The 56,739-nt window shown below is 59.8% G+C and carries 52 protein-coding genes and 3 pseudogenes; 27 read left to right on the top strand and 28 right to left on the bottom strand.

Annotated elements, in window-relative coordinates:
- Positions 1-340 precede the first annotated feature (340 nt).
- The 11 genes from EN845_RS30680 to EN845_RS30630 all read right to left on the bottom strand — a co-directional run bounded on the left by EN845_RS30680 (position 341) and on the right by EN845_RS30630 (position 8,732).
- Entirely contained in the window at positions 341-1,378 is a 1,038-nt protein-coding gene (locus tag EN845_RS30680; protein WP_024505377.1) for an EscU/YscU/HrcU family type III secretion system export apparatus switch protein, read from the bottom strand.
- A complete protein-coding gene (gene sctT / locus EN845_RS30675; protein ID WP_063169270.1) occupies positions 1,375-2,193 on the bottom strand; it encodes a type III secretion system export apparatus subunit SctT in 819 nt (272 codons plus the stop codon). The genes EN845_RS30680 and sctT overlap by 4 nt, the downstream gene beginning before the upstream one ends.
- Before the next feature lie 8 nt (positions 2,194-2,201).
- Entirely contained in the window at positions 2,202-2,477 is a 276-nt protein-coding gene (locus EN845_RS30670; RefSeq protein WP_024505375.1) for an EscS/YscS/HrcS family type III secretion system export apparatus protein, read from the bottom strand.
- Between the two features lie 2 nt (positions 2,478-2,479).
- A complete protein-coding gene (sctR, locus tag EN845_RS30665) occupies positions 2,480-3,145 on the bottom strand; it encodes a type III secretion system export apparatus subunit SctR (protein ID WP_029354851.1) in 666 nt (221 codons plus the stop codon).
- Positions 3,138-4,166 carry a type III secretion system cytoplasmic ring protein SctQ gene (gene sctQ, locus EN845_RS30660; protein ID WP_095769044.1) on the bottom strand — a complete coding sequence of 343 codons (1,029 nt, stop codon included), beginning with the start codon at positions 4,164-4,166 and terminating at the stop codon, positions 3,138-3,140. The genes sctR and sctQ overlap by 8 nt, the downstream gene beginning before the upstream one ends.
- Before the next feature lie 89 nt (positions 4,167-4,255).
- Entirely contained in the window at positions 4,256-4,768 is a 513-nt protein-coding gene (locus tag EN845_RS30655; protein WP_063169269.1) for a hypothetical protein, read from the bottom strand.
- Positions 4,744-6,102: a type III secretion system ATPase SctN gene (gene sctN / locus EN845_RS30650; protein WP_024505372.1), complete on the bottom strand. Its 1,359-nt coding sequence runs from the start codon at positions 6,100-6,102 to the stop codon at positions 4,744-4,746. Before sctN ends, EN845_RS30655 begins: the two co-directional genes overlap by 25 nt.
- Positions 6,099-6,722, bottom strand: coding sequence for a type III secretion system stator protein SctL (gene sctL / locus EN845_RS30645; RefSeq protein WP_024505371.1), 624 nt, complete (start codon positions 6,720-6,722; stop codon positions 6,099-6,101). The genes sctN and sctL overlap by 4 nt, the downstream gene beginning before the upstream one ends.
- Positions 6,719-7,405, bottom strand: a complete 687-nt coding sequence (locus EN845_RS30640; RefSeq protein WP_281033888.1) for a nodulation protein NolU — start codon at positions 7,403-7,405, stop codon at positions 6,719-6,721. Before EN845_RS30640 ends, sctL begins: the two co-directional genes overlap by 4 nt.
- Positions 7,350-8,186, bottom strand: coding sequence for a type III secretion inner membrane ring lipoprotein SctJ (gene sctJ, locus EN845_RS30635; protein ID WP_272483026.1), 837 nt, complete (start codon positions 8,184-8,186; stop codon positions 7,350-7,352). The genes EN845_RS30640 and sctJ overlap by 56 nt, the downstream gene beginning before the upstream one ends.
- A 36-nt stretch (positions 8,187-8,222) precedes the next feature.
- On the bottom strand, positions 8,223-8,732 hold the full coding sequence (locus EN845_RS30630) for a nodulation protein NolB (protein ID WP_024505368.1): 510 nt from the start codon (positions 8,730-8,732) through the stop codon (positions 8,223-8,225).
- Positions 8,733-8,919: 187 nt separating this feature from the next.
- Here EN845_RS30630 and EN845_RS30625 point away from each other — a divergent pair, with 187 nt between their 5' ends.
- From EN845_RS30625 to EN845_RS30570, 12 genes and pseudogenes are all read left to right on the top strand, one after another.
- The gene (locus tag EN845_RS30625; protein ID WP_024505367.1) at positions 8,920-9,618 is read left to right on the top strand and encodes a secretin N-terminal domain-containing protein; all 699 of its coding nucleotides are present in this window, start codon (positions 8,920-8,922) and stop codon (positions 9,616-9,618) included.
- A gap of 301 nt (positions 9,619-9,919) precedes the next feature.
- Positions 9,920-11,854: an HrpF/NolX family T3SS translocon protein gene (locus EN845_RS30620; RefSeq protein WP_024505366.1), complete on the top strand. Its 1,935-nt coding sequence runs from the start codon at positions 9,920-9,922 to the stop codon at positions 11,852-11,854.
- A gap of 1,056 nt (positions 11,855-12,910) precedes the next feature.
- Positions 12,911-13,255: a helix-turn-helix domain-containing protein gene (locus tag EN845_RS30615; protein WP_082826567.1), complete on the top strand. Its 345-nt coding sequence runs from the start codon at positions 12,911-12,913 to the stop codon at positions 13,253-13,255.
- A gap of 37 nt (positions 13,256-13,292) precedes the next feature.
- Positions 13,293-14,630: a serine hydroxymethyltransferase gene (gene glyA, locus EN845_RS30610; protein WP_063169266.1), complete on the top strand. Its 1,338-nt coding sequence runs from the start codon at positions 13,293-13,295 to the stop codon at positions 14,628-14,630.
- Between the two features lie 57 nt (positions 14,631-14,687).
- Positions 14,688-15,863, top strand: a complete 1,176-nt coding sequence (gene metK / locus EN845_RS30605; RefSeq protein ID WP_063169265.1) for a methionine adenosyltransferase — start codon at positions 14,688-14,690, stop codon at positions 15,861-15,863.
- Positions 15,864-15,963: 100 nt separating this feature from the next.
- Complete coding sequence (locus tag EN845_RS30600) at positions 15,964-16,977, top strand: adenosine kinase (RefSeq protein ID WP_063170366.1); 1,014 nt, start codon at positions 15,964-15,966, stop codon at positions 16,975-16,977.
- Positions 16,978-17,042: 65 nt separating this feature from the next.
- The gene (gene tdh / locus EN845_RS30595) at positions 17,043-18,077 is read left to right on the top strand and encodes an L-threonine 3-dehydrogenase (protein WP_127309475.1); all 1,035 of its coding nucleotides are present in this window, start codon (positions 17,043-17,045) and stop codon (positions 18,075-18,077) included.
- Positions 18,078-18,791: 714 nt separating this feature from the next.
- A pseudogene (locus tag EN845_RS36255) lies at positions 18,792-18,960 on the top strand (transposase); the annotation flags it as partial.
- An 812-nt stretch (positions 18,961-19,772) separates the two neighbouring features.
- Entirely contained in the window at positions 19,773-20,459 is a 687-nt protein-coding gene (locus tag EN845_RS30585; RefSeq protein ID WP_024505585.1) for a response regulator transcription factor, read from the top strand.
- A 71-nt stretch (positions 20,460-20,530) separates the two neighbouring features.
- Positions 20,531-21,952, top strand: coding sequence for a type II and III secretion system protein family protein (locus EN845_RS30580; RefSeq protein WP_063170365.1), 1,422 nt, complete (start codon positions 20,531-20,533; stop codon positions 21,950-21,952).
- Between the two features lie 12 nt (positions 21,953-21,964).
- Positions 21,965-22,525 carry a CpaD family pilus assembly lipoprotein gene (locus EN845_RS30575; RefSeq protein WP_063169261.1) on the top strand — a complete coding sequence of 187 codons (561 nt, stop codon included), beginning with the start codon at positions 21,965-21,967 and terminating at the stop codon, positions 22,523-22,525.
- Positions 22,526-22,608: 83 nt separating this feature from the next.
- Entirely contained in the window at positions 22,609-24,480 is a 1,872-nt protein-coding gene (locus EN845_RS30570) for an acyltransferase family protein (protein WP_127309476.1), read from the top strand.
- Positions 24,481-24,962: 482 nt separating this feature from the next.
- Here EN845_RS30570 and EN845_RS30565 read toward each other — a convergent pair whose 3' ends face one another.
- Positions 24,963-26,102 carry a porin gene (locus EN845_RS30565; RefSeq protein ID WP_127309477.1) on the bottom strand — a complete coding sequence of 380 codons (1,140 nt, stop codon included), beginning with the start codon at positions 26,100-26,102 and terminating at the stop codon, positions 24,963-24,965.
- A gap of 680 nt (positions 26,103-26,782) precedes the next feature.
- Between EN845_RS30565 and EN845_RS30560 the strand changes: the two genes are divergently transcribed.
- Positions 26,783-27,139, top strand: coding sequence for a hypothetical protein (locus EN845_RS30560; RefSeq protein ID WP_024505577.1), 357 nt, complete (start codon positions 26,783-26,785; stop codon positions 27,137-27,139).
- Positions 27,140-27,606: 467 nt separating this feature from the next.
- Positions 27,607-28,905: pseudogene (gene hemN / locus EN845_RS30555) on the top strand (oxygen-independent coproporphyrinogen III oxidase).
- Between the two features lie 234 nt (positions 28,906-29,139).
- On the opposite strand, the gene EN845_RS30550 reads toward hemN, so the two are convergent.
- From EN845_RS30550 to EN845_RS30505, 10 genes are all read right to left on the bottom strand, one after another.
- Positions 29,140-30,783 carry an MFS transporter gene (locus EN845_RS30550; RefSeq protein ID WP_024505576.1) on the bottom strand — a complete coding sequence of 548 codons (1,644 nt, stop codon included), beginning with the start codon at positions 30,781-30,783 and terminating at the stop codon, positions 29,140-29,142.
- Between the two features lie 173 nt (positions 30,784-30,956).
- On the bottom strand, positions 30,957-31,940 hold the full coding sequence (locus EN845_RS30545; protein ID WP_126063924.1) for a beta-ketoacyl-ACP synthase III: 984 nt from the start codon (positions 31,938-31,940) through the stop codon (positions 30,957-30,959).
- Positions 31,937-33,202: an adenosylmethionine--8-amino-7-oxononanoate transaminase gene (locus tag EN845_RS30540; protein WP_127309478.1), complete on the bottom strand. Its 1,266-nt coding sequence runs from the start codon at positions 33,200-33,202 to the stop codon at positions 31,937-31,939. The genes EN845_RS30545 and EN845_RS30540 overlap by 4 nt, the downstream gene beginning before the upstream one ends.
- The gene (gene bioD / locus EN845_RS30535) at positions 33,202-33,837 is read right to left on the bottom strand and encodes a dethiobiotin synthase (RefSeq protein WP_063169254.1); all 636 of its coding nucleotides are present in this window, start codon (positions 33,835-33,837) and stop codon (positions 33,202-33,204) included. Before bioD ends, EN845_RS30540 begins: the two co-directional genes overlap by 1 nt.
- On the bottom strand, positions 33,834-34,973 hold the full coding sequence (locus tag EN845_RS30530; RefSeq protein WP_024505572.1) for an 8-amino-7-oxononanoate synthase: 1,140 nt from the start codon (positions 34,971-34,973) through the stop codon (positions 33,834-33,836). Before EN845_RS30530 ends, bioD begins: the two co-directional genes overlap by 4 nt.
- Positions 34,970-35,938, bottom strand: coding sequence for a biotin synthase BioB (gene bioB, locus EN845_RS30525; protein ID WP_245454882.1), 969 nt, complete (start codon positions 35,936-35,938; stop codon positions 34,970-34,972). Before bioB ends, EN845_RS30530 begins: the two co-directional genes overlap by 4 nt.
- 174 nt (positions 35,939-36,112) lie before the next feature.
- Positions 36,113-36,994, bottom strand: coding sequence for a carboxylating nicotinate-nucleotide diphosphorylase (gene nadC, locus EN845_RS30520; protein ID WP_024505570.1), 882 nt, complete (start codon positions 36,992-36,994; stop codon positions 36,113-36,115).
- Position 36,995: 1 nt separating this feature from the next.
- A complete protein-coding gene (locus EN845_RS30515) occupies positions 36,996-38,537 on the bottom strand; it encodes an L-aspartate oxidase (RefSeq protein WP_024505569.1) in 1,542 nt (513 codons plus the stop codon).
- Positions 38,534-39,508 (bottom strand): quinolinate synthase NadA, encoded by a 975-nt coding sequence (gene nadA / locus EN845_RS30510; protein WP_126063925.1) that lies wholly within the window; start codon positions 39,506-39,508, stop codon positions 38,534-38,536. The genes EN845_RS30515 and nadA overlap by 4 nt, the downstream gene beginning before the upstream one ends.
- Before the next feature lie 62 nt (positions 39,509-39,570).
- Positions 39,571-40,533 carry a hypothetical protein gene (locus EN845_RS30505; protein WP_126063926.1) on the bottom strand — a complete coding sequence of 321 codons (963 nt, stop codon included), beginning with the start codon at positions 40,531-40,533 and terminating at the stop codon, positions 39,571-39,573.
- A gap of 171 nt (positions 40,534-40,704) precedes the next feature.
- Here EN845_RS30505 and panB point away from each other — a divergent pair, with 171 nt between their 5' ends.
- From panB to EN845_RS30485, 4 genes are all read left to right on the top strand, one after another.
- Positions 40,705-41,541 (top strand): 3-methyl-2-oxobutanoate hydroxymethyltransferase, encoded by an 837-nt coding sequence (panB, locus tag EN845_RS30500; RefSeq protein WP_126063927.1) that lies wholly within the window; start codon positions 40,705-40,707, stop codon positions 41,539-41,541.
- On the top strand, positions 41,538-42,446 hold the full coding sequence (panC, locus tag EN845_RS30495; RefSeq protein WP_024505565.1) for a pantoate--beta-alanine ligase: 909 nt from the start codon (positions 41,538-41,540) through the stop codon (positions 42,444-42,446). Before panB ends, panC begins: the two co-directional genes overlap by 4 nt.
- Before the next feature lie 98 nt (positions 42,447-42,544).
- Positions 42,545-43,264, top strand: coding sequence for a LuxR family transcriptional regulator (locus EN845_RS30490; RefSeq protein WP_126057768.1), 720 nt, complete (start codon positions 42,545-42,547; stop codon positions 43,262-43,264).
- Between the two features lie 92 nt (positions 43,265-43,356).
- Entirely contained in the window at positions 43,357-43,989 is a 633-nt protein-coding gene (locus EN845_RS30485) for an acyl-homoserine-lactone synthase (protein ID WP_126057769.1), read from the top strand.
- 366 nt (positions 43,990-44,355) lie between these two features.
- Here EN845_RS30485 and EN845_RS36250 read toward each other — a convergent pair whose 3' ends face one another.
- Positions 44,356-44,604, bottom strand: coding sequence for a DUF6074 family protein (locus tag EN845_RS36250; protein WP_063169245.1), 249 nt, complete (start codon positions 44,602-44,604; stop codon positions 44,356-44,358).
- Positions 44,605-45,203: 599 nt separating this feature from the next.
- On the opposite strand from EN845_RS36250, the gene EN845_RS30475 reads away from it, so the two are divergent.
- From EN845_RS30475 to EN845_RS30470, 3 genes are all read left to right on the top strand, one after another.
- The gene (locus EN845_RS30475; protein ID WP_245454734.1) at positions 45,204-45,674 is read left to right on the top strand and encodes a hypothetical protein; all 471 of its coding nucleotides are present in this window, start codon (positions 45,204-45,206) and stop codon (positions 45,672-45,674) included.
- Complete coding sequence (locus EN845_RS36680; protein ID WP_256754986.1) at positions 45,667-45,801, top strand: hypothetical protein; 135 nt, start codon at positions 45,667-45,669, stop codon at positions 45,799-45,801. Before EN845_RS30475 ends, EN845_RS36680 begins: the two co-directional genes overlap by 8 nt.
- A 174-nt stretch (positions 45,802-45,975) precedes the next feature.
- Positions 45,976-46,221, top strand: a complete 246-nt coding sequence (locus EN845_RS30470; RefSeq protein ID WP_063169243.1) for a hypothetical protein — start codon at positions 45,976-45,978, stop codon at positions 46,219-46,221.
- A gap of 189 nt (positions 46,222-46,410) precedes the next feature.
- Here EN845_RS30470 and EN845_RS30465 read toward each other — a convergent pair whose 3' ends face one another.
- The gene (locus EN845_RS30465) at positions 46,411-46,800 is read right to left on the bottom strand and encodes a hypothetical protein (RefSeq protein ID WP_024505560.1); all 390 of its coding nucleotides are present in this window, start codon (positions 46,798-46,800) and stop codon (positions 46,411-46,413) included.
- Between the two features lie 707 nt (positions 46,801-47,507).
- On the opposite strand from EN845_RS30465, the gene EN845_RS30460 reads away from it, so the two are divergent.
- Positions 47,508-48,707: a cation:dicarboxylase symporter family transporter gene (locus EN845_RS30460; RefSeq protein WP_306462679.1), complete on the top strand. Its 1,200-nt coding sequence runs from the start codon at positions 47,508-47,510 to the stop codon at positions 48,705-48,707.
- Positions 48,708-48,713: 6 nt separating this feature from the next.
- Here EN845_RS30460 and EN845_RS36245 read toward each other — a convergent pair whose 3' ends face one another.
- Positions 48,714-49,283, bottom strand: a complete 570-nt coding sequence (locus tag EN845_RS36245; RefSeq protein ID WP_245454735.1) for a hypothetical protein — start codon at positions 49,281-49,283, stop codon at positions 48,714-48,716.
- A 611-nt stretch (positions 49,284-49,894) separates the two neighbouring features.
- On the opposite strand from EN845_RS36245, the gene EN845_RS30450 reads away from it, so the two are divergent.
- Positions 49,895-50,896: a zincin-like metallopeptidase domain-containing protein gene (locus tag EN845_RS30450; RefSeq protein ID WP_127309909.1), complete on the top strand. Its 1,002-nt coding sequence runs from the start codon at positions 49,895-49,897 to the stop codon at positions 50,894-50,896.
- A 157-nt stretch (positions 50,897-51,053) separates the two neighbouring features.
- Here the strand turns inward: EN845_RS30450 and groL are convergent, their stop codons facing one another.
- The 3 genes and pseudogenes from groL to EN845_RS30435 all read right to left on the bottom strand — a co-directional run bounded on the left by groL (position 51,054) and on the right by EN845_RS30435 (position 53,478).
- Positions 51,054-52,709, bottom strand: coding sequence for a chaperonin GroEL (gene groL, locus EN845_RS30445; protein WP_126057772.1), 1,656 nt, complete (start codon positions 52,707-52,709; stop codon positions 51,054-51,056).
- 65 nt (positions 52,710-52,774) lie between these two features.
- Positions 52,775-53,068, bottom strand: a pseudogene (gene groES / locus EN845_RS30440) (co-chaperone GroES); the annotation flags it as partial.
- Positions 53,069-53,130: 62 nt separating this feature from the next.
- On the bottom strand, positions 53,131-53,478 hold the full coding sequence (locus EN845_RS30435; RefSeq protein ID WP_063169239.1) for a hypothetical protein: 348 nt from the start codon (positions 53,476-53,478) through the stop codon (positions 53,131-53,133).
- A gap of 1,010 nt (positions 53,479-54,488) precedes the next feature.
- On the opposite strand from EN845_RS30435, the gene EN845_RS30430 reads away from it, so the two are divergent.
- The 4 genes from EN845_RS30430 to EN845_RS30415 all read left to right on the top strand — a co-directional run bounded on the left by EN845_RS30430 (position 54,489) and on the right by EN845_RS30415 (position 56,479).
- Positions 54,489-54,812: a DUF736 domain-containing protein gene (locus EN845_RS30430; protein ID WP_024505644.1), complete on the top strand. Its 324-nt coding sequence runs from the start codon at positions 54,489-54,491 to the stop codon at positions 54,810-54,812.
- Between the two features lie 181 nt (positions 54,813-54,993).
- Entirely contained in the window at positions 54,994-55,263 is a 270-nt protein-coding gene (locus EN845_RS30425) for a helix-turn-helix domain-containing protein (protein ID WP_024505645.1), read from the top strand.
- Positions 55,260-55,808 carry a S26 family signal peptidase gene (locus EN845_RS30420; RefSeq protein WP_024505646.1) on the top strand — a complete coding sequence of 183 codons (549 nt, stop codon included), beginning with the start codon at positions 55,260-55,262 and terminating at the stop codon, positions 55,806-55,808. The genes EN845_RS30425 and EN845_RS30420 overlap by 4 nt, the downstream gene beginning before the upstream one ends.
- Entirely contained in the window at positions 55,796-56,479 is a 684-nt protein-coding gene (locus EN845_RS30415; protein WP_024505647.1) for a lytic transglycosylase domain-containing protein, read from the top strand. Before EN845_RS30420 ends, EN845_RS30415 begins: the two co-directional genes overlap by 13 nt.
- The last annotated feature ends 260 nt before the right edge of the window (positions 56,480-56,739 follow it).

Genomic DNA, 56,739 nt, shown 5'->3' with positions numbered 1-56,739 from the left:
ATGTTTCGCAACCGAGCTCAAGTTAGCACGGCTGTTCAACATAGGGCGCTTAGTTGACGACTAGCTGACGAGGGCATTCCAACGGCTGCACCAATCAAATCCGCACTGCCGGCCTCAAAACCTCGGACTGCGCCACGCACCGGCCAGCAGAGGCTGCAAGGTCATGCCCGGAGGACTTGCCGTAGTTGCTGGGTGGCAGATCCGAGGGGAGTGATTGCCCCAGGCCCGCGGTTGCGCGGTTGGCCTGACAGAGACACTGGGGCACGGATGGTCAGCCGACATTTGCCACTAGCATGGAGCCAGGTCAGTTTTGAACTGGGCAGTCGTGGACTTCCAATGACTAGGCCAAGCCTGCGGCAAAGAATGCTTTCGCGACAGGCTGGAAATATTGCATAGGAACCGCGTGGCCGAGTTTTGTAGTGCCTATCAGCTGACGCGCTAAGACATGGTCATGGACGATCGTCAGGCGTAGTGCCCGCGCCTCGCTCAACACATGTGAAACGCGCTCACCTTCGGCACGGCAAACTAAGAACGGCACCCCGGTTTCACCGCGAACGTAACGCAGACCGATCAGGACCGCCCTTCCTGTTAAGACCAGCGTGGCGCGATGCACGCCAAGCGCAGGCTCGTCGGCCGCCTCCTCGCGGATGCGACGCTGTTCACCTTTCAACTCTGGCGCTCCTTGCTGATCCTTCGACTCGCGCGTCACTTCGGTATTGGTCATGCGCATTTCGCGCAGATACAACGCGCGCTGGAGCAGAAGATCGATCAGTCCGCCGACCAGCAGTGCGCCGGCGCCAATTCCCATCAGCAATTTTGTCTCCATAAAGATGAGGCCAACACAGCCCATGCCGCAGATCGGCAGAGGGACCATTGTCTTCCACATCCCGAGAAGGACAATGGAAAAGGTTGCGCTGAGAACCAATACCTTGAACATGGTCTTGCAGACTTCGACCATGGAACGAGCAGACCCCAAGCGCTTCAGCCCTTCAAAGGGGTCAATTTTCTTAAAGCTGAGCTTCATCGGCTCCAGAGAGAAGACAAATCCACCATTGGCTAGCAGGCTGGCCAAAATCACCGCGGCGACAAGGGTTCCAAGCAGCGGGCCAACAGCCGCGACTGTGAGTTGGACGAGCACAACCAATGCCTGCGGCACCGCGGTATCGAAAGGTAGGCTCTGCAACTTGGTGGCTAATAGGAGCGCTTCCCGGCATTTGTCCTCGATCACGCTGCCTCTTAGCCAAAGGTAGCCGAGCCCAGCGCAAGTCCCGACCGCGCGGACGAAATCGGAGCTACGTGGCAGCTGTCCTTTTTTGCGCGCTTCACTTAACTTCTTCGGGCTGGCGGCGTGTGTCTTCTCTTCACTTGTGTCGCTCATGGCAGCAATTTGTCGAACCACTCCAGCACGCCGTTGGCACGTGTGACCTCCAGTTTCATGCTCTCCACCAGATAGGCAGCGTAGGTGACCATGAGAACTGGAAAGACAATGTTCTTGATTGCCGGAGACAGTTGGCTCGCCTTAAATTGCGGGGCAAAGCGACGCAGCAGCATCATCGATATATCAATCAGTATCAGGAAGAACACGACAGGCCCCGATACCAATAATGCCGTGCGCATTATGCTGTCGAGAAGCCCCAACAACTCCATTGCTCCTGGCCCGCTCAGTGTCGGGTGAAACTGATACACCGGCCAGATCAAGTAGCTGCGGTACAGGACACTGATCAAAGTTTCCAGGCCTCCTGATCCGACGAATATGGCAATCGCAGTGATCCCCAGAAAAACGCCCATCGCGGAAGCCTGACTGTTCGTCGCGGGATCGGCCGAAGCGGTCGGGCTGCTGATGCCGCGTTGGTTGTCGATAAGCTCCCCGGCAGCCTGAAGGCCCCAAAGCGGAATGCCAAGAAAAGTGCCAAGGAGTACACCGACAAAAACTTCCTTGAATCCGAGCAGGGTTAGCTGGATCAGGCGCGTATCAGGATCCAGCGCCGGCAATCCGCCGCTGACGTGTGCCAGGCATGGTAGTGCGAAGCCAACAGCCAAACAGCCCCGGATCAGCCCACTGATCTGCGAGCGTGTGAATACGGGAAAGATCAGCATGATGCCCATCGCGCGGGCTGCCCCAAGACCTGCCGCAACGACGAGTTCGAAAGCCGTCTGGATCAGAATTTGAATATCGGCCGATGGCGCGTCCATGGGGCGGACTAGTAGCTAAGTGTCATTGCGGGAAACTCGGTGAAGATCTGATCGGCTAGCTCTATGAGCGGGGCGCTTAGCACAGGAGCAAACAGCCCAATCACCGCGACAACGACCAGAAGCTTCACGGTGAGCGGCAAGCTTTCATCCTGGATCTGCGTCGCCGCCTGGAGGATGCCGATGACGAGGCCGACAACCACTGATGCAATGAGCGGCGGTAGAATCCAGATCATGAAAACCACCAGTGATTGGCTCATAAGAGTAATGATGCTGGATTCAGTGATGATCAGCCTCCCGGTAACGTATAACTCAGCACAAGCCCATGCATCAATTTTGACCAACCATCAATGGCAACAAACAAGAAGATCTTGAACGGGACAGATATAACAGTTGGTGAGACCATCGACATACCCATTGCCATCAAGATAGTTGTCACTATCAGATCTATAACAATAAAAGGCAGATAAAGTAGAAATCCTATCTCAAATCCGCGCTTCAATTCTGATAGCAAGAAAGATGGTACAAGTATTGCAAAGTCATCAGGCGTGGCTGCAGCGTGCATTTCCTCTGGCCAGACCTTTTCTGTCGAAGATAGGAAAAATCGCCGCTGCTCTTCATTTGTGAATTTCTTGAGATGCTCGCGCAAGGGCTCACTTCCGGCTTTAGCGGCGCTTACCCAGTCGTCGAATGTCTGATAGTGGAGCTTGGGATCCGACATGCGGTCATAGGTCTGCTCAGCAACGGGCGCACTAACGAACATAGTGAGGATCATCGCCGCGGCGTACAGCACCACATTGGGTGGTATGGTCTGGGTCCCGAGCGCATTGCGGACGAGGAAAAGAACAATTGATACCTTTACAAAGGCCGTTGTCGTGGCAACTGCTAAAACCAGCAGACCGAGTCCGGCGGTAACCGCAAGAAGCGCCAGGATTGTCGGCTGAGCTTCACTCATTGCATGCAAACCCGCCACGGAGCCTGATGCCCAGCTCTTCTCCGATGCGGACAATGTCGCCACGCCCGATACGCTGACCATTGGCCACTATGTCGACCGGGCCGTCGATCGGCCATCCAAGTTCAAAAATATGCCCTTCGCCGGCACTTCTTAATTCCCCAAGAGAAATAGGCCAGCGGCCGCATTCAAAGACAAGCACGATCTCGACATCGTCGAGATCCTTAGTAAGCTCCAGTTGCGATCCGGGTTGTGTCATATGCGCACTCTCCAAAGGACACGGTCGCGGGCGGAAAGGCCCCCGCAAGATTAATTCATCGCCGTCAAGATCCGCCTCGGCGCACAACTGGCCGACAGCTAGGGTGATCTGGCCGCGGCCGAACGGCGCAATATCGGGCAACAATGCATCACCGACACATGCGCTTCGAAGAAGCGCCGCAGGAAGGCGAAGCGTGCCGACCTCTCCTGCAACAATGAGCGGGAGCTCTGGAGGCAGCCCGCCCAGCTGCCGCGGCAACTGGGCAAGCAGTTCGCCTAGCGCGCGAAACGCAGGCGGTACTAAGCCGTCAAGTGGCGTGAACAGGAATAGACGGCCCTTGCCCTTGACCGCGCCGAAAATGATGTCGAGTTCAAGATGAGGAGCCAGCATCGTGGCTTCGCATACCCGCACGAGTTGCACGTTCAGACGCGTCGTCTCCTCCAGTCGAGTGACAAGCGGCTCCAGAGCGAGTTCGAGAATTAGCGAAGCAGTTGGCTCGGAAGGGAAGGCCAAGCCGTTCTGCACTGTCGTGATGAACTCCTCTACGAGCGGGCGCGACAGTGACAAGATGACCGTTTCGGCTCCCACTCTCCAGACGCAGTCAAGCATCGGAATGGCAGCAGGTTCCTGCTGCCAGACAAGCCCTGCCGTTCGCACCGATAGCGGCACCTCGTTGATCCGGCTTTGAAACGGCGTGCGCGGCGCTGCTGTATCATTGAGCCACGAGACAACCGTGTGGGACAGTTTCAGAACTGGTTCGAACATGGCGGGTGTGACCGCAGCGCCTATCAAAGACTGCACGGTCGTGTCATTCGGACGACCTCTTGCGACCGTCGGATCCGGTTGCGCGGCATTTAGGCAAGCGACCCCCTCGCATATTTCAGCAGTATCTCATCGTCGGCCTCGATCTCGGCTGCGGCCTCCGAATGAGTCTCGACGGCGCGCCGCACGTCGTCCTCGATTTGTTGCCATTTGTCCCTTGCCGCCGAACATATGACCCATAGCTCCCTCGTCCTGGACGCCGCCATCTCAGCCTCCTCTTGAGCGATTTGGGTATCATCAAGCATCTGCCGTCTGGAATTGATCTCAGCGGCAAGTTGTTCAGTGTGAAGGCGGTGACGGTCGAGCGCTGCGCTAGACAAGTTGTCGAGTGACATCAGATGCTGATAGAGCGCTGCTTCTTTTCTTGAACAATGTTGCTGTATCATTGCAAGCTCCCTAGAGGCATTTTGTACGGCTGAGGCGGCCACATCGCGCTGGGCTTCCTTCTTGGACAGCTCGCCAAGGGCACGACGCTCTTGCATTTCCTTCAGAAGCCGTATACTCGAAGACTGAATCCAGTTTACGCGGTCAGACGCGACATCCATGCGACCGTCTCCTCGAAATCTGACGCGTCATCTTCGCTCTGGCGCAGAAACTCCCTCAGTTCGTCGATTGACGCGACAGCCCGGTCAGTCAGGGGATCTCCACCTGGCTTGTATTCGCCAACATTGATCAAGAACTCGGTCTCGGCATAGCGCGACAGGAGCTCGCGGAAAATGGATGCTGCCTTGCGATGTGTCCCCGAAACGACTGCATCCATGACGCGGCTGCGACTCTGCAGCACATCAATAGCGGGGAAATGCGATCGCGCCGCAATAGCGCGTGAGAGGATGACATGGCCATCGAGAATACCACGCGATTCCTCGGCGATTGGATCACCCGTGCCATCACCCTCTACAAGCACCGTATAGAAGGCCGTGATTGAGCCCCGCTCACCCATGCCGGCGCGCTCGAGCAGGCCTGGCAGCATGCCAAAAACGGAAGGAGGAAAGCCCCGTCGCGTCGGCGGCTCACCCGCAGCAAGGCCTATTTCGCGCATAGCGCGGCAGAAGCGCGTCAGCGAATCCAGCATGAGAGCAACGCGTAGGCCTTGATCGCGGAAATATTCCGCGAGCGCAGTCGCCATTGGAGCGCATTGCGCACGCTCTACCGCCGAGCGGTCGGATGTTTCAACCACGACGACCGTACGGAGAAGGCCCTCTTCACCAAGATTCCTTTCGATGAATTCACGAACTTCCCGTCCACGTTCGCCTATGAGCGCCACTATGACGACGTCAGCGGCGGCACCCTTTACGATCTGTGACAACAGCGTCGACTTGCCACCACCTGGCTCGCCATAAATCCCGATCCGCTGGCCCTCGCCGCACGTTAGCAGACCATCGAGGACACGGACCCCAAGCGGGAATGGCCGCTCAATCATGCGCCTCGTCATCGGATTGGGGGCTCTGCCATGCAGGGGCCGAGTTTCGACGGTCTTGATTTCGCCTTTGCCGTCCAATGGGCGGCAACGACTGTCGATCACGCGACCGAGCAAATCGCCGCCGACGGGCACCTCACGCATTCGGCCAGTGGCCACGACCTCTGCGCGGCTGGATAGGCCCACCAAGTCCCCGATCGGTGTCAGCAATACACCATCACCCGACAGGCCGATCACCTCGGCCTCGAGCGACAGCCCGGTTCGCGGGTCCTCTAGGAGGCAAAGTTCCCCAATACGAGTGTCTGGCAAGACGGCATGAACCAGTGTGCCGATAGCCCGCGTGATCCGACCGCGCACCGCACGCGTGTCAATTCGCTTGGCCGCAGCCCTCAAAGACGAGATTGCTGGAACGAGAGCTCGAGTGTCGGCGTCAGCGTTATGTTCTGGGACGGGCTTTCTCATAGCTCGCCTTTCTCACAGAGCGTCCCGAAACCAAGGCGCAGCGCGCGCATCTGGGCGTCAAGTCCAAGGTCAACATTGCCGTACTCGCTCCACAGCACGCAGCGTTGCGGCGACAATGTCGGGTCGGGCTCGATCCGCACCCTTGGTCGACCATCCTGGCCGTCGCATCGAGCAAACTCTCGTGCAAGCATGTCGACTTGCATGGGAGAAACATGAAGGCAAACGTCGGCGCCGCTGTATTGACACTCTATGGCGTGACGAACAGCCCTCACCAATAGCTCGCCCGGATCGAAAGCGCCGATAAGATCGCTCAATATTTCCATCACGAGCTGCGGCAATTCCTGCTCCAGAGCCGCCTTTCGTCGCGCGATTTCGGAGATTGTCTCCGCAATCAACCCTGCCATCTCCTCGGTGCCTGCATTCGAGCCCTCCATGTGGCCGCGCGCCCACGCCCGCTGGTAAACCGCGCGTGCCCAGTTTCGAACGCGCTGCCGATGCCGTTCTGCCGCGGCAAGGGCTTGCGCGGCGCTGTGCCAGGTTTCGAGCTCGCTCGCGGGTATCAGTGGTCCGACTGGACGCATCTGCGGCGCTATTGGCCCCTCGGAAAGTTCGACTGTCATTTCACCGGGGTCTCTGTCTCAAAATGAGCTACTACAAGTGAAAGCAATTGGCCGGCGGCGGTCCAATGCTCAGGTGCTGGAGTCTCCGCGGCAGTCCCCTCGGGCAATCGAAGAAGCACGCGGTTACGCTCGGTCGCTGAACTGTCCTGGAGCCAAGCTCCAAGACATGCGTGTCCATCGTATTCGATTTGCTGAGCGAGTTTTTCTGGGTCCGAGATCAGTCTTTTGTCAACAGCATGCAGCAGGTGTCGGATTCCGAATGCGTGTGCATCCACGCCGATGCGTTTAACAAGGATGGCAAGCTCAGGCTGAGAGACAAACGCGACCAGCGAACGGGCATGCCAGATACTACCAGCAAGAAGGGCCGCTCGATATGGATCATGCCCGCGTAGAAGGTCCGGCCTGCAGCCGATGTGGTTCAGATCCACGTCATCGTTGCCCAGCAATTCTGCCAGCCTTGGATGCAGTCTGGAACACTTCTGCAACTTCACTAACGTTTCGGCCGATAACGCTGGATCAAGACGCGCCGCAAGACGGGTTGGATGGGCCGAAGCCGCAAGCTCGCTCGCGCCCGGAAAGTGCGGACCATCAGGTCGGGCGGTCTGTATAGGCATTGGCAATGAGATGTCACCCACGTCCAATTGCAGGCATTCTTTTGCGAATGGCCTCGACAGCAGAAGCATCCCGGCGCCCCTCGACCTTGGAAACGCCGGTTGATTGCTTGCGCCGACGCGTAACAACGCCGATCAAGAGATAACAGGCCACGGCGAATACGGCTGCGGCAAAACCTGTTACGGTCGCCAGAAGTGGCGCAGGAAGAGGTAGTGATGCTTGTGGCAAAACAGCAGTCGGATCGGGCCGTTGCTCGTGTGCGGACCGTTCTACCGGCACCAAAACCACTTCCACCTTATCGTAGGACAGGCCTTCGATGCTGTCGGCTACAAGCATCTTTATCTTTGGCAGCAGAGCCGCGACATTTGTTTTTGCGTCGTGCCTGATAAACACCGAGGCCGAGGATGGCGTGGCACCGGCTCGCACAAGGTCGTTATGCGGCAGCACGACGTGAACACGTACAGAAAAAACGCCATCGATATCGCTGATCGTCCGCGACAACTCTTCGCTCAGGGCATACACGTAACGGGCACGCTCTTCGGTCGGCGAGGCAATCAGGCCTGATCCTTGGAATATCTCACCGAGGTTCTTGAAGGATTGGCGCGGCAGCCCCTTGGCGTTCAGAAGGTTGATTGAGAAGGCGAGCAGCTTTTCGTCAACCTGGATCGTGCTGGTTCCATCCTTGGCGACCACCCGGATCGCGGCGACCCCGTTGTCTTCAAGAAGTGCGAGCATTTCATTTGCCTCACGCTCTTGCAATTGCGTGTAGAGGTCGGCTTTGCAAGCAGTGAGGGCGACGAGAACTGGCAGCATGACAAGCCTAACCGACCGCCACCCTGACAGGCCACGCATGATTTCGCCCTCGGCCAAGCCAATCATGCGCGCGGTTCAGCCTTCCTTCAAAAGTTTATTCACGGATGATGTGACGCCGCTGACGCCTTTGGAGATAAGCGCCACCTGGGTGACGCCGTTGTAAACATCCCGAAGACCAGCCATCATCGTTTCGAAGTCTTGCCCTTGTTGGGGAATGCCCGAGATTCCGGTTCCCGCCTCACCTGGAACGGGAAGCTTCTGCGCCGGTCCCGGTAGAGCGCCCTTCGAAAGGGCTATGTCATGGTCGAGCGCGGGGAAGGAAACAGTGTTGTGTGGATATAGGGAGGAAATCGTCTGCAACACGCGATCGCCCATGCCGCTCGTCGGCGCAGCCGCGCGCTGAACATCCATCGCCGCAGCAACTGGCGCCGCACTCGCTGGCCCCGCGGCGGCATCGTTTTTCAGCGAGTCGGCTGCATGCCCTAAGGCGCGCTCAAACTGGGCCTGCTCGACAATCGACGGTGATCCGACCCTGGGGAGGCCAGCCGTTAGAGTGGCAGAGATCGACGTGACAGGCATCATCATGTAAGGACTCGGTTGCTCTCTCTGACCGGGCGAGCCCCGCCCATTCATCACCCGGTGTCGGCGCAACACTCCTAGGGGGGCAAGCTGACAACAAGCTGACTAACGGCGGCGTCATTTCGACAATCTAAAATCTCTTCGGCAATTTAGTCACTTGTGATGATTTCAGCGTTTGGTTTATCAGTGCGACATGCCGAGAACGCTTATCCAACCCGTCACCCTGCATGTTTTGAGACTTCTTTGTGCCGGGTTTTTTCTGTCCACCGGGATTCACCCGGCGCATGCAGTCCCGCTGTCCCTTCCGGCCACACCCTATAGATACACGGTTCTGGATCAGGAGCTCGCTGCAGCGTTGCAGGAATTCGGCAACAACCTGAATATCAGGGTCAACATCAGTCCTGCGGTGAAGGGGCGAATTCGCGGACGTATGCCTGATTTGCCACCGCGCGCGTTCCTCGACCGCTTGACGAACCTTTACGGTCTACAATGGTACTATGACGGCCTTGTGCTCTATGTGTCTGCTGCACAAGAATCGCAAACTCGAATGCTTTTGATGACGTCGATTCGCTTCGATGCGTTCAAGGGGGCTCTCGACAAGCTTGATATCTCCGACGAGCGCTATGTGGTCAAACCCGTGCCAGGCAATGGCCTCGTCTTCGTTTCCGGTCCACCGCGCTTCGTCGCACTCGTGGAGCAGACCTTTAACGGCTTGGTGGCGCAGGCGCAGGCGCAGACTCACATAGCGGCAACGCCAAAGGAATCAGTGCTGATCTTGTTTCGCGGCTCCTCCACTACGGTCGTTCGCGACGGACGACCGGATGCTTCTTATTCTTCTGACATCCCACAACAGGATAGCGTTGGCGGGAAGCCTGAGCTGGGCAAGAAATGAACATTGAGGATTTCCCGCAGCTCTGAAGAACATGACTGCGGCTACCCCTTTGTGAACTCTTCGCAAACTCGTCAGTTTCTCGAAAGCTAATCCGCTCATGATGAGTCCCGGCAGCTCTCGCGGTGACTCCGGCCATTGTGTTGGACCGAACCTTGGAGCCGGCCCGGAACACAGCAATTGAAGGCAGGGCAGGCGCATTCGTGACCTGCCGACGCTTGGAATTGTCGAATTTTGTGAAACGCAAGGGATCTTCTGTCGGGGTCTCTTGTGGGGATTTCAACGTCACGTCTGAGGATGCATAATGTCGGCCAGTAATCTTTCAACTTTCTACCGCTCAAATTCGCTACAGTCCGCAAGGGGTTGGCCGGGCCTGAAAGTTTCCCATTTTGCGACCCAGCATCAGCAAAGTGCATCGTGCTTCGAAGCGATGCTGTCCACTTGTGTGCTGGCAGACAAGCCCGGCTCTTTCGCGCAAGGGGATCTGCCAGCGTCGAATCTTGATTCGACAATGGATAAATTGCGGCAGGACCCTTTGGGCCATCTGGCACCGGATGTCTTGACATTGAATGGCTTGGAGCAACACCCACTGGATCTGCTGCCGCCAAATATGAGGGCGGCTCTCAAGGAGGACCAATCGCAACGCTCCAAGGCGACTGAAGCCCAACATCTGCTCGGCGTCACTCCGAAGATCGAGCCGGCTCCCAGGCCGAGCCCCGGAATCACGTGGAACGGTGGGTCGCTGACCACGGCTGAGTTGCAGATTGTTGCGGTACTCAACCGTCACAAGGACCAATGCCCGCTTACTTGGAAGTCGTTGACCGACAAAGCCAATGATCCCTCTACGCCACCGGATCTGAAAGCGGCGATCCAGGGACTGCAGCAGGATTCGGGACTTTTTTATGCGATTGGCTCGCAGGGCGACGGCCGCTGTGGAGGCAAGATCAACGCCAAGGACTTGGCCGGATTTTCAAACCACCACCCACAAGTTGCTGCATTTCAGGAAGCCCAAGCGCGAAGCTACGAGCAGAACTACATACCATCCGACGGCAGCGGAGGTTTGCAGCCTTCGGTCATGACCTTGAGCGATGCCTTGCGGGAGTTTTACCGGTACTCCGAAAATCTGTCCAAGGACCTGAGTCTGGATGAGTTCAAGAAAATGGTCGGCGGCGAATCGAAAAACGGCAAATTTCCGCCCCAGGTCATTGCGGCGGCGCAATATTTCCTCGATCACCCCGATGCTTGGAACCAGTTGTGCGGTGGCTCGAAAGGGAAGATGCACAAAGAGGATTTCCTGCAAGTCGCCTCATCGTCGATGAGCCTCACGCAAACTGAGCTGAATACGGTCGAGATGATCAAGGACCATCAGGACACGTTCTTTGGAAGCGGTGTTCTGACTCGCGACAAACTGGCGAAAATGAAAGACGACAAGAGCCTTGATCCGAAAGTGCGGGAAGCAGCCTCTCAGCTCCTTTCAGATCCTCTTTTGTTTGGCCTCCTGAACAATTCGATCACGGGCTATAAGACCCATCATAAATTCTTCGACTTTGGCGGCGGGCATACGGTTGATTCCGGCAATATCAGCAAAAAAGACTTTGCCCATTTTTGCACAAACATGTCGTCTGCGAACCGCAACGTTCAGCAGCCAATCACCCACGGCGCCCAAACCGCAGAAGAGCAGAATGCCGTCGCGGACATGAAGATGGGCCTGATGGACCAGCCTGACATTAAGTCAGCCAAAAAGAACGGCGGGGCCGTCATGCACGTCGTCGACTCCGTGCTCAAAATCGAGACGAAAGTGCTCGACTTGGCGGCAACGGCGGTGGGACTGCTCAGCTTCATTCCGGGCCTCGGACAAGTAGCCGATCTTGCCTCGATGGTTCTCGAGGCTGAGTCGCAAGCAGCCAATCTCCTGCGTACGGCCATTAACGGAGGCGATATGAAGCGAGCGCTGGAGGAAGCTGGCCTCAATATGGCCGCGCAGGCGATCGGCCTTATCGCAGGCCCCGAGGTCAAGCTGGCCATTCGAAATGGGCTCGTAAAGCACCTGATGGAAGAGGCCTTGGCGGCAGGCATTGATCTTTCGGTCTCGACGGCGCAGGACTACGCAGAAGGCTATGTGAATAACCTCAAAGCGCGCCTTGCAGGCGGCCCTGAGCAAAGCCTAGGCCTTCCGAGCATGCCATCATTCCAGAGTGTGGCAAGCAATGTGCCCTTCGTCGGCATTGCCTTATCCTAGCCGTCGCCTTGCGCGGAAGCTTTGGCTCGCGCGCTGACATAAGGGTCATTGTGGCACAAGCAGGGGTTCATCCGCATCAACGCAAGCGGTGTTCCTGACGCCATCTGGATCGGACTGTGAGGGGGATGTCCGAAGTCTGTGAAGACTTCGGTATATGACGACTTCAGAGTTACGCTGAGCCCAGCCATCTCGAGCCGGTGCGCCGGGTCGAGGTTTTCACGGGCGCCGGCCGGTAGCGGGAATGGTCTCCGGAAGGCACGGCGCGGATGGTGGCGGAGCGGCGCAGCCGAAGGAACGGCTGTCGCGCGCCCAGGGCGGCCTCCCGAACAGCAGACGATGATCTCCTGCCTTGGGCCTATATCCTCGTGCCACGCTCAAGGCAGTCGGCTGAAAACAGCGCTGATTTAAAACAGCATTATCCTGCACTGCACCCTCGATCCTTGCGCTCACCGATCGCTCGTCGACACGCACGCGGTCAAGTCGTTATCGGCGCTATGCCGATGGGCTTCGAGAGCAAGGTGGACGCTGAGCGGTGCGTCAGCCTCAGGGCGCGGCTGGCCAGCTTTGGGTCTCACGCTCTATGACGGCAACACCCGGCTGATCCACTTGGCCTGTTCGCGGGCTCCCGGCAGCGGCGCGGAAGCCACGGTCCGCCTTCCTCGGCTTCAGGCCAAAGATACCGCAGCATGCTCCAGAGCTATGTCTGCCGCCTTCGCCCCATCGTCGCTGGTCATGTGGAAAGGACAAGCAGGCTACGCACCCTATAATCCCGTCGGGCAGGATTCGACAGTCGACGGCGAGACATTCGCCAAACCTCCCCCTTGATTCTCAGCAACGTTAAAAAAAATTCACATAATGTTCGTGAGTGTAGTCTCCTGTCAGGTGGTACATTAGCCCCAATATCTGGCGTCTTAGTCGTAGAAAGGACTGTGATCTATCTTCCATTAGCATCCATACCAGCGGATTTACAGCAAATGACGAGAGAGGTCTCATGCGGATTGATGGGGATAGAAGGGCTAGCGGCTTGCTGCATCCCGTCCGGGTTGATGCTAACCAATGTTGACACTGGTAAATCGCCTAAGGACGGCAGCGCATCTTGATCGCCTTCGAATCCTGGGCCTTTGCGCGCATGCGGATCTAACCGTCGGCGAGCTGGCCGATATTACCGGTCTGCCTCGCGAGCAGGTTCGACGCCACGTTCGGCGGCTGGTCAGAGCCAACTTTCTTTGCTGCAACGAACAACGTCCGCAGTCTTCGTACCATATGCAAGCAGGAGGCAAGGATGGCGAGCTGGCTCAATTGGTGGTCGATCTCCTGCCCCACGATGATGGCCATCATAAAAGAGACCTACAACGCCTGGAAGCAATACAAGACGCGCGGTTGAAGGGACCGCCTGCTTGATCGTGAAATAGATCAGTCCAAATGGAGCGCGACTACCATGGATAACTCCGCCGGCGGCGCCATCGCGCAGCCCGACACTTACGGGCGGCCTCACTTAGCCGCCGTCGACTCCCGCGTTCACGAACTGCTTCTAAGACAGGAGCGTCAGGAGCGGACAACTCTCAAACTGATCGCCTCCGAGAACTTTGCCTCCTCGGCGGTGTTGGAAGCGACCGGGTCGATTTTCACCAACAAGTATGCCGAGGGATACCCCGGTGCGCGCTACTACGCCGGAAACGAGATCGTCGATGAGCTTGAGACCCTCGCGATCGAGCGCCTGAAAGCGCTATTTGGCAGTGAACATGCCAACGTCCAGCCTTATTCAGGCTCGCCAGCCAACCAGGCTGTCTATCGCGCGCTTTTGAGCCCCCGTGACAAAGTCATGGGCTTGCCTTTACCCGAAGGCGGCCATCTGACTCACGGTTGGTCCGTCAATTTTTCCGGCAGCGATTATCAGCGCGTCCCGTACAGGCTGCACGAAAAGACACAGCAAATTGACTATGACCACTTGCGCGAGACCGCCAAGCGGGAACGCCCGAAGCTAATTTGGGTCGGCGGAACTGCTTATCCGCGTATTTTTGACTACGCGGCAATGGCCGAAATTGCTTCGGAGGTGAACTCGTATCTGGTGGCTGACATCGCCCACATCTGCGGCCTGGTTGTCGCAGGAGTGCATCCGAACCCCGTGTCCCATTGCGATGTGGTCACCAGCACCTCTCACAAGTCGATCCGCGGTCCCCGGGGTGGCTTCATTTTATCAAGGAATGAAGACCGTTATCAGCCCCTCCATCATCCGAAGAGCAAACACAATCTGGCCAAACGTATAGACCGCGCCGTGTTCCCTCTTCTGCAAGGCGGACCGCATATGAATACTATCGCCGCGCTTGCCGTCGCTTTGCAGGAAGCAGCGAACTCGTCCTTTCGTGTCTACGGTCAGCAGATCGTCCACAACGCCAAGGCTCTGGCCCAGGCACTTCTGGAGCGAGGTTATGAACTCGTCACCGGGGGCACTGACAATCACATGCTGATCCTTGATCTTCGGGACCGGTCGCTGTCAGGCAAAGCCTATGCGGAGCGCTTATCGCGTGCAGGCATCATTGCGAATTTCAATATGGTCCCGGGCGACCGGCGGCATCCGGCGCTGACAAGCGGCATCCGCTTAGGGACACCAGCGGTGACGTCCATGGGCATGCGCGAAACGGAGATGGTGCAGATCGCCGCTTTCATCGACTCGGTCTGCCGCCAGCCCGATGACCAGGAAGTTCATGCGAGCGTACGAAGAGACGTTGCCGACTTCTGCACTGCGTTCGATGTTCCCGGCATCCCCGACCGATAAGCCACCCCAATCCAGAAACTCCTCACTAACTCCAGCACTTGAAGCGAGGGCATTTTTATGACCAGGCAGTTCGTGTTCTCTTCCGAATCCGTCGGCGCGGGACACCCCGATAAGATGGCAGACAACATCTCCGATGCCATTCTCGATGCGGTCCTGCGCACCGATCCGAAGGCGCGCGTCGCCTGTGAAGTGTTGGTGAAGACGGGGATGGTCGTTGTGGCTGGCGAGATCACCAGCCATGCCCACATCGATTACAGCCAAGTCGCCCGCGATACGATACTCGATATTGGCTACGACGATGATGCGATTGGCTTTGATGGTCGACGTTGCGCCGTCGTTCTGGCCCTCACCGAGCAGTCGCCCGACATAAGCCAGGGCGTTGATGAAGGACGAGGGCAGGATCTCGGGCAAGGGGCAGGGGATCAGGGCATCATGTTTGGATTCGCATGCAACGAGACGGATACATTGATGCCCCTGCCGATCCAACTCGCTCACCATTTGACGAAAAGACAGGCCGAGGTCCGGAAAGCGGGACAGCTTGGCTGGCTGCGTCCGGACGTGAAATCTCAAGTGTCGGTACGCTACGAAGGGCTCCGCCCGGTGGCGCTGGATACCATAGTCCTGTCAACGCAGCATGACGAAGCGGTCTCACAAGCCACGGTCCGCGAAGGCGTCATTGAGGAGATCATAAAACCGGTCCTGCCGGCCCACCTGGATACTTCGGGGATCAGATTTCTGGTCAACCCAACAGGGCGGTTCGTGGTCGGTGGGCCTGCCGGCGACTGCGGCCTCACAGGACGGAAGATCATCGTCGATTCCTACGGTGGGACCGGGCGTCACGGCGGCGGTGCCTTTTCGGGCAAGGACCCATCCAAGGTTGACCGCTCGGCGGCCTATGCCGCCCGGTATGTCGCGAAGAACATCGTTGCCAGCGGCCTTGCGGAGGTCTGCGAGGTTCAGCTTGCCTACGCGATCGGCGTGGCCAGTCCGGTTTCTGTCATGGTCAATACCTTCGGAACCGCAAGGATCGAGGAAAAAAGGATCGAGCGCCTTGTTCTCGAGGTTTTCAATCTCCGACCGAAAGGCATCATCAAGATGCTTGATCTCTTACGGCCGATATACCGCAAGACGGCGACATACGGACACTTCGGGCGTGAAGAGCCTGAGTTCACTTGGGAGAAGACGGACAAAGCTGACGATTTGCTGCGTGAAGCCGGACCGGCAGCTGCGTGAGGGCGGCTGGATCAAGCGCATGCGGCAACCCATTTCAACTCGCGAGACCACGCCCGGCCGGCGTGGCAAGAAGCCGGCTCGGGTTTTGGCGGAGATTTTGATGCCGGATTATGACGTGCTTTGCATCGGCAATGCCATTGTCGACATCATCGCCCAGTGCGACGAGGAATTCCTCGAGACCAACGGCATCATCAAGGGCGCGATGAACCTCATCGACACACAGCGCGCCGAACTGCTCTACAGCCGCATGGGGCCGGCGATCGAGGCGTCCGGCGGCAGCGCCGGCAACACGGCGGCCGGCGTCGCCAGCTTCGGCGGCCGCGCGGCCTTCTTCGGCAAGGTCTCCAACGATGCGCTGGGCGAAATCTACGCCCACGACATCCATGCGCAGGGCGTCGCCTTCGGCACCACGCCGCTCAAGGGTGAGCCGCCGACGGCGCGCTCGATGATCTTCGTCACGCCCGACGGCGAGCGCTCGATGAACACCTATCTCGGCGCCTGCGTCGAGCTTGGCCCTGAGGATGTCGAAGCCGACAAGGCGTCCGGCGCCAAGGTCACCTATTTCGAAGGCTATCTGTGGGACCCGCCGCGCGCCAAGGAGGCAATCCGCCAGACGGCGAAGCTGGCGCACGCGGCAGGCCGAGAAGTGTCGATGACGCTGTCGGATTCGTTCTGCGTCGACCGCTACCGCGACGAATTCCTCGACCTGGTGCGCTCGGGCACGGTCGACATCGTCTTTGCCAACAGCCACGAGATCAAGTCGCTCTACCAGACATCGTCGTTCGACGAGGCGCTGGCCCAGATCCGCAAGGATTGCCGGATCGCCGCCGTCACCCGCTCGGAAAAAGGCTCGGTGATCGTGCGCGGCGACGAGACCGTGGTGATCAAGGCGACCGCCATCAAGGAACTGGTCGACACGACGGGCGCCGGCGATCTCTATGCCGCCGGCTTCCTGCATGGCTACACGCAAGGCCGCGACCTGCAGACTTGCGGCGACCTTGGCTCACTGGCAGCCGGATTGGTGATCCAGCAGATCGGCCCCAGGCCCCGTCAGAATTTGCGCCGCGAGGCTGAGCAGGCGGGGCTGACCATTCCGGACGTTCAAACGAGTTAGTGGCCTACCTTCCCGTTGTGCAGGCTATCTCGCCAGAAGCGCAATCACGGAATAGGGAAATCCTGATGTCGAACATGATGAAGGCGCTTGTGAAGGCCAAGGCCGAACCGGGCATCTGGATGGAAGAGGTGCCGGTGCCGGAAATCGGCCCCAACGACGTGCTGATCAAGATCAAGAAGACGGCGATCTGCGGCACCGACGTGCACATCTACAATTGGGACCAGTGGGCGCAGAAGACGGTGCCGGTGCCGATGGTGACGGGCCATGAATTCGTCGGCACCGTTGCCGATTTCGGCGCAGCGGTCACCGAATACAAGGTCGGCCAGCGTGTATCGGGCGAAGGCCACATCGTCTGCGGCCATTGCCGCAACTGTCGCGCCGGGCGAGGGCATCTGTGCCGCAACACGCTCGGCGTCGGCGTCAACCGTCCAGGCGCCTTCGGCGAGTATCTGGCGATCCCGCAGCACAATGTCGTGCCGATCCCCGACGATGTGCCCGATGAGATTGCCGCGATCTTCGATCCCTTGGGCAATGCCGTCCACACCGCATTGTCCTTCGATCTGGTCGGCGAGGACGTGCTGGTGACTGGCGCCGGGCCGATCGGCATCATGGGCGCGCTCGTCGCCCAATGCGTCGGCGCGCGCAAAGTGGTCATCACCGACATCAACCCGCTGCGGCTGGCGCTAGCCAAGAAACTCGGCGTCCAGCATGTCGTCGACGCCTCGAAGGAGAAGCTGCGCGACGTCATGCCGGTGCTCGGCATGACCGAGGGGTTCGACGTCGGCCTCGAAATGTCAGGCGCCACCCCCGCTTTCCGCGACATGATCGACACCATGAACAATGGCGGCAAGATCGCCATTCTGGGCATCGCGCCGACCGGCTTCGAGATCGACTGGAACAAGGTCATCTTCAAGATGCTGCATCTCAAAGGCATCTACGGCCGCGAGATGTTCGAAACCTGGTACAAGATGATCGCGCTTGTGCAGGGTCCGCTGGATGTCTCCGGCCTGATCACCCACCGCATCGGCATCGACGATTTTCAGATCGGTTTCGATGCGATGAAGAGCGGCAGTTCCGGCAAGGTGGTGATGGACTGGTAGGGATTGCCTTGGCCGCTATTCAGGAAAAGCTGACGACAGCACCTCTGGTCCGCCGGACATTTTCCAACTAGGGGAACATGGCTGGGTGGAGAGCTATGGCTCCGCTACGTGCGCTCGCTAATCATATACGGCGACGTATCGCGGCCCACCCGGTGACGGTCGATGGGGCAATTCGCTTCAGTCGATGACGGAAACCCGGTGAACCGATGCTGAGGCCCCGACGCGATCGTCTATTTCCTATGATCTGCGATTGAGGTCGAGGTGTTGCCGCTTTCAGCGGGTAAGATGCGATAGACGACTTCCGGTACCCTTCCGGTCAGCGAAAAGGAAGGCAACGAGCCGCATTGCCTCAAGCAAAATGTTACCAATAGTGTCCTGTTCCAAAGGGGATGGACAGGTCGTGCCATTCCGGTTCGGGGGAAGGATGGCGCGGCTCAGCATGGCGACACGGTGAAGCGGCGATCGTGGAGCTTTATTGCGGCGTTGACAAGCGGCGCATTCTGGATGAGTTCGAGGCGGTAACCGGCTATTATTCGCAAGCGCGCGATCCGTCTTATGAACCGTCGTGAGCAGAGGCCGTCTGCGGGCAAGAGCCGCAGCCGCTGTTACGGCAGCGATGTCCGCGACGCGCTCATCGTGTTGTGGGAGGATTCGGAGCGGCTGGGTCCGCATCGACGCTCGCGGCGGCCAGCGCCGCCGGGCAGGAATGAGTTCGCAGTTCGCCGCTCGGTGCCAGCCCGCACCTTCGGCGATTGGAAAGATCCGCCGCCCGGCTTTGTTGAGCGCATTCGGGCACGTCTTCGTCAGGGAGCTTCGTGCAGACGATGGTGCTGACCGGATTGCCGCCGGCTGGACCGATTGCATTCCGCTCCGCACGCGCGACAGCGGCAATGTGATCATGGCGATCAAGCAGGCCCGCTCCCGGTTTCGCTGACCCTGTGCTGCTGTTTGCCGGCATCCGCCCGCACAGGAAGAGCTTGTAAAAGCGGTCGGTGCGGAAATCGAGGAGCCGTTGGTCGTCGATCTTCAGCCTGAACGCGGTCGTTTGCTGGTGCCGCAAATCGGCTGTTGCATGTACATCCCTGTCAGACGTCAGTTTTCCTCGCCTATTTTGGTGTCGAGCGCGAAGTGCTCCAACCAGATTGCAAGGCTTTTTGGAAATGAGAGCGGCTTTGCGCAGGGCGCTCCGTTGTTGAGCATTCAAGCTACCAAGCCAATGACGCGCAGGTTCCACCAGGCTCGCCAGCCTTGAAGGACAGCGAAAAAAGCAGAGCACGACAGACACAACAGTGCATCAGGACGCCGCAGTCGTTGAAGATGGTGCGCTGCATCCATACCGTGGATGCATTCGATCCAAATAATCGATTTGTTCAATCAGTTTCTCGAAAGCTAACCCTACCCTCTGTGGGAATCGGGCTCTGAGCCGCGACGCTGCCTTGCGAGCGCAGGGGCTGCACGTAGGAGAGATGATGCAACGAGAAATCGCACGCGGGTTGCTGGCCTCGTGGGTTCGCCGACCGGCGTATTTGAGCCCGTCAGTTGGTCCTCACCCGCGCCTATTGCCACCGAGCGACTTGCATGTCCCTCCGACTCGGACCAGTTCCGAGAGCTGCGACGAGTTGCGCGCCGTGTGCTCCGATCAGATGGCCGCCGGTGACGCGTTCGATGGGCCGTCCCTCTTCGAGAGGAGATGAAATGCGAACGCTGCTCGTGGATCATCATGCGGATCTTGCGCGCGCCATGCGACTTGCGCTCGGGGATGGCGGCTTCGTCGTTGATGTCGTTGGTACTCTGGAACTGGCTTCGAGTGCATTTTCTTGCGCCAGCTATGAAATTCTCCTGCTGGAATTGGCTCTGCCAGATGGCGATGGCTTGGGTTGGCTGAGGCAGTTGAGGACCCACGGGCATTCAGTTCCTGCCGTCATTATGAGCAGCCTTAACGATCTCGATAAGCGAATTGCGATCTTCAACGGTGGTGCGGACGACTTTCTGCTCAAACCCATCTCTACCGATGAGCTTATTGCCAGAATGAGAGCCATTCTGCGCCGGGCGACACAGATGACCGACCTGAGGCTCGTATTTGGCAATCTCGACTTTGATCCGGTCGCCCGCCAGGTTTTCGTTGATGGGCACCCAATGATGATCGCACGTCGCGAACTCTGTATTCTAGAGCACCTGCTTAACCGGGCAGGCCGCATCGTGCCCCGTGCGCAATTGGAAGATCACCTCTATTCATTCAACGACGACGTGTCTGCCAACGCGCTTGAAGTCGGAATTTATCGTTTACGGGGACATCTGACCAGATCAGGTGCAACGCCACGGATCAAGACCATCCGAGGCATTGGTTACATCCTAGAATTGACTGACGCCTCGTCCGCATAGTTTGTCGAATCGAAAGAAGATCTATTTTGCTGATCCTTCAACATCCTTGCGCTGCGCTCAATTGGCGGGCGATCGCCAACAAGGTTACAAGACCTGCAGTGCCCCGTTACCTGGGCCATCTCCTCTGCGCGCTTATTGTGACTTTCCCACTTGGTGTCGCGGCGCAAAACAAGCAGGACAAAGGCCCGCCGCATGCGGCTTCGAATAGCATCAACGCCACGCTGACCCTTTCCTCTTCGCTCGGGGAGACCGTTCATCTGCCCGGGCCAGCCACGACCATCTTTGTTGCTGACCCCACGATCGCGGATTTTCAGGCGCCATCGAGCAAAACAATCTTCGTCTTTGGCAAGAAATCGGGGCGGACCAGCCTATTCGCCTTGGATGGCAATGGCGAGCCTCTCGCCGAATTGCGTATCGTTGTCACGCAACCGATCGGGGATTTACGCGCCATGTTGCGGGAGCAGGTCGGCGACTATCCCATCCGCGTCAACTATACGCCGCGCGGCGCAATCCTTAGCGGGACGGCGCCCGACGCAGAGGTCGCCGACACCGCAAAAAGAGTCACTGAGCAATATCTGGGCGACGGAGCGCAAGTCGTCAACAACATCAAGGTCGCTGGATCCCTGCAAGTTAACCTCAGCGTGCGCGTAGCCGAAGTCTCACGCAGCGCCATGAAGTCACTCGGCGTCAACTTGTCCGCCTTCGGTCAAATCGGCAATTTCAAAGTGGGCGTTCTAAGCGGAAGCGCTGCAAGCGCTGGGTCTGGTTCAACCCAGGGTGGCGGTACAGCAGAAATCGGATTCGACAACGGTGCCGTCAACGTCAGCGCGGTTCTCGACGCGCTCGCCAAGGAGCATATAGCTTCCGTCCTGGCTGAGCCGAACCTCACCGCTATGTCGGGTGAAAAGGCCAGCTTTCTCGCGGGCGGCGAATTTCCCATTCCTGTCCTGCAGGAAAACAGGCAGGTATCGGTTGAATTCCGTCACTTCGGCGTCAGTCTGGAATTTGTGCCGACAGTTCTCAGCAACAATCAAATCAACATTCACGTAACGCCCGAAGTCAGTGAACTGTCGACGCAAGGTGCCGTGCAAATCAACGGAATTTCCGTGCCGGCAGTTTCCACGCGCCGAGCCGATACGGTCGTCGAACTCGCCAGCGGCCAGAGCTTCGCAATCGGCGGTCTAATCAGGCGGAACGTCAACAATGATGTCAGGGCCTTTCCCTGGCTCGGAGAACTGGCGATCCTGGGACCGCTTTTTCGCTCGACCTCGTTTCAAAAAGAGGAGTCAGAACTGGTCATTCTAGTTACGCCTTACATTGTAAGACCAGGCTCCAACCCAAACCAGATGAGCGCACCGACCGAGCGGGCGGCACCGGCTTTGAACGGAGGGGGCGCTCCGACGAATTCCGTGACAAGTCCCCCGCGAGACCGCGCTGCTATCCGTGCGGGCGCGCCAAGCGCCCAAGGCGGTCTCGGCTTCATCATCGAATAGTGTCATCCAAAGATGTTGCGTTTTATAATCCTCTTTGTCGCTCTGGCACCAAGCGTAAGTGGCTGCACAAGCACTACGCCAGTTGATGTCGAACCATCGGCACCAATGCTTGTCCGAGAGGAGACCACCGTCCTGACGTTGCAAAGCCTGCGCGCTTCCGAACGGCAGCGTTTGCGTGTTTTCCTAGACAAGGCCAGTCGCGGCCGGTTTGATGCCATCCACCTCCTCATCAGCGGTTCGCCCCAGCTCAGCGCAGGGGTAGCCCATCAGGCCAGGCAGTTGGCAATCGAAGAAGACAACATTCAATTGCGCGATCAACACGACGCCGGCTCAGTGCGAATTGAGGCGATTGTCTATCACGCCCGTCCGCCGGTCTGTCCCTCATATGGTGCCTTACCCAATGAAGAATCCTTCAAACAGCCGCTTGGTTGTTCGACAGGACATAACCTGGCCGTGATGGTCAACGATCCGCGCGATCTGCTCGACAATCAGGCCGTCAAGGCCGGCGATGGCGATCGTGCTTCTGTACCAGTTGCAACTTACAGAACATTCGGGACGGATAAAGGTGGCTGATACCGCCCTTATCTCGGCAGCACTCCTACCGGAGATTGAAAGCTTCCAATCGCGTCCTGATCTAAAATAAAAGGAACCGCTGGATGCAATATAGGCGCTATATCGAGGGCCTTAGGGCCGTTGCTGTACTTCCGGTCGTACTCTTTCATTTCGGAATTTCGGCGATCCCGGGTGGCTTTAGCGGGGTCGATATCTTCCTCGTCATCTCCGGCTACCTAACCAGCGGAAGCCTCCTGGATGACCTTGAACGCGGCCAATTTTCCATCGTCAACTTCTACTGGCGCCGTGCCCGGCGCATTCTGCCGGCGCTCGTCTTTGTGATGCTTCTCACCTGCATTGCGGCATTGTTCATTCTTCTGCCACCGGATCTGCGCGGATTCAGTCTTAGCATCATAGCTACCTCGACCTTCTGGTCGAACGTTTTCTTCTGGAAAACGTCAAGTTACTTCTCTATCGATGCCGCGCTTCTACCACTGTTGCACACCTGGCCGCTTTCCGTAGCGGAGCAGTACCACATCTTCGCACCAATCCTGATGTTCCTAATCTATCGCTACATCGGGAAGCGCTGGCTGACGACACTTCTTCCGATAATTCTCTGCAGCTTCGTAGTGGCGGTGATGGCGACATCGCTGGCACCCACCGCCGGATTCTATCTGCTGCCGACCCGAATCTGGGAACTCATGTTGGGCGCCCTGCTCATGCTCAAATGCCCCTCGCCGCTGGGCAACCGATTCCTGATGGAGTCGGTGGGGGTGGCCGGATTTGGCCTTCTCGCCATCGGGTTCTTCGCGATTTCGGCGAGTGATCCGTTCCCAGGCTACAACGCCTTGTATCCATGCATCGGAACGGCCCTTCTGATCTATGTTGGCCAAAATACCCCCTCGACGGTCGCCACCCGCATGCTCGAAGTCCGGCCGCTGGTCTGGATTGGGCTCATCTCGTATTCGTTGTATCTTGTTCACTGGCCTCTCAATGCGTTCGCGCACTATCTTTCGTTCCAAAAACTCGATCCGTTGATGACCGGTGCGATGTTGGTGGCAAGCCTCGCATTGGCTGCATTCTCCTGGAAGTTTGTAGAGCAGCCGTTTCGACAGAAGAGGGCCTTCACCTCCCCGGGGCCTATCTTCGCCTTTTCAGCGCTCGCGATCGTTGTCCTTTGTGCCGGCGGAGCGGCGGGGGCGCTCGGCAACGGCTTTCCGCAACGGTTTCCGGACTATGTCCAGCGGCGCATTTCCGTCGGGGACTGGAGGAATGGCATCTGTTTCAACGAGGGCACCAGCCGGATCGAAAGCTGGAATATGGAGGATTGCACGCGCACCAGCGGTTTTCCAACAACGGTTTTTTTGTGGGGCGACTCCTTCGCCGCGCACTATGTTTCCGGCTTGGGTGCTAACATAAATCGATTGCAGGCGAACATCGTTGAATATACGTACGCCAGCTGCGCGCCGATACTCTATTACTACCCTTACGATCGTCTTGATTGTGTCCGGTTCAATCGCAAGGCCTTGGACGTCATCTTGGAAGCGGACATCAAGACGGTTATCCTCAGCGGTAGATGGAGTGACTATGAGGTCAGAGGTTTCGACGGTCTTCAGCAAACAATCGCTACGCTTCGTGCCCTGGGCGTGCGCGTGTTTGTCATCGGCCAGTCTCCGCAGTTCCCAACTGACGTCCGGAGAATTGCGTTCTTCGCCAAGCGCCAAAATCTGGACGATACATCCTGGCCGATCGCGATGGACCCCGACATCAACGAACGTGTGCGCTCATTTACCAAAGGCGCCACATTCATCGATCCGCTGAAATTCCTGTGCAGCGCAGGACGCTGCGCCTATTCCGATAGAGGAGAGTTTTTATATTTCGACTATGGTCATTTCTCTTCAGCCGGCGCCACACTGGCAATCTCGAAATACTGGCCGGCTTTTGGCAAAGACAATGCTCTTCCTAAGACGAAGTAGCGGCTCAGCGGCTGACAAGCACCAGTGCGGGTCCCAGTGATAGCTCCTGCTTCCGCAGCAGCCGCGACGATGGAGCTGTTCAGGTTTAAGGCCCCCCGATAGTGACCTAGGATGGGTGCTGCCACGCGGCTCGGACTCAGCGTGCATTATCACGTAAATGTTGAGAGAATGAATGGCGCCGCGAAGGGCAATTCCAGCCGTCCAAAGCGACAGGCGTGTCGCGGCCTCGACATTGCAGTGGCGCTTACCTAACACGGCCTCACACTGCCCTCTAAACGGCCCCGAATTTGAACTGACGGCCCCTGGCCGGTTCATCGGGCAGGTCAAGGGCTAGGTGTAGTACACAGGGCTCATAACTTTCAGTTTCTAGTTGGTACGATGGGCCGTGGACGGTCGATGCAGACTTCAAGATGGCGAACGAAGCTCTCCATGCGTGCGTTGTCGAGGCAAGTGCCTTTGCCATGCTCGCGACTGGAGAGATTTCAAAATGAGCCTTGTAAGCGGAGAATGCCGCCGACGCTGTTCGGCTTGCTCGTGCCCTTGACGGCGGTAGGCTCGGCAGGGCCGAGGCCAGAGTTGCCGTAGTGGTCGTAATCGACCTCGGCTGTGACCGTGAAGCCGGGAACGACCATGTAGGCGACGTTTGCAGCCACACCAGAATCCTCGAGCTGATCACCCGAGACCTGAAGGTTGAACGAAGTTTTCTCGTCAAACTCGTAGGTGGCGCCCGCCCAGAAAGCCCACTGGCCGTTCCAGATTTTGTACGAGCCGCGCCCATGATTGGCAATTGCGCCGTTTGAGTCCTCGTTGAGACTGGCATTGGAACCGTAGCCGAAGAGTCCAAACAGCGACAGCTGGTTTGTGACAGCGACGTCGACGCGGATCTTGCCGGCAAAAGCTTCGTAATTGCTGTCATAAGCCGCGACGCCGGTGATCGAACCCCAGCCTTGCGTGTATTTCAAGCCGGCGACAACGTGCGGAATATAGCTGTCGATAGTACCGGCTGAGCCCGATCCTTGTTCGAGCGAAATCACAGTCGAAATGCCGTTGCCGGCGTCGAAGTGGTACTGAGCCACGTTGGTGTCGAAGCCGGCCGACGGAACGAGCATACTATCGAGAACGTTGCCAGCGTAGCTTACAAACGTATCGAAGGCCGACCCCTCCTTGCCAACTCGCAGGCCTCCCAGCTCGACCCAGGCAGAAGCCAGTGCGAGGCCGCTGTTGAAATCATAGTTCTGAGGACTGTCATGCGAGTTAGCGCTGTTGCCAAAATTCACCTGGGTTTCGGTATAGGTCGTCAACGCGCCGAGCTCGGTCTGCTGGCCGGTCCAAGTTTTGAACGTGAAGCGTGTGCTGTTTCGCCAAGTGCCTTGGTCCTCGCCAGTTCTCACGTCCGAGGTTCTTGCGCTGTCATACGATCGGACGTCACCCAGGCCGATATCGTAACGGACATAGCCGCCGATGCGCAGGCAGGTCTCGGTGTTGGGAATATAGGAATATCCCGAGCCGAGGACGTCGCAGATCTTGATGTACTCGGCCGGTTCCCGCTCGGCGCCAGCTGCTCGACCGACGGAAATGGTCATCAGAGCAGTTAAGCCGAGAAGAGGACTCTTGATGTACATGTCTAGATCTCCATGAAGGAATAAAAAGGATAGAGGCGAAAGAGCAAGCTTTTCCTCTAAATTTTGTGCGTGTTGTCTCCAATATGTGGACGCCAAAGCGCTTGACACGAGAGGTGAGCCAGCGTAAAAGCCACATGTACTTATAATAGTGTTTTCTGCTAGGAGATTCATTATCGTTTACATGTGAAACACTCCGGTCGGACCGCTGCAGCTCTCCGAATAGAGCAGCAAGCGACATGCCAACCTGAAGCGTAGATGCGGCCGACACCAAAATCGGGCCGACGCGCCTTCGTCTCGCTGGAATCACTTTTTTTGAGGGTCACTGCGAAAAGAAATGTGCGACACGGTTCGCCATGTTCGATATGTGACAGTCTCGTTTAACAGCGACGGCTTCCCGTCTGACCGCAACGGAGGCCGCGCCATCCGCTACCGAGAAGGATCACTGCGCGTACGCTCCGCAAGGGCTGCGCCAGGAACAGAGGGCGTGCACGTCCGAGGCGTCGCATGGTGGCCGCAGCACCTTTTCGCCGCTGTAAGTTCGCCGTGCAGGTACATTGCGCGGCCGGAAGCGAGAGGGAGCGCACCCTGAAACGGCTGCCTACGGCTCGCCTCGAGTAATTGGCGATGAACAGTATTCTCGAGAACTTAGTCTCGACGGAAGAGCAACGAAAGGAAGCCGCTTGGACGAGCACGATCCGAAGGAAGAACCGATCGAGACCATTTTCCGCAACGGCACAATCACTGCCGTGGGTATCCTGCTTGCCTTTTCCCTCGGCTTCCTCACTCATTGGGCCGCGAACCCCTTGCCATGGCAACTCTACGATCTGTTCGCCGTAGTGCCGATCCTGCTCGGCATCGCACTGCAGATGAGAGCGCTGTCCATGCTGCTCGACATGAGTTCCTTGCGGCGCCCCATCTACGAACGCGCCAATCGCATTTTCATGGTCGGCCTCATCCAGACCGCGTGTGGCGTCGGCATGGCCATCTTGGTCGATCTTTTCGGGATATCGGTAGGGGGCACGCTGCCCGGCGCTTGACGACAAGCCACACCGCCGCTCTTCGCTCGAAGCGACGTCAAGCCGGGGAACCTTGTGCACCCCCTAGCGGCGTCCTCCTTTCATCAAATGAGCCGACGTCAGCTTTAGAGCGTCTCGGTGGCTAAAGCCGGTATGGTTTTTCGGCCGGCAGGGAAGGCCGCTGGCTGGACCTGGATGGCGTCTGAACGAGGCTTGACAGGTCCGTTGCGTCGGACATGAATTTCGCATTGCAAAGTTCTTCCGCAGACGCCTCAAGCACACTGCACTGGCGTCACGTACTCAGACGTTGAATGCGGCACCGCACCATCACCTCAGGCGCAACCATGGCACGCGCGCTCCCCGGCGTGGTTGACCCCATCCTGTCCAAACGAGACTGCGACATAAGCGGGACGCACTGACTTAGGTCAGAGACCAGGACGAGCGCGCAACGAAAGAATGATGGATCAGCGACGTGGGATGACAGCTCCTTGCACACCTCAATCCTGACAAAGTACCGGGACCCCCGGCCGCCTTGGTATACCATCTATCCGACTGTGCCAGACTTCTCTGCGGCAGTTGGTGCTGACGATTATGAGGAATGGCTGGGGGGCCTCCCGGCCGACGAATCGGTGTCGCTCTATCTCCACATTCCGTTTTGCCGATCCATGTGCTGGTATTGCGGCTTCCCTACCGCGGTCATCCGTCGCAACGGCCCGATCCTTAATTATTTAGCGGTGCTGCGTCAGGAGATCAGTTTGGTGTCGGAGCAAGTGCGGCAAGGGCTGCCGGTGAGCGATGTGCATTTCGGCGGCGGAACGCCTCACCTTATCGGGCCAGCCGAGCACTTGGCGCTGATGGAGCCGCCACTTCGCTTTCAGCAAAACTGCTGCGATCGCCGTGGAGATCGATCCCCGAACGTTCACACCGGAAATGGCCGAAGCCCTGGCAGCTAACGGTGTCAACCGCGCGAGCATCGGCGTGCAGAGCTTTGATCAATCGGATCCAGAGTAAGGTGCAGACGGCCGCTGCAGTCCAAAATCTCCGCCGGCATGGCGTTGGCCATATCAACTTCGACCTCATCTTCGGTCTCCCGAAACAGACTGTGCAGTCCTGCATCCAGACCGCGATGGCTGCGGTCGCCATGCGCCCCAACCGGCTTGCGGTGTTCGGATACGCGCATATTCCTTCCGTGATAAAGAATCAGCGCCTAATCGAGCAGGCAGGTCTACCGACGGCGATCTTCGCGCCGAACAGGCTGCAGCTGTCGCCGAGACACTGGTTGGCGCTGGCTACCGGGAGATCGGGCTCGATCATTTCGCTCCGCCGGACGACGAACTTGCGCTAGCGCAGAAGACCGGGCGCCTACGGCGTAATTCGCTGGGATACTCGGCCGATACTTGCAAAACGTGATCGGCTTCGGCGCGTCGGCTATTGGCCGAGTCCGCGAGGGGTATGTTCAGAACGAAGTAACACGGGATTCTTACGCCCGGCACATCGCAAGTGGACGTCTGGCGACATCAAAGGGTCACCGTCTGACCGACGATGACCGGGTGCGCGCAGCGATCATCGAGCGACTGATGTGCGATTTGGAGGCCGACGTGCCGACCATCTGTGCCGCCCACGAAATCGAACCAGCTCGTTTTCTCGATTCAGTTGAGAGTTTGGTGACGCTGGCTGAGGAGGGGATCCTGGACGTCGAAAACGGCTTCATCCGCGTGCGGCCGGAGCACCGCTTTGTTGTTCGCGCCGTTGCTGCTGCATTCGATGCTTTTCTCGCGAATCGATGAGTTGAGGCCACGACGCCGAAAGGCATCAGACCTTGTTTGGCGCTCGTCGGCATGGGCTCTCGCAGAAGACTCCGCAAGCGTATGCAGGGGACTTCCACTTGACGCCGCGTTCACCATCATCTCGCCTGGGTGCGCGCGAAAGCGCACAACCCGGAGCACGCTGCTCTCGGTGTGAGGCTGTGCTCTGCAAAGCACCGGTGATCCACCCTGTCCCTGGACAGCAGCTTGATGGCGTCATCTTGGAGGACGAGAAAAGATTGTCGAGGTACGGGTACGAATTGCCTCGGTCGTCCGTTCAATCGAAAGCACTGTCTGCGGAGGCACCTCTCCTTCATGCAGTGACAGGAGATGCTGGGCGACTTCCTTATCTGCTGCGGTGAGTCGATGATTTAGGCGGAGAAAGTCCATCCAGGTGGGGGTGCGGAATGTCTCCGTCCAAAGTGACGGTGTTTGCAGATTTCGCTGGAGCGTCCAGTTTCGTGCACCGGCACGGCTCTGGACGTGTCGCCGCGTGCGCATGGAGCCCAGAAAGGCCTCGATATTTTCCTCCGATATCAAATACTCGACCTTGGCCACGATAGGGCCACTTCTGGGTTTCAGATCGAGAGCCACGTCCGGCGGATGAAAAACTGAACTTTCTTGATCGGTTTCTTCCCAGGGACGGACCGGCAACACGATCCCCGCTGCTGCAACCAGCAACAGAGCGCCTGCGGCGCCCTCCAATGCTGAGGTCAAGGAATAGTTTTGCGCGACAGAACCCCAGATCCAGCTGCCAGCAGCCATACCGCCTGCGCTCAAGGCGTAGTAAATGGAGAGCGTGCGGCCTACAACCCACCTTGGGCTTGCCAACTGCACCGACACGTCAATGCCCGTCCAGGTGATAAGCCAACCCGCTCCGCCGAGCGCCAGCGAAATGGCCGCCACAGGAACCGACGATGTAAGGGCAAGGGAGAGGCAACAGACTGCACAAGCCACAGAGGCGAAGGCCACCAGCCTGTTTTGAGACGTGACCTTCCTCAAGAAGCCGTTGCCCATGCCCGCGATGAAAGCACCCATGCCGAAGCCGGCCAATAAGATACCGTAGACAATTGGCCCACTCTTCAACTGATCCCGGACGACGAGGGGGAGCAACGCCAGAATGGAGATGCTTGCCAATCCGAAAAGAGCGGCTCGGGCGGTCGCTGCCCTGATCTCCAAAGACATCGCCGTAAAGCGCACTCCGTCATGAATTGCCGTCGTCATTCTCTCACGAGGGAGAGGCGAAGAGCGGACCTCCCATTTGGTGCGCCATATCGCGCTTATGGGCGCCAGATCACTCACCGCAGCCAAGGCGAAAGCGGCCAGCGGCCCAAAGACGGCCAGGATCACGCCCCCCAAGGCCGGACCAACGCTGCGCACAATGTTGTATCCGACGGACATAAGCGTCACTGCGGCCGGAATGTCGCGTTTGTGAAGGATATCGCCGACCGAAGCGTGCCAAGCCGGATCATTCAAGGCAAAGCCGCAGCCGGCCAGGAAACCTAACCCGAGAATCAGCCAAGGACTGACAAATCCCAGACCCACAGAAATCATCAGCGTCGTCGACGCCGATGCTATCAGGCAGTGTCCCGCAAACATCACCCACCGGCGGCTGAAGTTGTCGGCAATGGCTCCGGCGAAAACTGAGAGGAAGAACACCGGCAATGTGGATGCGGCCTGGACGAGTGCCACCATGAGGTCGGACGCTGAAATCGTTGCCATAAGCCAACTGATGGCGACCGTTTGCACTAGCCAACCGAGGCTGGAAATCTGGGTGGCCGCCCAAATTGAGCGAAACACCTTGTTTCGAAATGGGGCGAGCGTCTTTGAAACGGGCGGTTGAGGATTTTCGCTCTGCATGAGGTATTGCTGGCCTTCGATGAGCGCTGCGATTTGAGCAAGCGGGTCGATACTTAGACATCGCGGAGCACCGCACGGAACCCAGCTCTATGGAGCTTGCCGGCGACTATTTACGTATTGAGCCATTCTCATAGTCTCATTCATGAGCAGTCCTGTGCGCAAGCATTGCTTTGCTAAATTCCCACCACAAGCGCGCCGCCGCTGAGACCCGCACCCGCTGCCGCCAAGAGGACTTTCTCGCCAGGCCGAAACGGCTGCGCCCGATGGGCCAGCGACAATGAGAGCGGGATCGTCGCGGCGGAAGAGTTGCCATATTCGGCGATCGTCTTGACGATCGAGTGATCAGCGATGCCGAGGTTCCTGCCGACCGCGTCGAAAATGCGCGCATTGGCCTGATGCGGCACGAAACGATCGAGGTCTTGCGGCCTCAGTCGGGCAGCAGTGAGCGCATCTCTCGAGCAGGCGGTCATCATCTCCACGGCCTTGCTGAATACTTCACGGCCGTCAGTGATCGTCATCCGTGTCTGCGCGAGGTCGAGGTCGGCATGGAACGGAGTGTTGCTTCCCCCGGCGGGAATCTGGATTAGCCCGTAGCGCGAGCCGTCGGAATCCACCGAAGCGCCGAGAATGCCTCGATCCGGGTCATCGCAAGGACTGATCACCATGGCGCCGGCGGCATCGGCAAACAGCACGGCGCTGGCGCGCTCGGCCAAATTGATGCGGTGGCTGAGGATGTTGGCGGCGATGACAAGGCTCGCTTTGCCGTGCAGGCGGGTGAACCCGTCGGCGAACATCAGCGCATAGATGAAGCCGGCGCAGGCGCCGGTCAGGTCGATCGCTCCGGCGCGGCCTAGCCCCAGCCGATGTGCGACCAGCGGCGCGCTTGGCGGCAGAAGGTGATCGGGCGTCGACGTGGCGAGCAAGAGTAGACCGACGTCGCCGCGGTCGATACCGGCATTGGTCAGCGCCATGTCGCCGGCAGAGGCGGCAAGGCCCGACAGCGTGTCTTCGTCTGTTGCCCAGAAGCGCGAGCGAATTCCGGTGCGCCGCTCGATCCAGCCGGGCTCAAGCCCGAGCCGGTCTTCGATTTCCGGGTTCTCGACCTTGCGCGCCGGCGCATGATGGCCGAAGCCGAGAACGCGCGACGATAGGTTCATGGCCGCGAGCCGAAGCGTTCGCCGGCCTCCTCTATCGCGTCATAGAGCCCGCCCAATTCGTCGCTGGTGATGCAATAGGGCGGTAGAAGATAGAGGACATTGCCGAGCGGGCGCACAAGTAGCCCCCGCTCAAGGAAAAAAGCGCGCAGTTTTGGCCCGATCTCGGCCAGATAACCGGCTGAGCCGGTGCGTAGGTCGAGTGCCGCGATGGTGCCGGTTGTCCGGCAGTCGGTGAAATATGGATTGACCCGGAAGCGTTGCAGCCCGGCGGCCTGCCTCGCGCTCAAGACCGCGATCCGCTCGGCCACCGGCTCGTCACGCCAGATCTCGACATTGGCAAGTGCTGCCGCGCAGGCGATCGGATTGGCGGTGTAGGAGCTCGAATGGAAAAACGTCTTCTTGCGATCCTCCGAAAAGTGAGCGTGGAAGATGGCATCGGTGGCGATCGTGGCGGCCAGCGGGATGGTACCACCGGTCAGACCTTTCGAGGTGCACAAGATGTCGGGCGAGACGGACGCCTGTTCGCAGGCAAACATGGTTCCGGTGCGCCCCCAGCCGGTCATCACTTCATCGGCGATCAGCAGCGTGCCGGAGGCTTCGGCGATCCTCTTCAATTCGGCAAGAACCCAGGCCGGATACATCAGCATGCCGCCGGCGCCAAGCACCAGCGGCTCGACGATCAGCGCGGCTGCGCGCCGGTCGCGGCTAACGGCCTCGAACCGATCCAGCGTTTCCTGCTCGCGCCCGGCGGCCGGGAAGGGGATGGCGTCGACCTCGAACAGCAAAGGATCATAGGCGGCGTTGAAGACGCCGCGGGCGCCGACGCTCATCGCCCCGATCGTGTCGCCATGATAGCTGTGCTCCATGACGGCGATGCGCGAACGCGGCGCGCCGATGTTGCGGAAATAGCCGAGCGCCATCTTCAGCGCGACTTCGACTGAGGTGGAGCCACTGTCGGAATAGAACACCCGGTCGAGGCCGGCGGGTGCGATGCCGATAAGCGCCTCGGCCAGCCGTTCGGCCGGCTCGTGGGTGAAGCCCGCGAAGATGATCTGGTCGAGGCTCGACGCGGTCGTCTCGATGGCCTTCATGATGCGGGGGTGGCGATGGCCATGGGTGACGACCCACCAGGAAGAAATCGCATCGAGGATGCGGAAGCCGTCGGCCTCGTGGAGATAGGCGCCTTCAGTCAGCACGATTTCAGGGACCGAGGGCTCTAGCGCGTGCTGCGTGAACGGATGCCAGACTCGAGACTCCGCCATCAGTCGCCTCCGGCAATCATGGCCAGGTCGAAGCCGGAAATCATTGCATCTCTCAACGTTTCACCCGTCAGCGGACCGAGGTGCGGCAGCCTGCCCAGCTGCGGCACGCCGCCGAATTCCACGATTGTCCTTTGTGTATCGGCCACCTCTTCGCCAATGAAGGCAATGCCGATGAGCGGGATGGAGCGGGCTCTCAGGGCCTCGATCGACAACAGCGTATGATTGATGGTGCCAAGCGCGGTGCGGGCGCACAGTATGACCGGCAGCCGCCATTGTTCGAATATGTCAATGAACCTTGTCTGTCGATTGAGCGGCACCATCAGCCCGCCGGCGCCTTCGATGACGAGCGGTGTCGGCAGGACCGGAAATGAAAGATCGTCGGCCTCGATCGCGACGCCGTCGATTTCGGCTGATCGATGCGGCGACAGCGGCATCGTCAGTCGATAGACTTCGGGCAGCACGCGTCCGTCGGGCAAGCCGGAAAGCCGGGCGACGACCTCGCTGTCGGTCTCCTCGTTGAGGCCCGATTGCACCGGCTTCCAGTAGAAGCCGTCGAGCAGCCCGGCAAGTCCGGCCGAAAACACTGTCTTGCCAATTCCAGTGTCTGTTCCGGTGACGACGATGCGTTTGGTCATGCTGTGGCCAACACTCCGACGAGAGCCTCGACCATGGCGGAAATGTCGGCTTCGTCGACGTTGAGAGTCAGCGAAATGCGCAGGCGCGACGTACCCTCAGGCACTGTCGGCGGGCGAATGCCGCGTATGTCGAAGCCGCGTGCCTGCAGTCCTGCCGCCACCGCCATGGTGCGGCTGTTATCGCCGATCACAAGCGGCTGGATCTGCGAACCGCTGGGCATCACGCCGCAGCGTTCGGCCAATTGCCGGCTCGCGAAAGCGACACGCTCGTGCAACTGAGCACGACGCATAGGCTCGTCAGACAGAATAGTCAGCGCCTCACGTGCCGCGACTGCCATCAGCGGCGATGGTGCGGTCGCATAGATGAATGGCCGGCACCGGTTGATAAGATAGTCGCACAGTGTTCGCGGTCCGGTAACGAGCGCGCCGGATGCGCCAAGCGCCTTGCCGCATGTGTGGAGCGTGACGATGTTGTCGCGGCCTTCATACGCGGCGGCCAGTCCCCGGCCGTCCGGTCCCCAGACGCCGGTGGCATGCGCTTCATCGACGACGATGAATGCCTGGTACCGATCAGCCAGCGCGACCAGGCTCTCCATCGGCGCACGGTCGCCATCCATGCTGTAAAGGCTTTCGAAGGCGATCCACACCCGCCCCATGCCGCCTTCGGCGCGCCAGCGGGTGATTGCGTCCTCGACAGCGTCGACGTCGTTGTGCGCGGCCAGCTTGAACTCAGCGCGCCCGGCCTGGGCACCCTCATGCATGCTGGCATGAGCGAGCTCGTCGAGGACCAGCAGGTCGCCTTTCTGCGGCAGGGCCGTCAGCAGAGCGAAGTTGGCGATATAGCCGCTGCCGAAGAACAGTGCACGCTCGGCTCCGAAAAATGCCGCTGCGTCCGCCTCCAGTTGCTCATGTTCCGGTGCATTGCCGCGCAACAGCCGCGATCCGGTGGCGCCCACTGGCGTGCCCCGCGCAATCGCCGTCGAAACCGCATCGCCCAGTCTTTTGGAGGCGGCAAGTCCGATATAGTCGTTCGACGAGAAGTCGAGCCCGGCGCGCGGTGCGAGCGTCCGCAACCGGTCCTTGCGCCCCAGTCCCCGCAAGGTTGCGTCATAGCGGGCAAGAATTGCCTCCTTCATTGCGTGGCGAGTTCCATAGGCTCAATGCCGAGGCGCCGGAACAGAAGGGTATCCTTGTCCTCGCCGGGATTTCCCGCCGTCAGCAGCGTGTCGCCGACAAAGATCGAATTGGCCCCGGCAAAGAAGCACAGCGCCTGCGTTTCGTCGCTCATCGCCGTCCTGCCGGCGGACAGCCTTACATAGGATTTCGGCATCATCACCCGCGCGAGCGCAACGATGCGGACGAAATCGATCGGATCGATGGCGTCGGCCGCGGCAAGCGGCGTGCCTTCGATGGGAATAAGCATGTTGATCGGCACGCTTTCCGGCGGCTCGGGCAGGTTCGCGAGCGTGACCAGCATGTCGATGCGATCGGTCTTTTCTTCTCCCATCCCGACAATGCCGCCGCAGCAGACTTTCATCCCAACCGCGCGCACGTGCCCAAGCGTTTCCAGCCGGTCGGCAAAAGTCCTGGTTGAAATAACCTCGCCATAGTAGCGCTCAGAGGTATCGATGTTGTGGTTATAGTAGTCGAGACCGGCCTGCTTCAGGCGAGCAGCTTGCTCAAGATCGAGCATGCCGAGCGTCATGCAGGTCTCCATGCCGAGGGCCTTGACGCCCTCAATCATGGCGACCACAACCTCCATGTCGCGCTCCTTGGGACTTCGCCACGCCGCGCCCATGCAATAGCGCGTTGCGCCGCCATCACGCGCCATGGCCGCTTCGTCGATGACATGCTTGACGTCCACCAGCTTCGACGCCTTCACACCGGTTTCGTAATGCGCAGACTGGCTGCAATAGCCGCAATCTTCGGGGCACCCGCCGGTCTTGATGCTAAGGAGCCGCGACAGCTGCACTCGGTTTCGATCGAAGTTCTGGCGGTGGATCGTCTGAGCTAGGAACAGCAGATCGTTGAATGGCATGCCGTAGATGGCCTCGGCCTCTTTGCGGTTCCATCGCGGAGGCGTTCCATCGACCGATTGCATGGTCTGGTTCACGTCGAACTCCGAGTTCATTCCAATCGTCATCGTCAAACCTTTGTTTGCTAGTCCGGTACGCCTTCTTGGCTTTGGGGCGCACTCGCTAAAGGCGAGCTGCGGCACGTCTTTCCAGCACCTCCTACGCCTGCCGAGCTGATGTTGCTCCTCACGCCGTAATCCTCAGTTCAAGTGCTTGCAGATGTTCTGGTGGTCCGGCATGTCCAGGCCGATGTCGAGGATCGGGGCGCTGTGCGTCAGCCAACCCATGGAGATGAGATCGACACCGGTCGCCGCAATCGCCGCCGCCGTTTTCGGCATCACCCGACCGGACGCCTCGGTGATCGTACGGCCATCCACTATAGAAACCGCGCGGGCAAGATCCTCGACCGACATATTGTCGAGCAGCACCGCGTCAACACCAATCGCGAGCGCTGCATCGAGCTGCTTCAGCGTGTCGACCTCGACCTCGACCTTCACCATATGCCCTGCTGCGGCGCGCGCCCGCTCTATTGCTGTGCGGATATCGCCGGCGATCGCGATGTGGTTGTCCTTTATGAGCACGCCGTCATCGAGGCCGAACCGGTGATTGGCACCGCCGCCGACGCGCACGGCGTATTTCTCCAATGCCCGCAGCCCGGGCGTCGTCTTTCGCGTCGATACAATCCTCGCCTTGTGACCGCGCACGGCCTCAACCATGGCCGCTGTGGCAGTGGCAATGCCGCTCAGCCGGCATAAGAAATTGAGGGCCGTGCGTTCGGCCGTGAGCAGGCCTCGTGCGGGTCCGGACAATCTTGCAATGGTTTCCCCGGCCCCAACCTCGCTGCCATCAGGGCGCCAGATCTGGATGTTGATCGCCGGTTCCACGAGAAGGAAGGCATACGAGACCAGATCGAGCCCGGCAACGACGCCCGCCTGCCTCGCTTTGAGCACCAACGTGGCAGTGCAATCATACGGGATAACCGCATCGGTGGTCAGGTCGCCGGATCTGCCCAGGTCTTCGAGGAGCGCAACGCGCACAATCGGTTCGATCAGGGTCGCGGGGAGGGGGGAGAATGAAGTCATATCAAGTGCTCCGTATGGTAGCCCGGCAATCGAGTGCGGCCGCGGCCCGCATTGCGCTGTGCAGTGTCAGCCGTGATGGGCGCACGTTGGCATCGTGGAGCGGGAAATCGGACCGACAGTGCGCGCCTCGACTCTCTTCCCGCCTCAGGGCCGCCGCGGCGATCATCAGTGAGACCAAAGCCGGACCAGAGGCAGCGACACTATTGGCTGCGATCGGCAGCAGGGTCGCCACCGCTTCGCGCATTGCCTCGCCGTCGCGGATGATACCCAGGGCGGCGGAGACAATCGGGCGGACCACGGAAGCGTCTGGTCGTGGAGGGACGAATGTGGAGCATCTGCGCGGTCGCCGGGTATACGACGTGCCGGCAACGCTTTCGGCAACCCAGCTCGCGGTGACCGCCGCTTCGGTGAGCGAGTTGCTGGCCAGGCGGTTGGCGCCGTGCAGGCCGGTACAGGCCACCTCACCGCAGGCCCACAATCCCTCGATGGAGCTGCGGCCGGCGCTGTCTACGGCGACGCCGCCCATGTGATAATGTGCCGCCGGGCGCACCGGGATCAGGTCGGTCGCGGGGTCGATTCCTGCGCTCCGGCACAATTCGGCGATGCCTGGAAAACGCTTGCCAAATCTCGGGCCGAGACTTTGCCGTGCGTCCAGGAATACGCGGCGTCCAACGGCAAGCTGGTGCCAAATGGCGCGCGCTACGACGTCGCGAGGCGCAAGTTCACCGCCAGGTGTGTCGGCGAGGAAGCGCTCTCCTCGCTCATCGATGAGCACCGCGCCTTCGCCACGCACGGCTTCGCTCACCAGCGGCATCGGCCGGCGCGGACCGTCGAGCGCAGTTGGATGGAACTGTATGAATTCCAAGTCGGCGAGTTCCGCCCCCGCCCATGCGGCGAGCGCCAGCCCGTGACCCCATGAGCCAGCGGGGTTTGTCGTGTCGCAAAACAGCCCGCCGACGCCGCCGGTCGCCAGCACCGCGCGACGCGTGGGCAGAGCGAGCGCGCCGGCTCGTCCTGCTGCGACCACGGCGATGACCGACCCGTCCTGCACGACCAGCCGGCGGACCTCCACATTTTCGATAATGGTGATCGAGGCTGTACGCCGAACCGCGGCGACGAGCGCGCGCACCAACTCGCGACCGGTGGCGTCGCCGGCTGCATGCACAATTCGCCGTCGCGAGTGTGCCGCCTCGAGCCCAAGTCGCAACGCGCGGTCAGGGTGCTGGTCGAAGTCGACGCCGAACCTTTGGATCGTCCTAATCGCTTCGGGTGCAGCTCGTACCACTCGCCGCACCGTGGCCTCATCGCAGAGTCCGTCGCCGGCAGCTATCGTGTCGCAAAGGTGAAAATCTGGGCCGTCGTCGCCCCCGAGACTTGCCGCAAGACCGCCCTGGGCAAGTTCACTGCAGGCTCCGGTTCCAAGCGGCGCGTTGGTCAAAAGCACGACCGGTTCCGGCGCCAGATGAAGCGCCGTCATCAGGCCGGCAATGCCGCCGCCGATGACGACCGGCGCCCCGGCGATGTCGCGAACCTCCAGACTCATAGGGAAAGCATGCGCTCGACCGCGCGGCGGGCGGGGCCGGCAATTTCGGGATCAATCCGGACCTCATGCCGGTTCTGCTCGAGTGCGGCGCGAATGTTGGCCAGGTTGATGCGCTTCATGTGCGGGCACAGATTGCATGGGCGAACGAACTCGACGTCGGGATGCGCGACCGCGACGTTGTCGCTCATCGAACATTCGGTCAGAAGGACGACACGCGTCGGTTTCTCACGCTCGACATAATCCGACATCGCCGCGGTCGAGCCGGAGAACTCCGCCTCCGCGACAACGTCTGGTGGGCATTCTGGATGGGCCAGCACGATGACGCCTGGATGGGCATCGCGCAGTTCCCGGATGTCTGCTGCGGTGAAGCGCTCATGCACCTCGCAATGGCCTTTCCAGGCGATGATCTCGACGTCTGTATCGGCTGCCACGTTCCTCGCCAGATATTCGTCCGGGAGCATCAGCACACGCGCCACGCCAAGCGATTCCACCACCGCCTTGGCGTTGCCGGACGTGCAGCAGATGTCGGACTCCGCTTTTACGGCGGCGGAAGTGTTGACGTAAGTAACAACGGGGACCCCCGGATACCGCAGCCGCATTAGCCGCACGTCGTTTGCCGTGATCGATTCGGCCAGCGAGCAGCCGGCGCGGAGATCCGGGATGAGCACGGTCTTGTTCGGATTGAGCAGTTTTGCCGTCTCGGCCATGAAATGAACGCCGGCAACCACGATGATGTCGGCGTCGACCGTCACCGCCTTGTGGGCCAACGCCAGGCTGTCGCCGACGATGTCTGCCACGCAATGAAAAATTTCGGGCGTCTGGTAATTGTGCGCCAGCACCACCGCATTGCGCTCACGCTTCAGCGCTAAGATGGCTTCAATATCGCCGGCGAACGCGAGCCATTCAACGGGTGGGATCACCCGCCGGACACGCTCATACAGGGACGCAGCCATAGGTAACGCCCCAGTCATTGGCGCCTCGATTATATTCGGTTTGACAATAAGGGAATATATCTACCTTGACTATAAGTATGTCAAGCCCGCGCCAGCGGTAATTTTGTCCCGGCGATAGCCCTGTCGTCGAGGACGGCATGCCGGAAGCGATAAAGCTTCGCCGGTCGGCCGCCCGTGTCGAGGGAGGTCTCCCCGGTCTCCTCAACAAGTTCCTGCTGCTCGACCAATCTCCGGAAGTTCGGCTTGTTGATCAGCCTGCCAGCCAAAGCTTCCACGGTTCGCTGCAGTTGCAGCAGCGTGAAGGAAGGCCGCATAAGCTCGAACACGACCGGCCGGTATTTGATCTTCGAACGCAGCCGCGCGATCCCGGTTGCCAGAATACGACGGTGGTCAGCGACCATTGGTTTGCCAGCCGCGGCCGCAATCGCGTCCCTGCCGCCACCGGCCTCCTCAATCAGACCAGCTTCATAGAGCAACTCGTAGCGTTGGAGCGTGAGTTCCTCGTTCCAATGGCGGTCGTCGAAGCCGAAGGCTATCGCAGCGCGCTGCCGGCGCTCGCGTTGAGTGGTCGGCTCGCTGGCGCCGCCGGCCCACTCAATCAGGCGGGGCCGCAATCTATCGAGCAGCACAGGCGGCGTGCCGAAGCGGTGGTCCTCCCAGGGAAAATATTCGTACCAACTTTGCCAGCCGCACGCGGCCGAGTTCGTTGCCTGTTCCTTCCTGGTCAATGCGAGATAGCTGATTGAGATGACGCGCTGGTGGCGCTCAGTGCCGATGCGATCGCGATCGGCGAAGGTGTAGAGTTGCTCGATGTATCCAAGTGCATGGCCGGTCTGCTGCTCCACCCACCCCCTCAAACCCGACTGCAGTGATCGATGCTCAAGGGCAAAAGGTCCAGAAGGGAGGGTGTCCGCATGACCGACTGTGAGGACACAGGGCTCACTGTCGTTTACGGCGACCACGACGGCAGTCAGGTCCACTTTGGCTTCGTCAGCTTTGACGGCGGCTTTGCCTTTCTTGGTTCTTCTTGTCTGAGGATCCATGTTTGCGAAAGCGGGTTGGCCCAACGGAGCGCCTTAATCGATTGAATGTAACCTTGGAAGCCAGCACGTCAACACCAGAGTACTCAAGCGCTGTTTTTAGCTCTTCGCAGTCGCACAAAAATATGCCAAACGCGACACCCGCTGTTGGTAACGTAAGGGAAGGGGCCTCGGTTGAGCGCGGCTGGTGAGATAAAAGGGATGACTCCTCCAGATATTCGATCGCGAAAAGGCCAGACGCCACTTGTATGCTTGACGGCCTACACCACGCCGGTCGCGAGGCTGCTCGATCGCCACTGCGACATCGTTCTTGTCGGCGACAGCGTCGGCATGGTGCTGCACGGCCTGTCGTCGACGCTGGGGGTCACGCTCGACATGATGATCATGCACGGACAGGCCGTTCGCCGCGGCCTTGAACACGCGCTGATGGTCGTCGACCTGCCCTTCGGTTCCTACGAGGAAAGCCCAGAGCACGCTTTCGGCAACGCTGCGCGCGTGATGGGTGAGACCGGTTGTTCAGCGGTAAAGATCGAGGGCGGCGAGACCATCTCGGAAACCATCCGCTTCCTTACCGCGCGCGGCGTACCTGTCATGGCCCATGTGGGCCTGACGCCGCAGGCGGTAAACACGTTTGGAGGCTATCGTGTGCAGGGCCGGGGAGCCGATGCAGAGCGGATCAGGCGCGACGCCAGGGCGGTAACCGAAGCGGGCGCCTTCTCCTTGGTGCTGGAAAAGATACCGGAGCAGCTTGCACGGCAGATAACCGCCGATATCGACATACCCACAATCGGCATCGGTGCCTCGCCAGCTTGCGACGGCCAGATTCTGGTGAGCCACGATATGCTCGGGCTCTTCACCTCATTTCGGCCGAAGTTCGTCAAACGCTATGCCGAGCTCGGTGAGCAGGCTGAGGCGGCAATCGCCGCTTACGCCACCGATGTGCGGAACCGGCACTTTCCGGCGGTCGAACATCTCTATGTCAACGCCTTGAAGGCCGGTGACTTCACATGAGCGTGCCGATCGCTCGAACCGTGAGCGAGCTGCGCGGCGTCGTTGCGCAATGGCGTCGCTCGGGTGCCACGATCGGTATTGTGCCGACCATGGGAGCCTTGCACGACGGGCATCTGAGCCTCGTGCGGAAGGCGCTCGAAAGGGCCGAGCGGGTGATCGTGACGCTGTTCGTAAACCCCAAGCAGTTCAACAGCCCCGCCGACCTGATTGCCTACCCTCGGACGGAAAGCGACGATGCTGCCAAGCTCGCTCTGCTGGGCACGCATCTGCTCTATGTGCCGGACACAGAGGAAATGTACCAGGTGGGCTTCGCCACGGCCGTTTCAGTGTCCGGCATCAGCGAATGCCTTTGCGGCGCATTCCGGCCCGGCCATTTCAATGGCGTGGCGACGGTCGTGGCCAAGCTCTTCCTGCAGGCCGGCGCTGACTTCGCCTTTTTTGGCGAAAAGGATTTTCAGCAACTTCAGCTTGTCAGGCGCTTGGTCCGGGATCTCGACATTCCGATCACTATTGTGCCCTGTCCGACAGTCCGCGAAGCCGATGGTCTTGCGCTATCGTCGCGTAACGTGCGGCTCTCCCCAGCCCAACGCGCCATTGCCCCAAAACTAGCATCGGTCCTGCTCGATACGGCCGAGCGGCTTGCACGCGGCTCCCCCATCCTGCCTACGCTTGATGAAGCGCGTGCAGCAATTCTGGCTGCCGGCTATCGCGAGCTCGAATACCTGGAGCTGCGCGGAGAAACAGACCTGCAATCGTTAGCAAGCCTTGACCGACCGGCACGCTTGCTTGCTGCGGCTTGGCTTGGCGACACGCGGCTCATCGATAACGTCGCAATATCACCCATCGGTAGTTGGTCAGGTGGGCGGAGCTCTCTCCAATCGGAAGCAGCACAGCAATTGCGGTGATGACGGCGGCGCGTCGTATGCCCTGCAGGGACAGGCCATCATTTAGAACCACGTCTCCGTCGGCTTCCAGCAACCTCCGCGAGGTACGCTAAGCGCAGATGCATCGCGTATTTGAAACCTTGGTCGAGCAACTCTCTGCAAGCGTCGATGCCGTCGATCTCCATGAGGCAATGGCGTCCGCCGCAGCCGGGTTCGACTTTCCGCTCTTCGCTTATTTCACCTACCCATCCGCTTCCGGCGACAGGCCGCGATTGATCTCGAATTATCCATCATCATGGACATCACATTACCTGCAACAGCGCTACCACAGCGTGGATCCCGTGATCCTGCGGGGACTGCGGGGCTGGGATACCTTCGACTGGGGTGTGGACCGCGATCACCGTTATTTGCCGACCTCTCAGCAGGAAGTCCTGGAAAAAGCAGCTGAGTTCGGCATTCGCGGCGGACTGACCATGTCGATGCATGATCATCGCGGCCGGTTCGCCGCACTGACCTTCGCCTCCAACGAGGCGCATCCGCCATTTCTGAGGTCGCTGACGCGCTACGAAAAAGCAATGCAACTGGTTGCGATCAACGTTCATATCCATGCCCGGCGCAGGCTCGCCGAAGATTGCGTGGTAGATGGCATAACGCTCACCCGGCGGGAGTTCGAGTGCCTGAAATGGGCGGCGTGCGGCAAGTCGGCCTGGGATATCAGCCAGATTCTCGGTGTCTCGAAACGCACCGTGACCTTCCATCAGGAAAACGCCAAGGCGAAGCTTGGCGTGCGAACCATCAACCAGGCCGTAGTGCGGATGGCTGCTCGGGCGAGATCCTGATCCTCTCCAAGTCTAGCTGTAAAGGTCTACAGGCTGCATTCATGACGGCTTTGCCCTTCGATTGCGTGGACACATCCCGCACGGAGACGACAATGATGCAGCTGATAACACCCGACTGCTACGCCGAGTTTGCGAGCGAACTCAAGGAAATGCACGGACTTAGGTATCGGGTTTTCAAGAAGCGGCTCGATTGGGAAGTGCAGACCGAAGGCGAAATGGAAACGGACCCGTTTGACAGCCTGAACCCCGTCTACCTGCTTCTCAAGGGGTCCGATTGGCGAACTTGCGGCTGCGTCCGCCTTTTGCCGACCACCGGACCGACAATGTTGCGCGATACGTTTCCGACGCTGCTGGATGAGATGGTGGTCCCTGCGAGTGCCGATATCTGGGAGAGTAGTCGTTTCGCGCTCGATCTCCCTGCGACAGCGCCGAAGGCAGCTGGCGGCCTGGCCCAAGCAACCTACGAGCTCTTCGCGGGGATCATCGAATTCGGCTTGGCCAACAATCTCTCCGGGATCGTAACGGTGACAGATACGCGCATCGAAAGGATCCTTCGTCTCGCCACCTGGCCGTTGTCACGTATCGGACAGCCCAAGCAGGTCGGCAACACCGAGGCAGTCGCCGGCTTCCTCGATATTTCCTACGCCAGTCTCTTGCGCATCCGCTGGAGGGGACGCCTCAACGGGCCGGTGTTGTGGCAACCAGTTCTCATCCAATCGGCATAGCGCCTGCGGATGCTCAGCCGTGACTTGAGTTAAGTCTGCTCACGGCCGCCACCGCCGCCGTGAGGGTGAGCGGACCCGCCCCCACGAGCTTTCGACTGTTCCGGTCGATTGGCTCGCGCGGCCGGACTTTGGATTTCCGTAGGCGCAACCCGCAGTCCAGCGTGAGCACGCCAAAATGGCGCCCCTCCGCTTCGTCCAAAGAAGCCAACGTGGCTTCTGAGGTCGTCTTAGAATATTGGACCGGCCGCCGTGAGCGATCGCAACCTCAAACCTTTGCCGGTATGCCGGTTTGGCCGGACCGTCGGCCAGTCGGAGCAGTCCCCTGATAAGGACCCGAGCTGACGCGCGGTCCAACAGCGCCCGAGCCTATGCTTTGTGCATTACCGTTCGGTTGGCCATGTCGTCCAAGACCGCATGAAGAAGGCTTCCAACCTCCTGCGCAGCGAGCTCTGGCGCAATTCCTACATCGGACAATTGAATGAGCATTTTCTTGGCAGCACAGCGCCAGAACGCACTCGCCGCCTCGCCGTTCTTGGTCTCGAGGGCCTGGGCGATACTTTCGACCAATATACGTCGCCGATGCAGCGGAAATACGCAAATGTTTGATTCATGCATCAATCACCTCACAGATTCAGTTCCACAAAGAAAAACACCGGCGTCTTCAAAAGAGCCCCGCTAGCGCGGTGACGGTTCGCGGCGACATGACGAGTTCCACTTCCCCATCGACAAGCTATTGGGAGATGAGCCGCCGGACCGCATATCCGGGACCGCACATAAGGTGAACCACCATTGCTCATCCGGCTGCATTTTCCTGGGCCGTTCGACGAGGCGTTCCAGCCGAATTGACGTCCAATGACTTGATCTCTGAAAGGGCAGGGCGGTACGAATCACCCGATTGTTCCGCTGCTTACATTCCTGCGAGCTTGTGTATGAACGATTAAAGCGTGCCCGAGCCGTTCTTGGTGGCCGCCGCAGAAGGGAATCATGTCATCCGCTGCCTATCGTAGGCGGCGCGACTTCTAGCATGACTGCACTGCCCCGACAGGGCTTTGCAATCGCGCGTTTCGAAGCCTATGCTTTGGCATCGGCCGGCATTTACTTCGGTGCAGCCGACAGTAAGACGTACGCGCTCTTGCCCCGTTGGAAGAGAGCCTTGCCCGATCCCTCTTTCGCGACCAGGTGCTGAAGCCCTCACCCCGCAGGACTTCGCGCTTTTGCGACCATCGCTGCATCACGTCGAACCGGGCATCAAGGACCAGTTGGAGGTCGCGCATCAGCCGATCAAGAACGTATATTTTCCCGAGAGGGGCATCGCGTCGGTGGTCGCCACCATGACCGGCGGGCGGCAAGGTGAAGTCGGCATTGTCGGCTATGACGGGATGAAAGGAATTGCCGTCATTCTCGGAAAGGAAAGCACTACCTGGCGCCTGCCGGTTGAAAACCTTCGCCCTGCGATTAGCCCGTCGCTTCGCACCTCAGTGCTGGATTATGCCCACGCGTTCCTCGTCCAATCATGCCGGACGGCACTGGTCAATGGCCACTCCAAGATCGAAGAACGGCTGGCCCGCTGGCAGCTGATGGTCCACGACCGTGCGGAAGGAGATAAGATCCTCCCGACGCATGAATTTCTGGCGACCATGCTCGCGCCCACCGCCCGGGGTCACCACGGCCCTGCAAATGCTTGAGTATCGAGGACTGGTGCACGCCAAGCGCGGCGAGATCACGATCATCGACCGTGCCGGATTGATAAAGCTCACACATGGCGCTTATGACAAGGAGGAGCAGCGTTATTTCGGCCTGGCCGCTGCCTGAAGCATGTCGGTTGAAACGGGTTCAGCCGACGTCTCCTTGCCCCTCACCAGGTCGCCCAAAAGCATCAGCGGTTTTGAACGAATCGCAGCTATTGTCCGCAATCGGACATAGGCTTGAAGGCGGTCGAATTCGTGCCATAAGTCGGGTTGGTCAGGGTTCAGGGAGGAATTCGTCATGACCAATTCGTTTCACACCGTCACCGTCGAAAAAGCCGCAGAAGCCTATGTCCTTTCCAGGGGAAGGGTCCGCTTTCTCTCCATGGCGCAGGCGATCCGCGCCATCCGAACACTAATGCCGGCATGCAAGGCCACCGACCGCGAGTTGGAGGAACTGTTGGCGGCCGCTTCCTTCGTTCATGGCGTGCCCGTCGCCTTCGACACAAAAACAGCCGATGGTGTAGAACCACGGCTGCATTCCTAAGAGGGCATGCCGCGCCATGCAGACTGTCAGAGGGCATTCGTCAGATGGTAGTCCGCTAACTTAACTGCAGAGTCTAAAGGACGTGTTCCAGCATTGCGAACTCACCGATCGCTTTGTTGCCAAAGCTGCCAGCAAGCGATCGCCTCATCCAGCCGTTTGCACCATCTCATCACAGACATCATCGCGATGCTACCTGTCCAGCATATGTCCAGCATTTCGCAAGGCGGCCAGAAGGAGCCTCGCATAGCCTGTGACATCGATCTGGGCCTGCATCGAAAGGGGCATGCTGGTCCAGTTCTCCAACGGTGCAATGAAAGGTGAGAAGGTGCCATTGACTAGGCAACAACAGCTAACAAGGCCCTCTCGGTCCAATGCCACCACACCGATCTTGTCGCCTGGATATCCAATGGCTGCGACTCGCTGGACCTCCAGGTCACCGTCCACCCGCACGTCAAAAAGAAGGCTACCACGGCTCCTCGTGGCTATCTCAGCCGCCTTCTCATCAAAGCTTGAAGAGAGCAAGCGGACGCTTTCCACCGCCATCTGGAAAATCACCAAATCCAGTTCATTCACGGCCATATGGGCATTTCCGCGCAACGGGTGGTGATTGCAATGACACATACTGCTTGTTCACAGATGTCGGTCACGAACGATCATTCGTCGGGTTCCGGTTCCGACCAACGGTGTCGCCACCTGATCGTGCTGCGGTTCGAACCTTCCGAACGCGAGCCGAGCGCGCTATGAGGTTGGAGTCTAGGTCTCGGACCCTGCCTCGCGGCCTTCTCATCTTTGGCAGACCCGTTGCAACGCCGCCGCGATGGCGCAAACGCCAGATGACGCTGATCCATCGCTTGATCGTGAACTGAGCTTCTGAACACCATTGGGACAGCAGGGTGGAAGGGCTTGACCAACGCTGCCCCCGTTTTCCAAGAGGACCCGTCCTCGATTGAATCTTTCGAGCCCCGTGCGGCGCGCAGCCAAATGATGACGATCTGGACTCAGCTCGCAGACCGCAAGGCAAAGAGGGAACCTTCCAGGCAGCCAAGCTGCTCGACGCAAAGAGCGGCCTTTGGAGTTCCCAAGAATCGACCCTTCCATAGTTGCGACAGGCAACCACTGCACGAGTGTGGGAGAGCGAATCGCAAGCATTGCGTGAGGTCCTGCGCGTTTTCCCCTCTTTGCTATTTGGCACATCGTTTGCGCCGAAGTGGGCGCAGCGTTCGACCGGAGCACTGCATGGGAGAGGGAGGAGCCCCACCCCGATCCGGTCAAGGAGAGAGACGGTGTTGGTTCCAAGAGTTCCCCGCGCGATCGCAGCGCCCCGCAAGCGCCATTTTGCCCGGACCTACGTGCAGGTACTTGCCGCCATAATCCTGGGTGCCGCAATCGGCTATTTCCATTTGGAGACCGGCCACAGCCTGAAGCCGCTCGGCGATGCCTTCGTCGATGTCGTCAAGATAATCACCGTACCTGTCATCTTCCTGACAATGGCGACCGGCATTGCCGGCATGAGCGATCTGCAGAAGGTCGGCCGAGTTGCCGCCAAGGCGATGGTCTATTTTCTCACCTTTTCGACGCTCGCTTTTGTTGTCGGGCTGATTGTCGCGAATATCGTTCAGCCTGGCGCCGGCCTCAACATCGATCCGGCCTCGCTCGATGTCCAAGCCGTTAAGGGCTATGTGGCCACGGCTCACGAGCAGTCCGTGACCAGCTTCCTGATGAACATCATCCCGTCAACGATTGCCAATGCCTTCGCGGAAGGCGACATCCTGCAAGTCTTGTTCCTCTCGGTCCTGTTCGGCGCGGTCTGCCGCTACAACGGCCGCTCGCTCTTCTCTCTCGTCCGATACATCAAGGACGAGCTGCTGCTCGCAATGTCCTCCTCAGAGGCCGCGCTGGCCTCGCTCATGGAGAAGATGGAAAGGGCCGGCGCCACGCATTCGGTCGTGGGTCTCATTCCATTCAATCTGGACGGCACGAATATGATGCTCGCCGCCCTTTTCATCGCCCAAGCGACGAAAACTGATCTCCCGATCGGCTGCCGGATCCTCATGCTGTTTGTCGCATTGTTCCCTTCGAACGGAACAACCCGCATTACCGGTGCAGGCCTCGTCACAATGGCTGCAACGCTCTTTCTTGTTCCGGCCGCACCGGTCACCTCCGTGGGGCTTATTCTTGGCGTCGATCAGCTTATGTCCGAATGCCACGCGCTGACGGTTTTTCTCCGCAGCGTAGCGGCAACGCTGGCTGTCACCCGGTCCGGGGCGAGCGGGATAAACGACGATTCGGGGAGCGCCTCACTAGCGGACCGTTCAGCGCTCCGGCGGTGGACGGTCAAGTCGCCCGGCGTGGTGAACACAATTCCCCGTGCGAACGACGCTCAGCTATTGGGGTGGACCCGATGGCGCAAAGCCGTATTTGAGAAACCGCCAGATCGCACCGGCACCTGTGCGCCTGTAGCAACTGCGGGGCACGATCAAAACTGACCCATTTTACACCAAAAAGGCGGCCGTTGCTGCCACGCCGTCCATGGATTGGAGACTCATGTCTAAGCCGACTGCCATCACTGTCGCAGCTCTTCTTTTACTCCTCGCCTTGCTGGCGAGCCAATATAGCGCGAACCTGCACCGGCAGGCGTGGTCGACCGACAGGCAAAAGTGGAGCGGCGCATTCGACAACGATCTCCTTCGCCAATCGCCGGCAACCCGCAAGGCGATGCCGTTCTGGTCATATTCAATGACTACCACAACTGTCCGCATTGCAGACTGGCTGATATCAACTACCAAAAAGCCTTCAAGCATGAACCCAATCTGAAGCTTGTGATCAAACAGTTCCCGGTCCTGGGACCGGATTCCCAATTCCCAGCCTTCGCCGCACTCGCCTCGAGAAAACAGGGAAAGTTCGACGAATTCCACCGCGCCCTTATGATTTCCCCCAGTTGAAGGGTCACTCTCAAGATCGCAGCGCGTGTAGGCCTTGACGTTGAGCAGCTCAAGCGGGAATGCAAGATCCGGCCATCGCAGATGAAATGCGCGGTCCGCGCACTCGCGAAAGGTCTGCACTTAGACGGTACGCCCGCGTTGGTGGTCGGCGATATAGTGGTCGCCGACCTTGTGGACATGGCCAGCTTGCAACGCTTGCATCGCCGATGCGCGCTCAAAGCGTGCTGGCTCTCGTGCGGGGCAGCATCTGTAGACCGGCCACGCTGTTGTTGCCGGAGCGTGCCGTTTGTGGCAGCTGGCTTTGCTGTCGCTCCTCGTAATCTTGTTGCGGTCATCCAGCTGCCGTGGGCGCCAACAACAATCCTGAGCGCCCGCGCCTGAAGTCGCTGGCCGGGTGCTCGTGAACCGAGCCCGCTTTTCTTCGGCAAGCTCAGGCGGTCTTGGCCCTGCGGCATCGCCCCCTGGCGCGGGGCAGCCTTCGGCTGCTGACGGTCGCCGGCCTGTCGGCCGGCGTCTTTCTATTGTGGCCTTCCCCCTGGCGCAGGGTGGGCAGCACTCCCTTCTAGGCCCGCCGCGGCGTCCCGCAACCCTTCGCTTGTCGCTTTCGGGTCCTCCACTCCGTTCCGGTCCTGCTGATGCAGTCCGCCTCCGACGGCGGGCCTTTCCGGTCGCTTTTGCCGCCCACCCCGCTTCCGGGGAGGGCGCGCGATTGTAGAGCGGAGGACATCACGATGCGTGCAAACAACAAACGTTGCGGCAGCCGACAGGCTGGCGCAGACAGTGGCGGGCGCACCGGCGCCAGCCTTTATCAGGAAATCACCGACCGCATCATTGCCGAACTGGAGCGCGGCACCGTGCCATGGGTCAAGCCGTGGGGCAGGGCAAGGACAGGCCTCGGCCTGCCGCGGAATGCGGCCACCCAGCGCCGATATTCCGGCATCAATATCCTGATCCTGTGGGGCGCGGTCATCGAGCGCGGTTTCCCCAGCCAGAACTGGCTCACCTTCCGGCAGGCGCTTTCGCTTGGCGGCAATGTCAGGAAGGGCGAGCACGGCACCACCATCGTTCACGCTGACCGCTTTGTTCCCAAGAACGAAAAGCAACGCGCCGACACCGATGGCGACGAACCGCAGGCGGTGCCCTTCCTGAAGCGCTTCACCGTCTTCAATGTCGCGCAGTGCGATAATCTGCCCGAACATCTTTACGCCGCCGGCGAGCCTCTGCCTGAGCGCGAGATGGTCCCGCAGGCCGAGGCGCTCATTCATGCAACCGGCGCTGATTTTCGCATCGGCGGCGAGCGCGCCTTCTACATGCCCGGCAGCGACACCATACAGGTGCCGCCGCAGCCGGCTTTCTTCCACCAGATCGACTATTACCGGACCTGCTTTCACGAGCTTGGCCACTGGACCGGCCACCCGAGGCGACTCGCGCGCGACCTGTCCGGCTCCTTCGGGTCCAACACCTATGCGCGCGAGGAACTGGTCGCCGAAATCGCATCAGCCTTCATCTGCAGCAGTCTCGGCATCGAGCCGAGCGTGCGCCATGCCGACTACATCGGCTCATGGCTGACGGTTTTGCGCGAGGACAACCGCGCCATCTTCCGCGCCGCAAGCCATGCCTCGAAAGCCGCCGATTTCCTGCTTGGCCGCAATGTCGATGTCGAAGGCGAGGCACATGCCGAAACCGCCTATGGGAGCGCGCAATCCTCACACGCGACCGCCTTGCGCCTCTGATGACGCAAAGCCGCGCGCAACCAACTCGACAGTTCTTTTGAGGTTGCCCTAACGCCGATGGCCGGCGTTGGCGTCGATCGTTCATCGGACCGAGGTTCGCAAAAAAAGAGGGCGGCATTGATGCCGCCCTCTCGTTGCGAAAGCTGCCAGAGCTGGATTAGAAATCCATGCCGCCCATGCCGCCCATGCCGCCGCCGCCCATGCCGCCAGGCATGCCGCCGCCAGCCGACTCCTTCTTCGGAGCCTCCGCGATCATGGCTTCGGTGGTGACCAGCAGGCCGGCGACCGAGGCCGCGTCCTGAAGAGCCGTACGGACAACCTTGACCGGATCGACGATACCCATGGCGATCATGTCGCCATACTCGCCGGTCTGGGCGTTGTAGCCGAAGGTCGCGCCCTTGTTCTCAAGGATCTTGCCGGCAACGATCGATGCTTCCGCACCGGCGTTGGCCGCGATCTGGCGGGCCGGAGCCTGCAGCGCACGACGCACGATGTTGATGCCGGCGGCCTGGTCGGCATTGACGCCGGTGGCCTTGATGTTGGCCGAAGCGCGCAGCAGCGCGACGCCACCACCAGCAACGATGCCTTCTTCGACGGCCGCGCGGGTCGCGTTGAGGGCGTCATCGACGCGGTCCTTCTTTTCCTTGACTTCGACTTCCGTCGCACCGCCGACGCGGATCACCGCAACGCCGCCGGCGAGCTTCGCCAGACGTTCCTGCAGCTTCTCCTTGTCGTAGTCCGAAGTGGTCTCTTCGATCTGCTGCTTGATCTGGGCAACGCGGCCCTGGATCTCGGCCTTCTTGCCGGCGCCGTCGACGATGGTGGTGTTCTCCTTGGAGATCGACACCTTCTTGGCGCGGCCGAGCATGTTGAGGCCGACGTTCTCGAGCTTGATGCCGAGGTCTTCCGAGATGACCTGGCCACCGGTGAGGATGGCGATGTCTTCCAGCATGGCCTTGCGGCGATCACCGAAGCCCGGCGCCTTGACGGCGGCGATCTTCAGGCCGCCACGCAGCTTGTTGACGACCAGCGTGGCCAGAGCCTCGCCTTCGACGTCTTCCGAGATGATGAGCAGCGGCTTCGAGGTCTGCACGACGGCTTCGAGAACCGGCAGCATGGCCTGGAGGTTGGACAGCTTCTTCTCGTGCAGGAGGATGTAGACGTCCTCGAGCTCGGCAACCATCTTGTCGGCGTTGGTGACGAAGTAGGGCGAGAGGTAGCCGCGGTCGAACTGCATGCCTTCGACGACTTCGAGTTCGGTCTCGGCGGTCTTGGCTTCCTCAACCGTGATGACGCCTTCGTTGCCGACCTTCTGCATCGCTTCGGCGATCATCTTGCCGACCGAAGCATCGCCGTTGCCGGCGATGGTGCCGACCTGGGCAACCTCTTCGGAGGTCTTGATCTTCTTGGCGTTCTTGATCAGGGTCGCAACGACGTCGGTTACCGCGAGGTCGATGCCGCGCTTCAGGTCCATCGGGTTCATGCCGGCGGCAACGGCCTTGTGGCCTTCCTGGACGATCGACTGCGCCAGAACGGTCGCGGTCGTGGTGCCGTCGCCAGCGATGTCGTTGGTCTTCGAAGCAACTTCGCGGACCATCTGCGCGCCCATGTTTTCGAACTTGTCCTCAAGCTCGATTTCCTTGGCGACGGTGACGCCGTCCTTGGTGATGCGCGGGGCGCCGAACGACTTGTCGATGACCACGTTGCGGCCCTTGGGGCCGAGCGTGACCTTCACCGCGTCAGCGAGGATGTTGACACCGCGCAGCATGCGCTCGCGGGCATCGCGGGAGAATTTTACGTCTTTGGCAGCCATTTTTAGCTCCTGGCAGGGGCTTCAATCGAGCCCGGGAATTCAGTTGACGAAAGGGCCTGATATGAGCCGATGATGCCCATGATGTCGGATTCCTTCATGATCAGAAGGTCTTCGCCATTGAGCTTGACTTCCGTGCCCGACCACTTGCTGAACAGGATGCGGTCGCCGGCCTTGACGTCCAGCGGGACCAGCTTGCCAGCTTCGTCACGAGCGCCGAAGCCGACAGCGATGATCTCGCCTTCCTGCGGCTTTTCCTTTGCCGTGTCGGGGATGATGATCCCGCCAGCGGTCTTGGATTCGGATTCGACCCGGCGAACGACCACGCGGTCATGCAGCGGGCGGAACTTCGACTTTGCCATTTTCGGATTTTTCCCTGGTGCGCTGTTGAGGGGTTTTTGTTAGCACTCGCGATGGACGAGTGCTAACGCGATAGTGAGGTAGGCTGTAAGCGGGCACTCGTCAAGACGGACGAGGGCAGGCGAGGAGCTCTGGCCCCCTCCCCGGTGGAACCCAACGCATACGCGGCATCCGCGTTGATGGCTGCGAGCCCCACATTTCCATTGAATTCGGCGTCATGACGCCAACTTGCTCGCGCCGCTTCCAAGTCGTCAGTCGTGCTGCCGTCAGCACGAACATAGGGCTGCGCTTCACTTCCCGTCGAAGCCGCGGCAAGCAGCGTCGCCGTCAGCACGCTCCTTTGCAGATGCTTGCCAAAGGTGGACAGTGAGCGCACCTGCGCCGGGCTGTTGGTGCGAACGTAAGACGTCATTGACAACTCCTTTTTGCAAGTCGAGCCCCTTCTCCACCTTCGGCCGCCGTCGACGCGAAGAAGTCCGCATCGCGTTGAAGACGAGCTGCGAAAAAGAGAAAGATGTGTTTGATGGCTGCGGCCCCAACGGTGCCTTCAGATTTGAGATCACTTCCGCCGCGAGCGGCTGAAGCTCCTCGCAACGTCAAATCGAATCTGCTGCCAAGCCTCCAGGAAAGGAGAGCATTGCTCATCTCGCGCTTGTGCATGCAGTCAACCTTCGATCCGTGTTGCCACATCAAGAGCAAATGCCGTGCCAAAGCTCACTGGGAAGTGAACGCATGGCTCTCCCTGAAAACCTCACAAATCCAGCATGGTCAATTGTGCGGAACCCGACATGCGTCTTCTGCCACTGTCAGCTTTCGGACAGGCATGACGCGTTTCGCGCCGACCACCGGTCGATCGGTTTTGGGGCCGGTCTGTTCGCCTCATAAGAGCGCGTTACATTGCGTAGCGGTTTCCCGAGCGCCGCCACATGACACTGGACCTGCAGGTAGCACCGGCTTCTCATCCAGCCTTACTTTGGCCCCCTCGCGTATCAAATTCCCGCTGGCGAGCCCTGCTTTCATAGATCGCACCATGCCGGATGTCTGCTCTGGCGCCCGACCCGCTGGCACGATCTCGATCCGGCATAAGGGCGCAGCATCTTTGCAGGCCGTTTCATCCCGGCGTCCTGCTTGGCTGACAGACCGCACTTGGCGAGCGGTCTCCATGCTCTCTCCAAGGACCATCCCTGCGGCTGGCTTGTCGACCTATGGGCGGGTCCGGCCGCCCGAAACCCTCGCGCCATCAGCTTTTTTCCCCGCCGCCTGCGGCGGCTTCCTCGCGCCGCTTCGCTCACAAAAAAGCTGCCCGCTCGGGTCCTTCACTGTCGCTGCGGCCCTGTCGGATTCAGGCGGTCCTGACGCGCCCATTACGGTGCGCCATCGCAGGGGATGGTCCCCGGCGAAACCACAAAAGGAGACTTCGAAATGACCGCGATCGGTTACGTCAACAAGCAGGAAAACGGCGCCTACAAGGGCCAGTTCAAGACGCTCAGCGTCCGCGCCGACATCGATATCGTCCCCAACCAGGCCAAGAGCGCCGATAACCATCCCGACTTCCGGGTGCTTACGCAAGGGGTCGAAGTCGGCGCTGGCTGGATCCGCACCGGCGAGACTTCCGGCAAGGATTATGTGAGCCTGTCGATTGCAGCGCCGGAGTTCGGACCGCGCAAGCTCTACGCCAATCTCGGCCGAGCCGCCGGCCAGGACGATCACGACACCTACGCCATCATCTGGAACCCGGCCGACTGACCGGCCGAGATAAGAGCCTCGCGCCGCAGCCCCGGCGCGGGGCTCATTCCCAGGAGTTCCACCCAAACCCCGTCCGCCCTAAAGGGCGGCGAAAACTCTCCCCCGACTCTTCGCCCGTCCCCGAGACGATCTCCCTCGCCCATCCTCGCCCTCGCTTGTCCGAAGCGAAACGAGGATCATCATGGACGACGAAAACGAACGCGCGGCCCGCGCGAAAAAGGGCAGCCCGTTTCTCAGCACAGCCCAAGCCGCCTTCTATATCGGGCTCTCCCAGCGCACGCTCGAAAAGATGCGGCTCAAGGGCGGCGGCCCGAAATTCCGCAAGCACGGCCGCTATGTCCGCTATCACATCGACGAACTCGACCATTGGTCGAAAGGACACCCGCAGCACTCCATCGCCGGCGATGGCAAGGCCGGTTCCGGCCAGGGCGGCACGGGAGGCCGTTCATGAGGCGGCGCCCTTCCATCCATCTGATCGGCAGCCGCCTGAGGCGTGTTCGAGCCCGTAAGACGGTCGCCTTGGCCGCGGCCGGTCTCGGTCTTTTGGGCTTCACGGCGCTGGGAAAGCCCGCCCCTTGGCTGGTCTGGAACGCCTCGGCCAGCGCGCCGATCGGCCTTTACCGCATCGCTGCGGGAGCGCTGGCGCGTGGCGATCTCGTGCTCGTGCGCCCGCCTGAATACGCGGCGTATCTCGCCGCCGAGCGCAGCTATCTGCCTCGCAATGTGCCGCTGGCAAAACGTCTTGCAGCGCTGCCGGACGATAATGTCTGCGCCTTCAATGACGCCATCATCATCGGCGGCGACATCGTCGCGCGCCGGCTCAAAATCGACGCCGAAGGCCGACCTTTGCCATGGTGGAACGGCTGCCGAGCGCTCGGGGATAACGAGGTTTTCCTGCTCGGCAGCGACAAAAACCGCTCCTTCGACAGCCGCTATTTCGGGCCTGTTCCCACTCAAAATGTCATCGGGAGGCTCGTACCACTATGGACCGAGTGACCCTCCTCTTGTTGGGCATGATCGCCATTGCGCCATGCGCCTGTTCCGCCTCGACCGGCGCTGAGCCGGTCGCCATCTCCCAAAGTCCGCAGCTGCGAAAGTGGCAGACGTTGGTATCGGAAGCAAGCCGGCGCTTCCATATTCCCCAAGCCTGGATCTATGCCGTCATGGCTGCCGAAAGCGGCGGCAAGACAATGCGCGGCGGCCGCCCCATCACCTCCCCCGCTGGCGCCATGGGCCTCATGCAGGTGATGCCCGGCACCTATGAAGAGATGCGGGTCGAACACGGCCTTGGGCCTAACCCCCACGATCCGCGCGACAATATCCTGGCCGGCACGGCCTATCTCAGTGCCATGTATGACCGCTTCGGATTTCCTGGCCTGTTTGGCGCCTACAATGCCGGTCCCGAGCGCTACGACGAGCATTTGAAGCGTGGCAAACCGCTGCCAGAAGAGACCGTCGAGTACCTCGACCAACTCAAGGCGGCCGGAGTTTCGGCGGCCGACATCGAGGCGTTCGAAAGCCAATCTGTCGCTCCAAAGGCGCAAATCGCTCCTCTCGGACGGTCGCTGTTCTTCATTCATGACGGTGTTCACTCAGGCGTGCGAAACGGCGATCTCTTCGTGCCGCTCGGCAAGGACGGCGCGCAGCCGAAGGAGCCGGTGCGTTAGCCATGGCGGACGGGGGCGCGTCTGGCGGGGCTGGGCGCGGAAGGCAAGATAAAGGTACCGCCTCCAGGAGGCGGTTAAATCTTTGTCTGCACATCGTTTTTCCGGGAGGCTGCCGCCGGTGCCAAGAGGGTTTGACGTGTAAGTGTCTGATTTTGCTTGATATGTCTGGGAGGCTCGCATTAAGGATGACGAGTTCAGGCCGAAGCTCGGCAAAATCGGGTCGCGCGGCTCGAAGGCCGGCAAACGCTATGCCGGCCAGG

The sequence above is a fragment of the Mesorhizobium sp. M8A.F.Ca.ET.202.01.1.1 genome, from assembly GCF_004791595.1.
Lineage (GTDB): Bacteria > Pseudomonadota > Alphaproteobacteria > Rhizobiales > Rhizobiaceae > Mesorhizobium.
This window is presented reverse-complemented; position numbering and strand designations above follow the sequence as displayed.

Excerpts from the sequence above, each read along its gene's own strand:
- EN845_RS30630 (WP_024505368.1), bottom strand. The coding sequence starts at position 8,732 with ATGATGATGCCTGTCACGTCGATCTCTGCCACTCTAACGGCTGGCCTC.
- groL (WP_126057772.1), bottom strand. The coding sequence starts at position 52,709 with ATGGCTGCCAAAGACGTAAAATTCTCCCGCGATGCCCGCGAGCGCATG.
- EN845_RS30550 (WP_024505576.1), bottom strand. The coding sequence starts at position 30,783 with ATGCAGAGCGAAAATCCTCAACCGCCCGTTTCAAAGACGCTCGCCCCA.
- EN845_RS30490 (WP_126057768.1), top strand. The coding sequence starts at position 42,545 with ATGCATCGCGTATTTGAAACCTTGGTCGAGCAACTCTCTGCAAGCGTC.
- sctN (WP_024505372.1), bottom strand. The coding sequence starts at position 6,102 with ATGAGAAAGCCCGTCCCAGAACATAACGCTGACGCCGACACTCGAGCT.
- metK (WP_063169265.1), top strand. The coding sequence starts at position 14,688 with ATGACCAGGCAGTTCGTGTTCTCTTCCGAATCCGTCGGCGCGGGACAC.
- nadA (WP_126063925.1), bottom strand. The coding sequence starts at position 39,508 with ATGACTGGGGCGTTACCTATGGCTGCGTCCCTGTATGAGCGTGTCCGG.
- EN845_RS30545 (WP_126063924.1), bottom strand. The coding sequence starts at position 31,940 with ATGAACCTATCGTCGCGCGTTCTCGGCTTCGGCCATCATGCGCCGGCG.
- EN845_RS30430 (WP_024505644.1), top strand. The coding sequence starts at position 54,489 with ATGACCGCGATCGGTTACGTCAACAAGCAGGAAAACGGCGCCTACAAG.
- bioD (WP_063169254.1), bottom strand. The coding sequence starts at position 33,837 with ATGACCAAACGCATCGTCGTCACCGGAACAGACACTGGAATTGGCAAG.
- EN845_RS30625 (WP_024505367.1), top strand. The coding sequence starts at position 8,920 with ATGCCGAGAACGCTTATCCAACCCGTCACCCTGCATGTTTTGAGACTT.
- EN845_RS30435 (WP_063169239.1), bottom strand. The coding sequence starts at position 53,478 with ATGACGTCTTACGTTCGCACCAACAGCCCGGCGCAGGTGCGCTCACTG.
- panC (WP_024505565.1), top strand. The coding sequence starts at position 41,538 with ATGAGCGTGCCGATCGCTCGAACCGTGAGCGAGCTGCGCGGCGTCGTT.
- sctJ (WP_272483026.1), bottom strand. The coding sequence starts at position 8,186 with ATGCGTGGCCTGTCAGGGTGGCGGTCGGTTAGGCTTGTCATGCTGCCA.
- EN845_RS30540 (WP_127309478.1), bottom strand. The coding sequence starts at position 33,202 with ATGGCGGAGTCTCGAGTCTGGCATCCGTTCACGCAGCACGCGCTAGAG.
- EN845_RS30415 (WP_024505647.1), top strand. The coding sequence starts at position 55,796 with ATGGACCGAGTGACCCTCCTCTTGTTGGGCATGATCGCCATTGCGCCA.
- EN845_RS30680 (WP_024505377.1), bottom strand. The coding sequence starts at position 1,378 with ATGAGCGACACAAGTGAAGAGAAGACACACGCCGCCAGCCCGAAGAAG.
- sctT (WP_063169270.1), bottom strand. The coding sequence starts at position 2,193 with ATGGACGCGCCATCGGCCGATATTCAAATTCTGATCCAGACGGCTTTC.
- tdh (WP_127309475.1), top strand. The coding sequence starts at position 17,043 with ATGTCGAACATGATGAAGGCGCTTGTGAAGGCCAAGGCCGAACCGGGC.
- EN845_RS36250 (WP_063169245.1), bottom strand. The coding sequence starts at position 44,604 with ATGCATGAATCAAACATTTGCGTATTTCCGCTGCATCGGCGACGTATA.
- nadC (WP_024505570.1), bottom strand. The coding sequence starts at position 36,994 with ATGACTTCATTCTCCCCCCTCCCCGCGACCCTGATCGAACCGATTGTG.
- EN845_RS30515 (WP_024505569.1), bottom strand. The coding sequence starts at position 38,537 with ATGAGTCTGGAGGTTCGCGACATCGCCGGGGCGCCGGTCGTCATCGGC.
- bioB (WP_245454882.1), bottom strand. The coding sequence starts at position 35,938 with ATGCAATCGGTCGATGGAACGCCTCCGCGATGGAACCGCAAAGAGGCC.
- EN845_RS30565 (WP_127309477.1), bottom strand. The coding sequence starts at position 26,102 with ATGTACATCAAGAGTCCTCTTCTCGGCTTAACTGCTCTGATGACCATT.
- EN845_RS30465 (WP_024505560.1), bottom strand. The coding sequence starts at position 46,800 with ATGGCCGTGAATGAACTGGATTTGGTGATTTTCCAGATGGCGGTGGAA.
- EN845_RS30655 (WP_063169269.1), bottom strand. The coding sequence starts at position 4,768 with ATGGATGTCGCGTCTGACCGCGTAAACTGGATTCAGTCTTCGAGTATA.
- sctL (WP_024505371.1), bottom strand. The coding sequence starts at position 6,722 with ATGACAGTCGAACTTTCCGAGGGGCCAATAGCGCCGCAGATGCGTCCA.
- EN845_RS30600 (WP_063170366.1), top strand. The coding sequence starts at position 15,964 with ATGCCGGATTATGACGTGCTTTGCATCGGCAATGCCATTGTCGACATC.
- sctR (WP_029354851.1), bottom strand. The coding sequence starts at position 3,145 with ATGAGTGAAGCTCAGCCGACAATCCTGGCGCTTCTTGCGGTTACCGCC.
- EN845_RS30450 (WP_127309909.1), top strand. The coding sequence starts at position 49,895 with ATGCGTGCAAACAACAAACGTTGCGGCAGCCGACAGGCTGGCGCAGAC.
- EN845_RS30615 (WP_082826567.1), top strand. The coding sequence starts at position 12,911 with ATGTTGACACTGGTAAATCGCCTAAGGACGGCAGCGCATCTTGATCGC.
- EN845_RS30470 (WP_063169243.1), top strand. The coding sequence starts at position 45,976 with ATGACCAATTCGTTTCACACCGTCACCGTCGAAAAAGCCGCAGAAGCC.
- EN845_RS30420 (WP_024505646.1), top strand. The coding sequence starts at position 55,260 with ATGAGGCGGCGCCCTTCCATCCATCTGATCGGCAGCCGCCTGAGGCGT.
- EN845_RS30505 (WP_126063926.1), bottom strand. The coding sequence starts at position 40,533 with ATGGATCCTCAGACAAGAAGAACCAAGAAAGGCAAAGCCGCCGTCAAA.
- EN845_RS36680 (WP_256754986.1), top strand. The coding sequence starts at position 45,667 with ATGCTTGAGTATCGAGGACTGGTGCACGCCAAGCGCGGCGAGATCACG.
- EN845_RS30640 (WP_281033888.1), bottom strand. The coding sequence starts at position 7,405 with ATGCTTCTGCTGTCGAGGCCATTCGCAAAAGAATGCCTGCAATTGGAC.
- EN845_RS30570 (WP_127309476.1), top strand. The coding sequence starts at position 22,609 with ATGCAATATAGGCGCTATATCGAGGGCCTTAGGGCCGTTGCTGTACTT.
- EN845_RS30585 (WP_024505585.1), top strand. The coding sequence starts at position 19,773 with ATGCGAACGCTGCTCGTGGATCATCATGCGGATCTTGCGCGCGCCATG.
- glyA (WP_063169266.1), top strand. The coding sequence starts at position 13,293 with ATGGATAACTCCGCCGGCGGCGCCATCGCGCAGCCCGACACTTACGGG.
- sctQ (WP_095769044.1), bottom strand. The coding sequence starts at position 4,166 with ATGTTCGAACCAGTTCTGAAACTGTCCCACACGGTTGTCTCGTGGCTC.
- EN845_RS30485 (WP_126057769.1), top strand. The coding sequence starts at position 43,357 with ATGATGCAGCTGATAACACCCGACTGCTACGCCGAGTTTGCGAGCGAA.
- EN845_RS30575 (WP_063169261.1), top strand. The coding sequence starts at position 21,965 with ATGTTGCGTTTTATAATCCTCTTTGTCGCTCTGGCACCAAGCGTAAGT.
- EN845_RS30530 (WP_024505572.1), bottom strand. The coding sequence starts at position 34,973 with ATGAAGGAGGCAATTCTTGCCCGCTATGACGCAACCTTGCGGGGACTG.
- EN845_RS30425 (WP_024505645.1), top strand. The coding sequence starts at position 54,994 with ATGGACGACGAAAACGAACGCGCGGCCCGCGCGAAAAAGGGCAGCCCG.
- EN845_RS30620 (WP_024505366.1), top strand. The coding sequence starts at position 9,920 with ATGTCGGCCAGTAATCTTTCAACTTTCTACCGCTCAAATTCGCTACAG.